Here is a 57,671-nt window from a genome sequence, read left to right as displayed (position 1 = left end):
GCGTGCGGCCTCATGCACGATGGACGCGGTGGAGGGGCCTAACGCGCGGCGCTGCGCGTAGCGGATGTACTCGTCGCGCGCCGTCTCCCAGTTCCACGCTGCGTCGAAGTCCCGCGGGCGCAACTCCGTCGGGAGCAACGAGTGCAGCAGTGCCAGCGCCAGGTCGGCGGCCTCGTTCCCCACCTCAGCCTGCTCGTATTCGAAGACGACGTCATAGACGCCGGGGCGGTCGTCGATGGAGCGCGTCTTCCCGAAGGTGACGTCCTCGCCGGCGATGTTCTGCAGCTCGATGGCGACGTGCTCGAGCACGTGACCGAGCCACGTCCCCTCATCCTCGGACATGCGCCGGATGAACCCCCCCGCTTCGCCGTAGCTGCACCCATGCTCGTGCAGCCCCGGGAGGCGCTCGACGAGGGCGTCGATGAAGCCCTGGCCGAGTCGCATGGTCGGCCAGTGCTCGACGTCGCCCAGGTCGACTTCGAGGCGAATGACCGGGAAGTGGGCGTAGATGCTGGGGCCGACGAAGGTGCGGCGGTCTGAGATGCGCATGGGACGGGAGACGGGAGACAGGAGACGGGAGGCGGGGAGGGCGAGCGTCGCAACCTCTGCTCTCGTTCCCCCGCTTCCCTTCTCGTTAGGGCGACGCGCGCCGGATCAGGTCGACGACGACGGCTACTCCGACGGCTGCAGGCTTTCGACGCTCGCCTTGCGCGTGTGGAGGTTGTACGTGGCGCCGTGCGTGAGGATGTGGAGCTGCACACCCACGAGCGATATCGGCTGCCCGCGGTCGGTGTGGTCGGCGCTCGAGTATTCCACGCGCGAGGGGTCGATGCAGGTGATCCCGCCGGAGCCGCGGATCTCGATCACCTCGTCGGGACCGATGAACGCCGCGGTGTCTTCGTCGAGGCCGAGGCCGACGGCGAACGGGTTGAGCGCGAGCGCCATCAGGAGGCGCCCGAGGCGGTCGCGCTGCCGGAAGTGCTGGTCGATCACGACGCGATTGGTGAGGCCGAGCCCGGGGGCCAGCGTCGCCATCCCGACCTTCGGGGTCGGTCCTTCCTCGCCGAAGGCGATCATGTGCTCGGAGAGAAAGGCGGCGCCAGCCGACGTCCCCGCGACGTGCTGTCCGGAGGCGTTGCGCCGCCGGAGCAGCTTGGCGACCGGAGTACCGCCCAGGGTGGTCGAGAGCTTGAGCTGGTTGCCGCCGGTGAGAAAGACGCCGTCGGCGCGCTCGAGCACCTCGAGGAAATCCTCGTCGTCGGCATCGCTCCGCCGTTCGATGGCGACGGCCTTGGCGTCGCGGGCGCCGAGCTTGAGGAAGAGCTTCTCGTAGTCGCGTCCGGTGGACGACTCGGACGACGCCGTGGGGAGGATCGCGATTCGCGCCTGACGCCCACCGCAGAGGTGAACGAAATGCGTGAGGATGTCGGAATCGCCGATCCGCCCACCGATGGGGATGATGTAGCCGCGAGTGAGGTCGGCCGGGACGCGCGCAGGAGACAAGATCAGGACGGGAGACGGGAGACAGCCAGTTCCTGCGAACGCAGGAAGGAGACCGGCGTGGAGGGGGCGCGAGCGCGCCCTCCATCACCCTGCAGCGCAAGCTACCGGGGGCGGGGTTGGTTGGCGAGGCAGGCACCACCACGCACAAAATGGTGGTGGCGGCCGGCGCCTAATGGAGCATGGCAGGCGTCGCGTAACCCTCGATTCGTCCCTCCGACATCGACAACGCCGTGGGTGAACGGCAGTTTCGTCGCCCCGCGGAACGACGCAGGTCGCGCACGTCTGCTCGTTCCTCCGCCTGTCCCACCCGTCCGCCGTCTCCTCCCTGCGGTCGCAGGGCCACGACTTTCTCCTGTCTCACGAGAGGTGTTTCATGTCGACCAACCCGTCGTATCGCGGCCGCTTTGTCTGGTACGATCTCATGACCTCCGACGCCGCGGGCGCCCAGGCCTTCTATCAGGCGGTCGCTGGCTGGGGGACCGAGGGATGGGGGCCACCGGAGTCGGTCTACACGATGTGGACGGCGAACGGGAAGCCGATCGGCGGGATCGGGCCCAAGACACCGGAGGGGATCCCGCCGCACTGGATGGGGCACATCGGGACCCCGGACATCGAGGCCACCGTCGCCCTGGCGCCGACGATCGGCGGAAAGGTGCTGATGCCGCCGAGTCCCATTCCGACGGTCGGCCGGTTTGCGATTCTGCAGGATCCGTCTGGGGCGACCTTCTCGGTCTTTCAGGCAGAGGCCGAGGCGCCGGGCCATGAGGGACCGGCCGAGCTGGGCGAATTTTCATGGGTCGAACTGGCGACGACTGACATCGATGCTGCGCTCGACTTCTATGGAAAGCTCTTCGGGTGGACGCTGAGCAACGACATGGACATGGGCCCCCTCGGCACGTACCGGGTCTTCGCGCGGAACGACGAGATGATGGGGGGGATGTACAACATCCACGAGTCGATGCCGATGCCACCGTCCTGGATGTACTACGTGCGTGTCCCGGACCTCGACGCCGCGGCGGCCAAGGTGGCGGAGCTGGGCGGGACGATCATCCAGCCCCCGATGGACATTCCGGGCGGGCGGATCTTCATGGCGACCGATCCGCAGGGGGCGGCGTTCGCGGCGCACTGGTCGCCGATGTAGCGAGCGGTTTCCTCCCCGCCATACGACAGGCCTGACAAGCGGCCGGCACTTCGGGCGTGGCCCCGCGGTGCCGGCCGCGGTAACTTCGCGCACCCGGTGCCGGGGCGTGTGCAGCGCGTCGATCGGGGCTCGACGGATGGTCGATGGGGCGCCGCTGCCGTTTGTTGCCTCCCACCTCGCTTAACTGTCTGTTCAAGGCAGAGCCTGCCCTTGGTCGCAACTTCAATAGCGGCAACGGGTAAGGGGGCGACTGGTGTCGCGGTGGACGGCGTGTGGCGCCCTCCGCCTGCGGCCGACTTCAGCACCTCAGGGATGAGCGAATTCATGGCGACGGGCGAATCGCATCGTCGTACCCCGCCGATGAGTCGGCGCGTGGGCGATCGGCATACCCCACGCGAGCTGTCGGCCATCGGCCATGGCGGCAAGTATCGCGTCTGCGTGATCGTCGGGACGCGCCCCGAGGCCATCAAGATGGCCCCGGTCATCCTCGAACTCGCGCAGCACCGCCAGGTCGTCGAGACCGTCGTCGTCACCACGGCGCAGCACCGCGAGATGCTCTCGCAGGCGCTCGATGCCTTCGGCATCAAGCCGCACGTGGACCTCGGGCTGATGTCGACCAAGCAAGCGCTGGCGGACTTCACCGCGCGCGCCATGCTCGCGCTGTCGTCGTGCTTCTCCGAACTGCGCCCCGACGTGGTCCTGGTGCAGGGCGATACGACGACGGTGTTGTGCGCTGCGCTCGCCGCGCACTACCTCGGCATTCCTGTCGGGCACGTCGAGGCCGGGCTGCGGTCGGGGAACCTGCGCAACCCATTCCCCGAGGAACTCAACCGCCGGTTGGCGTCGGTGGTCGCCGACCTGCACTTCGCCCCCACCGAGACGGCGCGCGAGAACCTGCGGCGCGAGGGGGTCCCCGACGAGCGCATCTTCGTCACCGGCAACACGATCGTCGACGCGTTGCGGCGCATGCCCCGCAAGGCGTCGTTTGACGATTCACGCCTCAATGATCTCCCGTGGGAGAAGCGGCGCTTCGTCCTGTGCACCGTGCACCGCCGGGAGAACCTGGGAGAGCCGCTGGCCAACATCTGCCGAGCGCTGGGCGAGCTGGCCACCATGCACACCGACACGCATTTCGTCTTTCCCGTGCACCTGAACCCGCACGTGCGCGACGTGGTGTTCGACGAGCTGTCGGGGATGCCTCGCGTCGAGCTGCTGGACCCGTTAGGCTACGCGGACCTGCTGGAGCTGCTGCGCCGCTCGGAGTTCGCGATGACGGATTCGGGGGGGATCCAGGAAGAATGCCCGTCGCTGGGAAAGCCGGTCCTCATTCTCCGCAAGAACACGGAGCGTCCCGAGGTCGTGGACGCGGGCTTCGGTCGTGTGGTGGGGACCGACACGCTGGCGATCGTGGACGCGGCGACGCTCCTGCTCGACGACTACCGCGAGATCGAGGCGATGACGTCCGGGGAGAACCCGTTCGGCGACGGGATGGCGGCGCAGCGCATCGTGCAAACGCTGATGCGTCGAGCCCCCAAGCACGCCGGGGGGCTCCCGGTACAGGAGGGGCCAGCGCTCCTCCCCACGCGGCGAGTCGTCGAGCCATGACCCTGGAGCGCGGCCGCCATCGCCAGCGGCCGCGCACGGTCGCTGCTCCAACCGTTGTCTCGCGGCGAGCCCTGCTGCAACGGGCGCTTGTGCGGCTGGCGGTTGTCTCAGGCGTGGTGGCCACGCTGGCGGGGGCGCCGTTGCCGGCGCAGGGCTCCGCGACCCCCTCCCTCGATCGTCGCGCCGACCTCTTCGCCGACCGGCACCAGGTGTCTGGCGGATATGGCGACTGGCGGAGCGTCGGATTGCGGCTGTCGGTCCCCGCTGGCACGCGCGACACGTGGTTCGTCGAGGTCCTCCAGCGCTCGGCGTTCGGCGACGCCGGGACGTACGTCAGCGCGGCCAACCAGCACGTCTGGGGTGAGCGCGTCTACAGCTACCTCGGCGTGGGGGGTGGCTCGGGCGACTTCGTCCTCCCCGACCTTCGCCTCGATGCCTCGCTCTCCACCAAGTGGGGGAGGCGTCGAGCACTCGTCACCACGCTCGGTACCACCGTCGTCGACGCCAAGCTGGGCTATCGTGATGTGGGCGGCTTTGGCGCCCTCACCGCCTACCTCTCGCCGCTGGTGGTGGCCGAGGGTGGGGTGCGCGTCACGCGCAGCACCCCCGGCGACGTGGATGCGGCGCGCGGCAACGCCGCCATCACGTTAGGCAGGCAAGGCAAGGCGGTCGTGGTGCTGCGGGGATCGTCCGGGCGCGAGGGGTTCCAGCTGCTCGGCGCCGACGCCGCGGTGCGACGCTTCACCAGCCACGAAGGGGCGGCCTCGTGGCGGCAGTGGCTGGGGCCGTACGGAGGCGTGCTGCTGCAGGGCGAGCACTACCAGAATCCGTTCTACCGGCGCACGGGGGTGACGCTTGGCGTCTTCGCGCACTGGTAGCCGCACGCCACGCGAGCTGGCCGCCTTGGCCCCGTCCAACGACGGGCGCGGGCGGTTGCTGGGGGAGCTGCGCGCCCGCGGGTCGCGCGGAGGGGTCATCGGCGAGCATCGCGCGATGGTCAGTGGGCGCCTCACCCCCTCGCGCGTGCTCAGCATGGTGGTGGTGCCAGTGCTCCTGTCGGCGCTGGTGGCGCTCTCCCTTCAACCGTTAGGCGAGGTGTGGCGTCTCGCGCTCGAGCGCCTCATCCCCTGGCTCGGCCTCCCCGGCCCGATCGGCTTTGCCAGCGCGACGCCGAGCGCGCTGTTCGGCTTCTACGTCCCGCACGTCACCACGCCGGCGCCGCTGCCGGGTGTCTGGCACTACTGGGCCGTCGGGGGGATCTGCGCGTTGGTGCTGGCGGTCTCGCTCGTGCTGCCGGTGCGCCTGATGCCGCTGCGCTACTACCTGCGATTCGCCACGCTCATCCAGCTGTCGAGCATCCTCTACTTCGCGATTCGCCCCGACAGCTTTCCGTACGCCTTGCCGCAGTACACGCTGGGCTTCCTGCAGGCGGGGTGCGCCGTGCTCGTCCTGGTGCCGCTGGTGCTGGGGCTCACGTTCTACCCGTTCGACATCGCCGTGTGGCGCAAGGTGCTGCTGACGGCGATGGTCGTGGGGCACATGGCGGTCCTGCTCCCGCTGCAGGTGGCGCTGCACAGCTATGTGGTGTACCACCTGTCGCTCCTGGCGCTCCCTACAATGTTCTTCCTGTGGGGGCTCTTGATTGAAGTCTTCGTCTTCGTGGCCTTCTACGGCTGGGGGATGAGTTGGCCTGACGCGGCGCGCGCGACGCCGGCGCTGCGCGGTGGCCAGGGCCGGCGAGGGGCGAACGCCGAGGGAGGGGCGCGATGATCGTCACCATCCTCATCGCGCTGCTCTGGGTCGTGGTGGCCATCCTGGTGGTGTACACGGTGCGCCACTACGTCTTCACCTTCAGCCGCCTCTTCGGGCGGCACCGGCAGCCGTATGTGGACATCACCGTGGCCGAGTGGCCCCCGGTGACGGTCTTCATTCCCTGTCACAACGAGCAGCAGGTCATCACCGGGTCGATCGAGGCGTTGCTGGCCGCCGACTATCCGCGCGACCGCCTGACGATCATCCCGATCGACGACCGGTCGACCGACGCCACGGGCGCGATCCTGCGCGACTACGCGGCACGCTATCCCGCGTTGATCAAGCCGGTGTGGCGCACCGGCGGCATGCCGGGAAAGGCGGCGGCGCTCGCGGAGGCGAGTGCCCGCGTGGGGAGCGAGGTGCATCTCGTCTTCGATGCCGACTACATCCCGGGCCCCAAGCTCCTCAAGCAGCTCGTTGCGCCGTTCTTCGACCCCGAGGTGGGGGCGGTGATGGGGCGCGTCGTGCCGCAGAACGTCTCGCGCTCGCTCCTCACGCGGTTGCTCGACCTCGAGCGGGCTGGCGGGTACCAGGTGGACCAGCAGGCCCGCATGAACATGGGGTTGGTGCCGCAGTACGGCGGCACCGTGGGCGGGGTGCGGCGCGAGGCGCTGTCGAGCGTTGGCGGATGGCGCACCGACACGCTGGCCGAAGACACTGACATGACCTTCCGCCTCCTGCTGCGCGGGTGGGAGGTCGTGTACCAGAATCGCTCGGAGTGCTACGAAGAGGTCCCCGAGAACTGGCCCACGCGCATCCGGCAGATCCGGCGCTGGACGCACGGCCACAACCAGGCGCTCACGCGCTACGTCAACAAGCTGCTCGCGCACCCCGGGCACCTGTCGTGGCTCCAGGTGTTGGACGGCACGTTGTTGTTAGGGGTGTTCGCGGTGGGGCCGATCCTCCTGCTGGGCTGGATGCTGGCGCTCGTCCTGTATTACCTGGGCTACCAGCCGTCGTCGAGCATCTTCATGGTGCTCATCGTCTCCGCCTTCAGCACGCTGGGGAACTTCGCGGCCTTCTTCGAGGTGGCCACCGCGACGCGACTCGACGGGTCGCGCAACCGGGTGCGCCTGCTCCCGTTCCTCTTCTTCGGCTTCCTCGTCTCGCTCATGGCGGTGTCGCAGGAGACGATCAAGCAGTTCGTCGGGGGCGGCTTGGGGTGGCGCTCGGCCAAGCGCTGGGACAAGACCGAGCGGTATCGCCAGCCGCAATCCGGCGGCGCGGGGACTGGCGCGGCGACGCACGCCGACGGGGGCGAGGCATGAGCGTCACCCCCTTCCTCCTGCTGCTGGCGGCGACCGCCGCCTGGGTACTCCTGCCGCTCATTCCCGCACTCCGCGAGCTGCTCCGCCCCACCGACGCCGAGCCGCTGAACGCGGTGGGGCACGATGCGGGAGACCTCACCGTCTTTGCGGATGGTTTCCGCGACTATCTCGCGCGGCATCTGCCGGCCGACGCCATCGCGGCCGGGGCGGCGACGCGCGAGGGGGGGAGCACCGCCGTCGCCGCGTCGACCAGGGTCGGGACGCTCGGCGACGGGTCCCCCTATGTGCAGCTGACGGGAGACGGCGCGAGCCTGCGGGACGTGGCGCATGCCGATGGCTCGGTGCCCCGCATCGTCATCGCCGACGGTCCCCTCACCCTGCGGGGCGGCGAGACCTTCCTGCTCGAGTTCCTCGCACGCGGCCCCATGCATGGCGGGCGCGATGCCGTCTATCGCGCCTTGCTCGGGGAGGGCGACGTCTCGCTGGGCGAGGGGTCGGAGGTGCTGCGTTGGGTCCACGCGGCGGGCGACCTCTCACTCGGCGCCGGCAGCATCGTGCACGGTCGCGCGTCGGCGCTGGGGCGCATGCTGCTCGCCCCGAACGTCACCTTCTCGCGCATTCGCGCCGCGCGCATCGCGACCGTCGCGCCCGCGACCGATGCGCCCGCCGCCGACGGAACGACCGATGGCACGGTCGGTGGATCTCTCGAAGATCCGCCGATCCTCCCGCCGGTCATCAGCGGAACGGCGAAGCTCCCGGCGGGGGCCACACGCGAGCGAGGCTACACGCGCATTGCCGGTGACTATACTCTCCCGGCCGGCGGGACGGTCAGCGGCGCCCTGGTGGTCTCCGGTGCATTGGTCGTCGGGGATGGCGCGCGCATTGGCGGGAGCGTGAAGGTCCACGGCGACTGCGTGATCGGCGACGACGTGGTCATCGATGGGACGGTGGTCTGCCGACGCGGGGCGACGCTGGGGCAGCGCTGCCATGTGCGCGGCTCGCTCGCGGTCGAGCGCGACGTGGCGATCGGCGCCGGGAGCTGGATCGGCGGGCCGACGACGCCGGCGTCGGTCGCCGCCGATACGGTGCTCCTTCGCCAGGGGGTCCAGGTCTTCGGTGCCATCTCGGCCAGACACGGCGGGCGCGTCGGGTAGTCGTTCCCGGCGCCGTCGAGTGCCGCAGACTCGCGGCGGAAATCCCACGCGCGTCTGATTTGTGGACCGCGAGCAGCGGTCGACGTCGCGCGGGCCGAAGACGACCTGAGCCGATCGGCGGTCGCATGCGGGGAGCGGACGCGGCGCCTCGATTACCCAAGTCGTTCACAGGCAACGTCTTGTGGATCCTGCCGGTCCGGCCATCCACCCGCGTCGCTGTCGGGGCCCCCTTTCAATAGAGGGGGGAGCCTTCTGGACAGCCGAGGCATACGGCTTGCCTATGTTGGATTGTGACGTAGCTCACCAATCGCCCGTCATGAAATGCCGGGTCGAGCGACTGAGCCGAGTTGCAGGGTGCCGGACGGCGCCCTGTCGAGCAGGACTTCGAAGGAGCTTCCATGCGTACGATGACGCGCACCCTGCGGGGTGCAGTGGCCGCGGTGGCGCTGCTGGTGTCGATCCCGGTCGGGGTCGAGGCGCAGCGAACGGTGTATCCGGGCGGTCCGTGGGTCAGCGATGTTCGCGGTTCGGGTGGCGCTTCTCAGATCACGGGGACGAACCCGCGCAACGGCAACGGGTCGCTGGAGCTTTCCGTGAGCGGCAACCTCGCCGATTGGGGGTGGTTCAACCTCTTTTCGGGCAACCCGGCGACCACGCAGGGGTGGGGGCAGCTCTCGCAGCTGACGCAGGTCGGCTTTGACTGGTACCGCGTGGCGATGGGGCAAACGGGGGACGCGCCGTGGGAGGCGCAGTCGCCCGCGTTGCGCCTGTACGTGCGCAGCGGGTCGATCGGCGCGCCGGTGTACAGCGAGCTGGTGTGGGAGCGCTGGTACACGCTGGCGCAGCCGGCCCCGACCAACCAGTGGATTTCGGAGAACGCCACGAACCAGATGTTCTGGCGCTTCGTGACGGGCGAAGGGTACACGATCGACGACTGCAGCAACCCGCCGGGGATCACGCCGGGGATTCCGCTCAAGACGGCCTCGCCGTCGGCGTGGGGGAATGGCACCAATTGCTACTCGTTAGGCGATGCGGTGGTCTACGGCATCGGGATCGGGGTGGGGAGCAACTGGCCGCACGCGTACAAGGCCTTTGCCGACAACGTCACCCTCGGCTTCAACAACGACCCGGTCCTCGCGGTGCACGACAACTTCGAGCTGCGCTCGAGCGTGACGCCGGAGCCCGCGACGATGATCCTGCTCGGGAGCGGCCTCGCCGGCATCGGCGGGGCGATGGCGCGGCGTCGTCGCCGCACCAGGGGCGACGAGACGGCCTAACCCAGGTCAGCTTGGCGAACCACGGCGGGGTCCAGGCGGGGGAGCCTGGCCCCGCTGTTCCTTTTCCCGGCGCGATTCGGTTGTGCTGAGAGGCGGTGCGGCGCCGAGGGTGCACCATGGCGCTCGACATCGCGCGACGCCTACGGCGTCGCGAGGTGAGGGCGCGCGCACCCGTGCACCGCTCTCGAGTGGGCACGGTGGTGAACAACGCGACGCGCGGTCGAGACGTACGCGACGTTCGCCCACCCGTGCGCGCTGAGGTCGATGCGCCAGCGGCGTGTCATCGCGCGGCATGCGTTCGCTGGATGCGTACGCTGCCGTCCGCATGCGCGCCGATAGCAACCTGCGGGTGTGCGGTGGTCCCGCCTTTCCATTGTCCGTCCCCCACCCGATCGGCACTGCGAGCGCGCCGCAGCGCGTCTCTCCGAGTGGCACAACCTCGAGCGATTCGGGGAGCGGCGCCGCCCGCCGTCCGAAAAAAAGTTCGGTCGACACCTCCGTCCGGCGCTGCCGAGGGGGCGCGACCGGGGGCGACGACCACACGCCGGAAGGACCACGGTGGGTGGATAGCGACCGCACGGGGGGGCTCGCCGGACGCCGTGCATCGCACATCGCCGGGCGGCGTTAGGCGCCATTTTCCCTAGGGAAATCGACGTTAGGCACCTGTTTGCTGCTGACGGGGGTCCCGGAAACGACGCGGCACCAGGATCCCCGGAGACCCTGGTGCCGCATACGTTCGTTCGGGCGGTTGACTTCTCCGCCTGCGTAATTGTAAGACGCGCCGCGCAATTGCGCGAGTCCATCCTGCGATCTCGCGCCCACCCTCCCCCATCGGCGAGTTCCCCTCGACCCCCATCGTGATCGGCGCGTCGCACTGCGCTCGCGCATCGATCGTGTGCCGATCGCATGCTGATCGCATACCGAGCACGGACGAATCGGGGAGGTGGCTACCAACTCCGTGCGAGAATGACCGCCGGTGTCTGCGTGCCGTTCCGCTCAGTGCTGTTCCGCTACGTGCGACCCCGTCGCCTCATCGGGCCGACGCCACATCCTTCCCCCGGCGGGAGCGTTGCAGGTGACGGTTTTCTAGGGGGAGAGGTAGAGGTCGGCGAGCGCATCGGCGATCTCCCACGGGGCCGAGCCGGTGCGATTCGTGAGGACGATGATCGTCAGTCCATCGTCGGGGAACCGCGAGATCGCGTTGGTGAAACCACGCGTCTCCCCGTGATGTCGCAGGCGGGCATGTCCCTTGTAGCGTTCCACGAACCACCCGAAGCCGTACTCCGTCGGCGTCCCGTTGCCCAGGACGAACGCCGTCGTCGCCTGCTGCCAGAGTGAGTCGCCCACCAGCGGTGCACGCCGGAGCGACGCGTCCCAGCGCGCGAGATCGTCGATCGACGAGTAGATGCCGCCATCGCCCAGGACCGCCGAGGTGTTGCTCTGGTCGGTGCGCGTGACGGAATCACCGTGCACCGTGTATCCCCACGCCCGGCGCGGAATGTCGGTGCGCCCTTCCTCGTGGGCGTAGGTGTCGCGCATCTCCAGCGGGACGAAGATCCGTTCGCGCACCAGGTCGGCGAAGCGCTGGCCACTGACGCGCTCGGCGATGAGGGCGAGAAGCGCGTACCCGGTATTCGAGTAACGCCACGATGTCCCCGGCGCGAAGTACAGGCTCTCGGCACGCGTGCTCACGAGGGTGAGCGCATCGGCATCGTGCACCTGGCGCACCTGCGAATCGGGGACGAACGCCTCGTAGTCCCACAGTCCCGAGGTGTGCGTCAGCAGGTGGCGGATGGTGACATCACGCGCGTACGCGGGGAGCTCGGGGAGGCGATCACGCACTGCGTCGTCGAGCGACAGCGCGCCGTCCCGCGCGAGCAGGAGGATCGCCGTCGCGGTGAACTGCTTGGTGAGCGACGCGAGGCGATAGTTGGTCGCCGGCGTCGCCGCGACGTTGCCCTCGACGTCGGACAAGCCGAACGATTCCCGTACCAGCACGGAATCGTGTCGCACGACGAGGACGCTCGCCCCTGGCATGCCGGCAGCGGCAAAGCGCGCGAAGAGTGCCTCGAGCGTGGGGCGCGTGGGAGTTGTGGCCTGGGGAGGACGCTCGCAGGCGGCGAGCGCGAGGGCACACGTGACGCCGGCGAGGAACTGACGCCGCATGCGTGACGCGGTACGCGTGCCACGCGCGCGCACGATGCGTGACGTCAGTGCGGGGCGCGCGCGTGGCGTGTCGAACGTCGGACGATGGCCGCCATCCCCACGATCTCCCACGTCCCCACCAGCGCGAAGTACACGGTCCCCATGAAGAGCGCGCGATACGGTTGTTCGGGCCACATGCCCCCGGAGGTGAAGTGTTGCGCCGCGATGACGTCGGCGGTGATGCCGAGTGCCGGAATGGGGAGTAGCGCCGCGGCGAAGATGGTCCCGAGATACGCAACGACGCCGAGTCCCCAGCAGGTCGCCATGAAGGTCTTCTGTGCGCTGCTGGGGACCGCCCCCAGCAGCACGGGGAGCAGGCGATTGAGCATGAGGGCGAAGAAGGCGATCGCCGGCCAGTTGGAGTCGAAGCCGACGGAGAAGCCCCACGCAAAGAGCATGTAGAATGCGCCAAGGCCGACGAGCGCCGCCGTCTTCAGGATCGTCTTGAGCTCGGAGAGGGCCACCAACCCCGTGAATGGCGCCGAATGCACGATGACGAATTCGAGCAGCGTGAGCACGGTGAGGCGCTTCACCAGCTGCGGGTCGAACGTCATCGGGTGGAGCCAGGTGTACAGGCACACGGCCGACAGCAGGAAGTCGGGGAGGGCGGAGAAGACCGCACCCCCTATCGATGCCTGCGCGATGGCCTGGTTGGTGGGACGCGGAGGAGCGGGCACGAAACGCGAGTGGAAGACAGGAAGGCTCGAAGGCGCTAAGATGGGCGCGCGTGGTGCAAACATGCGCATCCATTGCGCACGGGGGAACAACGGGGGAACATCGGAACCGCATCGCGCGACGCGCGGTACGATGGCATGGGATGTCTCGGACGGTTCACGGCTTTGGAGCTGACGATGCGGAGTTCCGTGATGCGAGCGATGGCCGGGCGGTCGGCACTGGTGATGGCGACCAGCCTTGTGGCGACGAGCGGGCAGGCGCAGGAGCGCAACCCGACGCTCTCCGGGCGCGGGACGCTCGAGGGTGAGCGCGGAAACACGCGCGACGTACGTGAGGTGCGACTGACGCTGCGCCGCAACGCGGACTTTGCGGCGACCGTGGTGCTGCGCAACTCCACGGTCGTGCTGCGCGGGACGTGGCGCCGACAGGGGATGGGGAACGTCGACCGCATCGAGTTGCGCGAGGCCGAGGGGGGCGCCGTGCGTGGCGAAGGGATGTTGGCCTATGCGGATCGTGACGCGATGATTCCGCAGCGACTCTCGCTGTCGTGGAGCGGTCGTGCGGGGGTCTCCCGTCTGGAGGTCGAGGACCGCACCGTGATCGACGAGGGCGATCGTCCCGACCGTCCGGATCGTCCCGGGCGTCCCGGGCGTCTCGACAGCTGGAGTGCCGGGGCAGGATCGCAGGTGTATCGCAATCTCGACTCGCGCGCCGTGGGCGATGGCTTCGCGCGCATGTCGGGGGTGCGCGGGGGGGCCTTCTCGATCGTGCGCGCCCGGATCGGGACGGGGGGCGAAGTGGTGCTCGACGTGGACGAGCCCACCAAGGGGGAGATCCGCGGCCGCGTGCGCCGCGTGCAGGAGCGACGCGTGGAGGTGAGCGTGAGCGCGATCTTCGGCTACACCGCGTCGGGGACGCTCACGCTGGTGTTGCGCGACGCCGACGAGGTGCAGCGCATCGACGGCGACGGCTCGGGGGAGCGCGGCGCATGGACGCTCGAGTTCCGCGGGCGCGGATTGCCTAACGACTATCGCCCGGGCCTCGGCGGCGGTGAGGGGCCGTTCGGGGGCGCGAGTGCCCTCGACGGCGACGAACGTGGGCGTGGGACGCTGGCGCAGGATGTGGGGCCGACCCTGGAGATCACACGGGCGCGCGTCGAACTCGACGACGACCGCAGCGGGCGACTCCTGCTCGAGTCGCGACGCGAGCGCGTGAGCATCGAGGGGCGCTGGACGTCGACCGGCGGGCGCGTCGAGTTCGACATTCGGCGCATCAACGACCGGGTGGCGAGCGGGCGCCTCACGATCCGCCGCGAAGGACGCAGCTTCTCGACCATCGATGGTGAGGGGCGCACCAGTGGCGGGCGCTTCTCGCTCGTCTTCGCCGCGCGCTGACGCGTTGATCGACCGAATGCCACGGGGGCCCCGGTGCGCGATGCACCGGGGCCCCCGTCGTTCGTACGGCGCGCGGCGGCGCGCCTCCCATCGGACCCTTCGCCTACATCTTCGGGCGCGGTCCGTCGAGCTCCTCGATCGTCTTGGTGGACGCGGGGCGCTGCCGACGCAGCTTCGCGGCGATGCGTTCATTCTCCGACATCACGCGGAGCACGTTCTCCCCCGCAACCTTGCGCAGGTCGCTCTCGCTCCAGCCGCGCTTGGAGAGCTCGACGAGCAAGGCGGGGAAGGTGGAGACATCGCCCAGCCCGTCAGGGAGTTCGTTCCCGGTGCCGTCGTAGTCGCTGCCGAGTCCGACGTTGTTCACGCTGGCCACCTTGCGGATGTGCTCGATGTGGTCGGCGACGTCGGCAATGGTGGCGTTCACGAACGGGTGCGTGCGTTCCCACTCCTTCAGGTCACGCCTCGCCGCGGCACTGTCTCCCGCGTGGCGCTTGAGGGCGGCCTCGGCCTGCTCGCCCTGTGCCTGCTTCCACGCCACCACCTTGTTGGAGGTGAAGCCGGGGACGAAGGCGACCATCACCACGCCGCCGTTCTTCGGGAGGCGCTGGAGGATGGAGTCGGGGACGTTGCGCGGCACGTCGACCAGCGCGCGCGCCGCGGAGTGCGAGAAGATCACCGGCGACTCGGTCACGTTGAGCGCATCGCTCATCGTGCCGGGGGAGACGTGCGAGAGGTCGACGAGCATCCCCAGGCGGTTCATCTCGCGGACGACTTCCTCGCCGAACTTTGTGAGCCCGCCGTGCAGGAGCTTGTCCTGCGCCGCGTCGGCCCAGTCGAGCGTGACGTTGTGCGTGAGCGTGAGGTAGCGCGCGCCGAGGTCGTAGTAGGCGCGCAGGGCACCTAACGAGTTTTCGAGGGCGTGCCCGCCTTCCATGCCCAGGAGCGAGCCGACCTTGCCGGCCGCCTTGGCGCGGCGCACGTCGGCGGCGGTGAGCGAGAGGCTGAAGGCGTCGGGGTACTTGGCGATAATGCGCTTGGCGATGTCGATCTGCTCGAGCTGGATGCGCGCGTAGCCCGAGTCCTTGACCTCGCCCGGGATGTAGACCGACCAGAACTGACCGCCGACCATTCCCTGCTTGAGGCGGGCGATGTCGGTGTTCCCCGAGGTGCGCGTGCGCAGGTCGTACGCCTCCACGTCGCGCGGAGCGGTCTTCACCTCTTCGCGAATGTACCACGGGAGGTCGTTGTGCCCGTCGACGAGCGGTGTGGTGCGCAGGACGCGGCGCACCTTGGCCCAGTGGGCGTCGTCGGTGCCTCCCTTGGCCTGCGCGACGGCGCCGGAGCTGACGACGAGCGAGAGGACGGCGACGGTACCGAGGTGACGTGAGAGGTTGGTCATTGGGCGAGGAGGTCGACCTTTACCGCCGGGGCGATGGTCGTGTAGTTGAGGGCGTTGATGGCAGCGGAGATGTAGTACGTCCCGGCCGGAAGCACCGTGGTCGTGGTCCCGCTCGGGACGAAGTCGGAGCGGCCGGTCCACACGAACCTGCGCGTGATGACGCCGTTGGGCGGAAAGGTGTCGACCACCGGGCTGACGAGCGGGATACAGAGCCGTTGTCCGTTCGGTGGAACGACGACCTGCCCGGTCGCCGATCGAATGGTCACCAGGAAGCGACAGTCGGTGCCGTAGGCCACGAGTGCGGCGCTGGTGAGGGCGCTCGTGGCAATCACGCTGATGGTGTCGGGCTTGCCGACGCGAAAGGTCTTGGTGCTGAACCCGAGCGAGAGGACGATGGGCTCTTCGCCGATCGTGGGAATCACGGGGTCCTGCGCACAGCCGAGGGAGAGTCCCGCGAGTGCGATCGCGAGGAGGCGTCTGGTCATGTGCTTGATTGTAGAGGGCATCCGGCGATCCGCCAGCCGTGCGGGGGGGCGGCGACGGTCGTCGCCTGCACTACGATGCCAGTCAGGACGCTCCTTGCGACCCGTTTCGGGGGGCGTTGGTTCCGCGGAGCGCGTCTGGCGCCCCACAATCGCGAGCCGGCCCCGTCTGATGCTGGACGTGCCGGACGACGGCCGGCTCGTTCGGCGCTGACTGTCGGTTACTGTGGGGTGTCGCTGGGTGGCGCTGGGTGGCGCTGTTTGGAGTCAGGTGGTGGGGGACGGGGGACGAGTTCGCGACGCGGCGTGCGTGGCCCTCCGCAGCGCGCCACGGCCGCGAGCCGGCCGCGCCCTCCGGTCGCTCAGTGCGCCGTGCTGAGGTTGTACCGCATGATGCGCCCGTGGCGCCCGGTGCGGTCGCGCTCCAGGTGGTAGACCTCGCCCGTGGGGCCGCTGGCACGCGCCAGGACGGCGTCGAGTGAGCGGCGATCGTCGTCCGTGAGCTGCAACGACAGGGCGGCGCGCGTCGCGCCAAGGTGCCCGGCGTGGCGCGCGCCGATGATGGCGGCTGCGACCCCTGGCTGGTCGAGCACCCAGCGGATCGCGACCGTCCCGATGCGCACCTGGTGCTGCCGCGCGATCGCGTCGAGCGCCCGCAGCAGCTCCTGGAAGAGCGCCCACCCCCCGAACTCCTCGATGATGAGCTTGTACTTGGTGAGCGAGCGGTTCTCCAGCGGTTCGGACGGTTCCTCGACGCCGAGCCACTTCTCCGAGAGAAAGCCGCCCGCGAGTGAGCCGAAGGCGAGCATCCCCACGCCGTGGGCTCGGCAGAGCGCCGTCATCGTCCCGGCGGCGCGCCGGTCGAGGAGCGAGTACTGCAGCTGGTGCGAGACGATCGGGACCCCGCCCTCGAGCAACGCCCGCAGGTGCACGCTGTCGAAGTTGGTCACGGCGAGGTGGCGGATCTTCCCCTCCTGGCGCAGCGCATCGAGGTAGCGCGCCGTGTCGAGGAGTCCCGGGATGTCGTAATCCCACCAGTGGAACTGCACGAGGTCGAGGGCGCGCACGCCCAGACGCTCGCGCGAGCGGTCGATGATGCGGCGGATGTCGTGCGCGGTGAGCGAAGCGAGCGCCCCCAGGTCGGGGACGAACTTGGTGTGCACGCGCAGCTGCTCGCCGGCGCGCTGGTGCCCCGGGCGCCACTGGCGCAGGAATTCGCCGATGAGCTCCTCGACGCCGGTGTAGATGTCGGCGCAGTCGAAGGTGGTGATCCCCGCTTCGGCAAAGGCCTGCATGTCGGCGATGGCCTGGGCGCGATCGATCGTACCGTGCCCCCCCGCCAGCTGCCATCCGCCCTTGATGAGGCGCGAGATGCGATAGCTAGGGGCGAGGTCGATGTGTGTGGCGGAGTGCGGGCTCATCGCGCGTTCGCCTCTGGGGTGCCGGCGTCCGAGGTCGCCATCGGGACCACGGTGACGTCGCCGTGCCGAAAGGTGCGCGTGCCGATGCGGGTGATGCGGAAACGCGCGCCGCAGTGGGGATCGACACAGGCGATGTCGGTGTCGGTCGTCATCCAATCGGCGGGATGCGTCTCGCGCTGCTTGGCCGGGAGGATGGGGAGGATTCCGGCCAGCGAGTAGATCGGGAAGGACTGCCCGTCGGGGAAGCGGAGGTTCTCGCCGGAGAGCTCGAACCAGTCACCCGCGCGATGGTTGCACACCATCGGTCGCTCGGTGGCGATGACCTCCACGCGCAGGTCGTACAGCGTGAAGCGATCGTCGGCGTGGGATGTCGCGGGTTCCATGCAGGCTCCTTCCCGGGGTTGGGGCGCGCTGTATGATAACGCCCGTGCGTCCCCCCCTCGAATTCCACGGCCGCCTGGCTGGCGCGCTCGCCCCGTTCGTCCTCTTCCTCGCCGGCGTCGCCTGGTTGGCGCTGTCGGGGGCGCCGGACGAAAAAGGGTTCTGGCCCATCCTCCTGGCAGCGCTCGCGCTGGGGCTCGCCCTGGCGCGCGACCGCACGCAGTACAGCGAGACGGTGATTGCCGCGATGGCGCAGCCGGTGGTCATGCTGATGATCATGGCCTGGCTCCTGAGCGGGGTGCTGGGCGTCGTGCTCAACGAGTCGGGGTTCGTCCAGGCGCTGGTGTGGGGGGCGCGCTCGCTGCATCTGACGGGGGCGGCGTACGTCGGGGCGGCGTTCCTGATCTGCTGCGTAGTGTCCACCTCCACCGGGACGAGCTTCGGGACGATCATGCTGGCCGGGCCGCTCCTCTATCCCGCGGGGGGCGCGCTGGCGGCACCGCCTGCGGTGTTGATGGGGGCGATCCTGGCGGGGGCGACGTTCGGCGACTCAATCTCACCGGTCTCGGACACCTCGATCGCCAGCGCCGGCTCGCAGCTCACCGACGTTCCCGGTACGGTGCGAGCGCGCCTCAAGTACGTCATCCCGGCCGGGGCGCTGGCCCTCGTGGCCAGCGTGGTGCTGGCCCTGCGCGGCGCCCCCTCGTTAGGTGCGCTCACGCCGGGGGCCGCGGGCGATCCGCTCGGTGCGGCGACTGGTGCGGCGGGTGGTGCGGCGGGTGGTGCCGCCCTCCCCATGCTCCTCGTGCCGCTCGTGGTCATCACGATGCTGGTGCGGCGGCGCCACCTGCTCGAGGGGCTGTTCGCCGGGATCGTCCTCGCCCTGGGGCTGGGCATGGCCCTCGGCCTCATCGCGCCGGCCCGGGTGCTGTACATCGATGCCGCTGCCTTCGGGGCCAAGGGGCTCATCATCGATGGCATCTCGCGCGGGCTCGGCGTCTCGATCTTCACGATCCTGCTCATTGGCCTCGTGGGGGCGCTGCAGGCGTCGAGTTCGGTGGAAGGGGTCCTCACCTGGGCGCGCACGACCACCGTTTCGCCACGGCGCGCCGAGGTGTGGATCGTGACCGCGGTCTCGGCTGCGGTGCTCCTGACGACACACTCGGTGGTGGCCATCCTCACCGTCGGCGCCTTCGCCCGCGAGCTCGGGGAGCGGGCGGCGTTGAGCCCCTATCGCCGGGCCAACCTGCTCGACATGACGGTGTGCACGTACCCGTTTCTCTTGCCGTACTTCCTGCCCACGATCCTCGCCTCGAGCGCCAGCGCGTCGGGGGCCGACTTTGGCATGCCGCGCGTGGCGCCGCTCGCGATCGGGATGATGAACACGTACGCGTGGGCGTTGGTGCTTGCGATCGCGGTGGCGATCGTCACGGGGTTCGGGCGAGGGGAAGGGCGCGGCGCGCGTTAGGTGCGGAGCGCTCCCCCCATCTGCCGTTCCTCCACTTGTTCGCACGTCTCCTCGGGCCCCAGGGGTCGACGCAATACCTGACGCCGGTGACCTTGGCCTTCAGGGTGAATCGCCCGGTGGACGGCAGCGACACCTTGATGAGTGGCGCGTGCTGGCCAGCGTGCTGGCCATTGTGCTGGCTGTGGTGCGCATCGCGAGATCGCGAGCATGGACAGCGGCGTGCGGCGAGCCCCATTCTTTACGCACCGTGCGCCCGCCCGATCCCACTTCGCCCCTCGCTGCCATGCGCCCGCTCCTCGCCGTCGCCCTTTCGTCGCTGCTCGCGGCGCCCTGCATCGCGGCCCAGGCACCGCGTGACGCGTACCTCGCGCGCGCCCGGCGCCTCATGCGCGAGGCGCCGTTCATCGACACGCACAACGACCTCCCCGAGATGTCGCGCCTCAGGTCGGGGTTCGATCTCGAGCGCTACGATCCCGACAAGGGGCTCCCCGACCTCGACACCGACCTGCCGCGAGCGGTGAAGGGGATGGTGGGGGGGCAGTTCTGGGCCGCGTACGTCCCGTCCGGGTACGAGGGGAAAGGAGCGGGGACGATGGTGCTCGAGGAGATCGACATGGTCCACCGGATGATCGCTCGCTCGCCGCGCCTGCGTTACGCCACCACGGCCGACGACATCGTGCGCATCCACCGCACGGGAAAGATCGCCTCGCTCATCGGCATCGAAGGCGGGCACGCGATCGACAACTCGTTAGGGATGCTGCGTGATGTGTACCGGCTGGGCGTGCGTTACATGACCCTCACGCACGGGTCGACGACCGCCTGGGCCGACGCCTCCACCGATGCGCCGCGCCACGGCGGGTTGAGCCCCTTTGGCGAGGAGGTGGTGAAGGAGATGAACCGGCTGGGGATGATGGTCGACATCTCGCACGTGTCCGACGGCGTGATGAGCGACGTGGCGCGCTTGAGTGAGGCGCCGCTCTTCTTCTCGCACTCGTCGGTGCGCGCGCTGGCCGACCACCCGCGCAACGTCCCCGACTCGATCCTGACGCTCGTGAAGAAGAAGGATGGCGTGGTGATGGTGAACGCCTACCCGGCCTTCGTCGACTCGACCGGCGCGCGCCTCATGCGCAACGTCTTCGAGGTGGAGCGCAAGCTGCGCGTCCAGTTCGCTGCCGAACCCGCCAAGGCCGACTCGGCCTTCGGCGCCTATATCAACAGCGTCCCCCCCACCACGCTCGAACGCTACGTCGACCACATCGACTACATCGTGAAGTTCATCGGCGTCGACCACGTGGGGATCGGCGCGGACCTGGGCGCCATCGAGCAGCACCCCACGGGGCTGGAGGACATCTCGAAGTTCCCCAACCTGGTGGCCGAGCTGCTGCGGCGCGGCTACTCGGACGCCGATGCGAAGAAGATCATGGGGGGGAACCTCCTGCGGGTGATGCGCAAGACCGAGGCGGTGGCCCGGCGGCTGCAAAAGACGCAGAAGCCAGGGGTCGCGCGCCTCACCGAGAAGGTGGCGAGCGACGCGCCGTAGCGCCTAACGCTGCTCGCCTTCCCACGCCGTCAACGCCGCCTTGAAGCCGGCGTCGATGGCGGCGGCCCCGCCGCGCGCGCGCGCCGCGGCAAAGACGCCGTGGATCTCCTCGTCCCACTCCTTCTCGCGGCTCCACGCCTCGAGGAGGAGCTCGACGATGCGCCGGTCGACGGCGGCGGCCTCCTTGTCATGCTGCATCTCGCGCAGGATCGCGCTCTCCTCCTCGAGCAGGCGCGCCCACAGCCGCAGCCGTCGCGGATCGCTCACGAGGTTGGCGGCGGTGCGCGAGTCGACCATCATCGCCATCGCCGAGGCGGGGCCCAGCAGCTCCACGGTGGCCTGATGGACCTCCTGACGCGCCCCCATCAGGTCGCCGTCGGACTTGCGCTTGAGGATGCGCGCGATCGCGGCGGCGATGCGCTCGATCATGCGCAGGATGTAGTCCCGTTGTACCAACGCCATGCTCGTGCCCGGATGAGGGAGTCACGACCAGTCTAGAAGCCCTCCCGCGAATAGTCGATGGCTCCCGGTCGGCGGCGAGCGGGCGACGGTAGCTCTTACATTTCCCGAGTGTCGACGTCTCATCTCGCAGAGGACGCCACAGACTCCCCGCACGCGCCCATGACCGACGAAACGATCGCCACCTTACGACGCATCCTCTTCGCCACGCTCGCCGTCGGGGCGGTGGGGACCGAGGGCGAGCTGCTCCTGCTGGGGCACTTCGAGGATTGGCGGCAGTATGGGCCACTCGTCCTGCTCGCGCTCGTGCTCGGGACGCAGGGGTGGTTCGTGGCCACGCGCTCGGCGTCGAGCATTCGCGGCCTTCGCGCCGCGATGTGGCTGTGCATCGTGAGCGGCGTCCTTGGCGTCTATTTCCATGTGACGGGTAACATGGAGTTCGAGCTGGAGATGAGCCCCGGCGCCGCCGGGTGGGCGCTCTGGCGCGAAGTGATGACCGGCGCGACCCCGGCGCTCGCTCCGGGGGCGATGGTACAGCTCGGGCTCATCGGCCTCGCCTGGGCGTACCGACATCCGGCGCTCGGGCGGGTGCCTAACGCCCCCTGATCCGCAACCCGCCTCGCCAAACCCCTGATGATCACCGTTCGCCTTGAGTCCCTGACCCAATCTGGAGGAGTCGCATGTCTCGCTTGACCCGCACGATCGCCGGCGCGCTCGTCACCGCCCTCGCCGCTGCAACGCTCGCGACCAGCGCCCGCGCGCAGGTGGGGCGCACCGCCGGGATGCTCGATCCCAACCTCGCCACCGAGGCTGAGCTCACCGCGGTCCCCAACATCACGCCGGAACTGGCGAAGACGATCATCGGCAAGCGCCCCTTCCTGCGCCCGTCCGACTTCACGACGGTGCTCGCGGGGCTCAGCAAGGAGCAGCAGGCGCAGACGTACGCCAAGCTCTGGCTGCACCTCGACCTCAACACGGCCAGCGACGAGGAGATCCTCTCCGTGCCCGGCATCGGTAACCGCATGCTGCGCGAGTTCAAGGAGTACCGCCCCTACAAGGCGCTGGCGCAGTTCAAGCGCGAGATGGGGAAGTACGTGAAGCCCGAGGAGGTCGATCGCATGGCCGGCTACGTCTTCGTGCCGATGGACCTCAACACCGCGAGCGATGAAGACCTGCTCACCATCCCGGGACTCGGCAACCGCATGCTGCGGGAATTCAAGGAGTACCGCCCGTACAAGGCGGTCGAGCAGTTCCGGCGCGAGATGGGGAAGTACGTGAAGCCGGGCGAAGTCTCCCGGCTCGAGCGGTACATCGTGATCCAGTAGTGGAGTGGCGCGGATGGACTCGTTGCATGCAAACGGCGCCGTCAGGCGCCGTTTGCACGTCCGTGCCCGACGCGTTGGGCTAGCTCCTGGGCTTCGCCCGCCGCGTCGGCTCTGCCGCCATCGGGTCGTCCGGCCACGGGTGCCGCGGGTACCGCCCCTTCATCTCCTTCTGCACGTCCTTGTACGACGAGCGCCAGAAGCCAGCCAGGTCGCGCGTGACCTGCAGTGGACGGTGCGCGGGGGAGAGCAGGTGCAACGTGACGGGAATTCGCCCCCCCAACACGCGCGGCGTCTCCCGGCAGCCGAACATCTCCTGCAACCGCACGGCGAGCACGGGCGACGCCGGATCGCCGTAGTCCACCGCGATCCGGCTCCCGGTCGGGACCTCGAGATGACTCGGGGCCAGCGTGTCGAGCGCGCTCCGCTGCTGCCAGCTCAGGCGCCCCAGCAGGAGCGACGACAGGTCGAGGGCGGCGAGGTCGCTCGCGCGACGCATCCCCTCCAGGTGCGGCGCCAGCCAGTCGTCGAGCGACGCCAGCAGCGCCGCGTCGCCCACGTCGGGCCACGTGGCGTCGTGCGCGTGCACGAAGGCCAGACGCTCGCGCAGTCGCCGGGCACCGTCGCCCCACGGGAGGAGCTGCAACGATGAGCGCCGCACGGCGTCGAGGAGCGCGCGCGCCAGCAGGGGAGGAGACGGGTCGCGCAGCGCCACCTCGCGCAGCGTGATCGCGCCCAACCGCTCCACGCGCACGGCGCGCACCACCTTCGCGTCGTCGTCCCAGGCGACCTGATCGTCGATGCTGATGTCGTCGCCGAAGTCGCGGCGCACGTCGTCCAGCGTGAGTGGCGCGGCGAGGTAGATCGCGCTCTCCGGGCGCCGCCCGTCCGACTCGGCCACCACCACGTACTCGGCCTGGGCCAGCGCCGGCGAGTCACGCAGCATCGCCCCCGTGCCGTTGCGCAGGAGATAGCGTCCGGCGCCGGCATCGCGTCGTTGGGCTACACGGTCGGGGTACGCGAGCGCCAGCACGCGCCCTGCATCGTCCAGGGAATCCTCGGCACCGGCCGCGCCCGACCCACCATCGCGCCGCACGTCGACCCCCAACTCGCGCCGCCAGGCGTTCGCCTCGTCGAGCGCGCGCCTCGCGGCATCACGAATCACGCGCATCCCGTGGACGTCGCTCGGCAGGCGCTCGCGCCGACGCAGCGCGCGCAACAGCTCGAGGCGCGTGCGCAGGTCGGCATCGTGCTGCGGACCATCCGCGCGCAGGATGTCGCGCTCCCCGACCAACGCGGCGAGGTCGCACGCGAGCCGCAGGCTCGCACTCCCGTCTCCCGTCTCCCGTCTCCCGTCCCCGCTCCCCCCCTCGCGCGACGAGAGCAGCATGTGCGCCACGCGCGGGTGCGCCGCCAGCTGGGCCATGCGCGCCCCGTGCGCCGTGATCTCCCCGGTGGCATCGAGCGCGCCGAGCCACTGCAGCAGCTCCCGGGCGCGGGCGAGCGACGCTGGGGGCGGGGCATCGAGCCACGCCAGCTCGCCCACGTCGCGCACGCCGGCAGCTGCAAGCTCGAGCGCCAGCGGCGCCAGGTCGGCGTCGGCAATCTCGGGGGCGGTGTACGGCACCAGCCCCGCGTGCTCCTCCATCGCCCACAGCCGATAGACCACCCCCGGCGCCAGCCGCCCGGCGCGCCCGGCGCGCTGCTCCGCCGAGGCGCGCGACACGCGCACCGTCTCGAGCCGCGTCATCCCCACCGCCGGCGAAAAGCGTGCGACGCGCGACAGCCCGCTATCCACCACGCAGCGCACCCCTTCGATCGTGAGCGACGACTCGGCGATCGACGTCGCCAGCACCACCTTGCGGTGCCCCGGCGGCGAGGGGGCGATGGCCCGGTCCTGTTGCTCGAAGGGGAGGTTGCCGTACAGCGCATGTACCGTCACGCCGCTGCCTAACGGCGACTCGGCGAGCGCGTCGGCGACACGATGAATCTCCCCCTGCCCGGGGAGGAAGGCGAGGATGTCCCCCTCGGTCTCGCGCACCGCCAGCCGCACCGCCGCCACCATCGCCCCTTCGACGCGCTGGTCGCTGCGCCGCGGGAGCCAGCGCGCTTCCACCGGGAACATGCGCCCCGCGCTGGTGACGATCGGCGCCCCGCCGAGCAGTCGCGCGATCGGCTCGCCGTCGAGCGTCGCCGACATGACGAGGATGCGCAGGTCGTCGCGCACCAGCTGCTGCGAGTGCCTGACGAGTGCGAGCCCAAGGTCGGCGTGCAGCGAGCGCTCGTGGAACTCGTCGAAGATCACCAGCCCGACCCCCTCGAGCGTCGGGTCGCTGTTGAGCATGCGGGTCAGCACCCCTTCGGTGACCACCTCGATCTGGGTCTTCGCTCCCACGCGCGTGTCGCGCCGCACGCGATAGCCGACCGAGTGGGCGAGCGGCTCGCCGAGCAGCTGCGCCATGCGATGCGCCGCGGCGCGGGCGGCGAGCCGTCGCGGCTCCAGCATGAGGATCTTCGCCCCCTGCAACCACGCCGCGCCGCGCAGCGCCAGCGGCACCACGGTCGTCTTCCCGGCCCCCGGCGGCGCCTGCAGCACCGCACACGAGTGCCGCTCCAGCGCGCCCTGCAGCGCTGGAATCGCCTCGAGAATGGGGAGTGGTGGGAGCGACATGCCGCAGCGATGTTGAGGAAGACGGCGAGAGAGTAAGGTATCGGGATGGCCGCAGCGCACCCATCCAGCCCGCCTGCCGCTCTTGCGCGTCTTCCGCAGTGCACGGGCCCCCGACGGTCGCAGGGGTGCTCGCGTCGCTCGCTCCTTCCCGTCTGCCGGCGTTGACGTGCCCGAACTACCGGACATCGTGGTGTACTGCGAAGCGCTGCGCCGCCACGTGGTCGGGCGGACGCTGGAGCGTGTGCGCCTGTCGAATCCGTTCCTCCTCCGCTCGGTCACCCCGCCCATCGACGCGATCGTCGGTCGTCCCGTCGTGGACGTGCGTCGCATGGGCAAGCGCATCATCCTCGACTTCGGCGATGGGCTCTTCCTCGTCGTGCACCTGATGATCGCGGGGCGCCTGCGCTGGCGCGCGGTCGGTGGCAAGGTCCCGGCCAAACTGGGGATTGCCTACTTCGACTTCCCGAATGGGGTCCTGATCCTCACCGAGGCCGGGACCAAGCGCCGCGCCTCGCTCACCCTGGTGCAGGGGGAGGCCGCGCTCGCCGCCATCGACCGAGGCGGCCTCGAGCCGCTCGAGGCCACGCACGCCGCCTTCGCCGAGCGGCTGCGGCGCGAGAATCACACGCTCAAGCGCTCGCTTACCGATCCCCGACTGTTCAGCGGGATCGGCAACGCCTTTTCCGACGAAGTCCTCCACCGCGCCCGCCTCTCCCCGCTCCTCCTCACCTCGCGGCTGGACGACGAGAGCATCGAGCGCTTGCGCCTGGCGACGGTCGCCGTTCTCACGGAGTGGACCCAGCGCACGCGCGATGAGGTGGGGGCGGGCTTTCCCGAGACGGTCACCGCCTTTCGCGAGGGGATGGCGGTGCACGGGCGCTTTGGCCAGCCGTGCCCCGACTGTGGCGCCCCGGTACAGCGCATTCGCTACGCCGACAACGAGACCAACTACTGCGCCCGCTGCCAGAACGAGGGGCGCATCCTCGCCGATCGGGCCCTCTCGCGGTTGCTCAAGGACGACTTCCCGAGAAGCTTGAACGACGAGGGCTGAACCACGAGCCTTGCAGCAGCACTCAGCCCAGCGCGCCATCGAACCTCCCGTCTCCCGTCTCCCGTCTCCCGTCTCCCGTCTCAAGTCATGGATCCCCGCCTTACCCCCCTCGCCGCCATTCTCGACCTCAACACGCACCTCTTCGGCAACTGCCTGGACGGGCTCTCCGACGAGCAGGCGGCCACGCGTGTGGTGGACGGGACCAACCATGTGGCCTTCGTCGCGGCCCACATGGCCGATTCGCGGTTCTTTGCCCTCAAGGTGCTTGGACAGACCGTCGACAACCCGCTCGCCCCGGCGCTCGCGGGGGCCAAGACGCTGGAGGACGTGAAGGGTCCGCTCCCGCTCGATGCGACGCGCGCCGCCTGGGCCACCGTCTCGGCGGCTCTGCGGGCCGCGCTCGAGTCGCTCACCCCCGAGCAGCTCGACGCGCCGTCCACCATGCGCTTCCCGATCAGCGACAAGACCGTGCTGGGGGTCATCGCCTTCCTGGTTCAGCACGACGCCTATCACCTCGGGCAGCTCTCCCTCCTGCGCCGTCAACTGGGCCTCGCCGGGATGTCGTACAAGTAGGGCGAGACACCGGAGCGATGGGGAGGCGGCCGCAGGAGCGGTCCGGGGCGAGCTCCGCTCCGTTACCCAAAAGCTGGTTGGTACGTTTCTGGCTCAGAAGGCGCGCAGTCCTGCACCCCACCGACGGCTCAACTCCCGTCTCCCGTCTCCCGTCTCCCGTCCGCTTCCATGTCCCTCCTGTTCTGGCTCCTCGGCGCCGTCGTCGTCGGCTACATCGGCTATACGATGTACCTGGCCACGGTCCTCAAGTGGGAGGACGAACAGACGGTCGGGCTGGCCTACTACGGGCTCCCGCTCGCCGGGCGCAACGCCTTCAAGGACACGCTCCGCGCGCACGCGCGTCGCCTGCGCCCGCTGATCCAGTTCAACGCGAAGTTCACCAAGCTCGACTTCGCCAAGTCGCACATCACCCACCAGGGGGTCGCAGGCCCCGGCGGGAGCTGCAGCGCGGACTCGTTCGCCAAGGCGGCGGCCTACCAGCCGAGAGCCGAGGACGTCTTCGTGGTCACGCAGATGAAGTGCGGGACCACGTGGATGCAGAACGTCGTCTACGAGGTGCTCAAGCGCGGCAAGGGCGACCTCGTCGAGACTGGCGGCGCGATGTATGCCATCTCGCCGTGGATCGAGGGACGGAAGAGCGTCCCCATCGATCAGGCACCGCTCATCGGCACCGAACGCCCGACGCGCATCATCAAGACGCATCTTCCTGCGTCGCTCTGCCCCTTTGATGCCAAGGCGAAGTACATCTACGTGGCGCGACACCCGGTGTCGTGCTTCGCCAGCTGCATCGACTTCGTCGACACCAACGTGGGCGGCATGTCCCCCGACCTCCCGGCCTTCGAGGCCTGGTTCACCTCGCCCGCGCACATGTGGTGGGGCACCTGGACCGACCACGTGAAGGGATGGTGGACGCGCGCGAAGCAGTCACCCGACCACGTCCTGTTCGTGTATTTCGAGGACATGAAGAAGGACCTCGGCGCGGTCGTGCAGCAGGTCGCCGCCTTCCTCGGCGTCCCCCCGCTCAATGCAGATGAACTCAAGGCCGTGGTGCACAAGTGCGGCTTCGCCTACATGCAGGAGCACCAGGACAACTTCGAGATGCATCCGCCGCACATCCTGCAGACGAACGCCGAGCTGTTCGTCTCCGGGTCGGCCGATCGCTACAAGAACGTCCCGGCCGAGATCCGGACGCGGGTGGCGCAGTGGGTCGTGCGCGACATGCAGGGGAGTGACTTTCCGCTGGCGGAGAAGTACCCGGACGTTGCGAAGACCGTCGGCTAAACCGCCTTCGCCACCGCCCGCCCCGCCACCCGTCCCGAAAACAGGCACCCCCCCAGGAACGTCCCTTCCAGCGAGCGGTACCCGTGCATCCCGCCGCCGCCGAACCCCGCGGCTTCGCCGGCCGCGTACAGGCCGCCTAACGGCTCGCCGCTCTCCACCAGCACCCGCCCCGACAGGTCGGTCTCCAGCCCGCCTAACGTCTTGCGCGTCAGCACGCTCAGGCGCACCGCGATCAACGGCCCGGCCGCGGGATCGAGGAAGCGGTGCGGCTTGGCGGTGCGGATCAACCGGTCGCCGATGTATTCACGCGCCGAGCGGATGGCGGCTACCTGCGCGTCCTTCGAGAACCGATGCGCCACCTCACGGTCGCGCGCCTCCAGCACCCGTTGCAGCTCGCCGGCATCGATCAACGACTCGCAGGCGACCTCGTTCATCCGCCGCGCCAGCGCCCCCACGGTCCGTTCGACGATGAAGTCCTCCCCCTTGTCCATGAACGCCTGCACCGGCGCCGGCACCCCGCCGCGCGCGCGCCCCAGCACCTGGCGCCAGTCGCGATTCGTGAGGTCGGGGTTCTGCTCTGACCCCGACAGCGCGAACTCGCGCTCGATCACCTTCTTGGTCAGCACGAACCACGACCAGTCGTAGCCGATGCGCCGGAGGTAGGTGAGCGTCGCCATCGTGTCGAAGCCCGGAAAGAGCGGGACCGGGAGCCGTCGCCCGCAGGCGTCGAGCCAGACCGACGACGGACCGGGGAGGATGCGGATCCCGTGCATGGGCCAGATGGGGTTCCAGTTGGTCACCCCTTCCACGTAGTGCCACATGCGGTCGCGGTTGATGAGGCGCGCTCCCGCCGCCTCGGCCACGCCGAGCATCAACCCATCCACGTGCGCGGGCACTCCCGACACCATCCGTTCCGGCGGGTCGCCGAGCCGGGTGGGCCACGACTGCCTGACGAGTGCGTGGTTCCCCCCGATCCCCCCCGACGTCACGATCACCGCCGGCGCATAGAAGGAGAAGTCGCCAACCGGAAGGCGCGACGAGGCTTCGCCGCGCGCGACACCGCTGGGTTCGAGTCGCTCGCCGTGCACGCCGTTGATCACGCCGCCGCTGCGGTTGAGCGCCGTGACCCGGTGGCGGAAGCAGAGCGTCACCTTGCCTGCGGCCACCGCCGCGCGCACCCGGCGCTCGAAGGGCTCGAGCAACCCCGGGCCCGTCCCCCACGTGATATGGAAGCGCGGAACCGAGTTGCCATGCTCGGTCGCCAGGTTCCCGCCACGTTCCGCCCACCCGACCACGGGGAAGATCCGGTGCCCCATCGCTCGCAGCCACGCCCGCTTTTCCCCCGCGGCGAAGTCGACGTACGCCTCGGCCCACCGGCGGGGCCAGGCGTCCTCCGGGCGGTCGAACCCCGCGGAGCCAAGCCAGTCCTGGAGGGCGAGGTCGCGCGAGTCGCGGATCCCGAGCCGCCGCTGTTCCGGTGAGTTGACGAAGAAGAGCCCCCCGAACGACCAGAAGGCCTGCCCACCGAGCGACGCCTCGGGTTCCTGATCGAGCAGAATGACCCGCTTTCCGGCCTCGGCCAGCTCCGCGGTGGCCGTGAGCCCGGCCAGCCCTCCCCCAACGACGATCGCGTCGGCATCGTATGTCGTCATGGGCGAGAATTCTACGCCCTCGCCGGGCGTTCTGCCGCGCCCTGCACGACGACGTCCCTCCATCCGGTTGCCGGAGCCCCGCATGCGCCCCATCGCACGTCGCACCTTTCCCCTCGCTGCCTTCCTCCTGGCTGCCGTGTCTCCGCTGGCCGCGCAGCAGCCCGAGCGCCTCGACTACCAGATGCTCGGGCGCATCCGCGACGAGGGGATGCAGCGCTCGCAGGTAATGGACATTGTCTCGTGGCTGGCCGACGTGAAGGGGCCGCGCCTAACGGGGAGCCCGGGCTTCAAGGCGGCCGGCGACTGGACCATCGAGACGCTCAAGAAGTGGGGGATGTCCAACGTCCACTACGAGCCGTGGAGCTTCGGGCGCGGTTGGTCGCTGGAGCGCTTCAGCGCCCACATGATCGAGCCGACCATCCAGCCGCTCATCGGCTACCCCAAGGCGTGGTCGCCAGGCACTGGCGGCGTGGTCAGCGGCGAGGTGATGCAGGTCATGATCAATGCGCCGGCCGACTTCGAGAAGTACCGCGGAAAGCTCAAGGGGAAGATCGTCCTCCCGCAGACGGAGCGTGTGGTGCGCATGCTGGAGGGCGACATCGTCCTCAAGATGGGAGACAAGGAGGTCAAGGAGGCGGAGACGACGCCGATCCCTGCAGCTGGCGGGACGCCGCGCTTCACGCAACCGGCGGTCTCGGCGGCGCAGCTCAACAAGTTCTACGTCGACGAAGGGGTCATCGCGGTCCTCGATCGTGGCGCCGACTCGGACATGTCGGCCGGCGGGAGCGACATGTCGTGGCAGACGCAGCGTGTCGACGGCGGGACGATCTTCGTGGGGAGCGCCGGGAGCCGCGACGCCAGCGCCGTCATGCCACCGCAGGTCACGCTGGCCGTCGAGCACTACAACCGGATGATCCGCATCCTCCAGCGGGGAGTCCCGGTCAAGGTCGAACTCGACCTGCGCGTGAAGTTCCACGACGAGGGGGCGACGCCCAACGGCTTCAACATCATCGCCGAGATCCCCGGCACCGACCCCAAGCTCAAGGACGAGATCGTCCTGATCGGCGGGCACTTCGACTCGTGGCACGCCGGGACCGGCGCCACCGACAACGCCACCGGCTCGGCGGCCATGATGGAGGCGCTGCGCATCCTCAAGACGTTAGGCGTGCAGCCGCGCCGCACGATTCGCATCGGGCTCTGGGGCGCCGAAGAGCAGGGGCTGCTGGGATCGCGCGAATACGTCAAGCAGCACATCGCCGATGGCGCGACGCTCAAGCCCGAGCATGCGAAGCACTCGGCCTACTTCAACATCGACAACGGCACCGGGAAGATTCGCGGGATCTGGTTCCAGCAGAACTTCGGCGTGCAGCCCGTCTTTCAGCAGTGGATCACCCCGCTGGCCGACCTCGGCGTGACCACGCTCGGGCCGCGCAACGTGTCGAGCACCGACCACCTCCCCTTCGATGCCGCGGGGATCCCGGGGTTCCAGTTCATCCAGGAGCGCCTCGAGTACAACTCGCGCACGCATCACTCCAACATGGACGTGGTGGATCGCGTGCAGCGCGGCGACATGATGCAGATGGCCACCGTGGTCGCCTGGTTTGCCTACAACGCGTCGATGCGCGACGAGAAGCTGCCGCGCAAGGCGATGCCGGCGCCACGGGTGGCGCAGTAGGACGAACGTCCCCTGCCTGCAACTCGCCCTTGCCACCAAACGACGTGCAACCGAGATTGTGACGCGCGGGAGAGAGCGGAAGTCTCTCCCCTCGTCACCTCGTGTTCCAGGAGTCCGCACATGCCAACGCTCCAGAGTCTCTGCGCACCGCACGTGAAATCGCTCGGACAATCCCGGGCAAGTTGCGGCGTGCAACGGAGTGCATGCACGGCGAGGCGTGGTGTGGAGCGCGGAGTCCGACGAGCCAGATGACGGCACCGTCGAGACGATGAATCGCACCCCATCCGCGCGGCCGCCGGATGGGGTTTTTTCATCTTCACGACGAGCGCGGCGCGACCCTCCACCAGGGCCGCGGCGTGGACCGCACATGGCCAACAACAACCGCAGCATCACCACCAGCCGCAACGCCCCGCGCTCCGGCGCGATGGAGTTCGTGGTGGTCCGCACCGACAATTGCCGCTTCATGCTCACCCGGGCCGAAGGGGCGCGCCTCACGGCGCGTCTCGACCAGTGGTGGGCACCACGCTGGGTGGAGTTTGTCGATCTGCACGGGTCGCTCGTGCGCCTGCGCACGCGGGCGATCCTCGAGATCTTCGACTCCGGCCCGGTCAGCCGCCTGTCCGAGTCGGCGCTCGCCCTCGCGCTCTTCCGCGAGGACCGGGCGAACGACGAACAACTCAACAATTCCGGCGACGAGTAGGACCCCGTGGCGGGTCCTGCTCCTCGCCGCCAATCAGGAACGCACCATGACCATGATCTTTGGCGAACACGACGAACTGACGATCCGTCAGCTGCAGGACGTGGCGTCGCGCGCCGAGCGTGCGGCGCTGATGGCCGATGGCCATCCGGGCTATGTGATGCCCATCGGCGGTGTCGCCGCCTATCGCAACCAGGTGTCGGTCGTTGGCGTCGGCTTCGACATCGCCTGCGGCAACGCCGCCATCCGCACCGACCTCGACGAGTCCATCCTCGGCGAGGGAGAGGAGCGCACGCGCATCGTGGGCAACATCGCCGACGAGATCGCCGACGTGCTCTCGTTCGGGGTGGGGCGGAAGAACCGCGCCGACGACGCCCCCGTCGACCATCCGCTCTTCGAGGATCCCGCGTGGCGCGCCATCCCGGTAGCGCATCGCGACACGCTGCGCACCAAGGCGCGCTCGCAGCTCGGAACCGTGGGGTCGGGGAACCACTACGTCGACCTCCTGGCCGACGAGTCGGGGACGCTGTGGGTCGGCGTGCACTTCGGCTCGCGCGGCTTCGGCCACACCGTGGCGTCCAACTTCCTGGCCTTGGGGCAGAACCTGCCGTGGGGAGAAAAGGCGCCCGAGGTGGAGGTGCTGCTCGACCTGTCGACCCCGTTAGGCGATGCCTACTGGTCGCTCATGTCGCTCGCCGGCACGTATGCCTATGCCGGGCGCGAATGGGTGGCGCGCAAGGTCGTTTCGCTGCTCGGCGCACAGGAGGTGGAGCGGGTGCACAACCATCACAACTTCGCATGGAAGGAGGTGCACAGCGGCGAGGAGCTGGTGGTCGTGCGAAAGGGGGCGACCCCTGCCTTCCCCGGGCAGCAGGGCTTCGTGGGTGGCTCGATGGGCGACAACGCCGTCATCGTGCGGGGGGCGCTCCAGGCGCCGTCGCACGCGGACGTCGACCTGCGCGCGGCGTCGCTCTTCTCCACCGTGCACGGCGCGGGGCGCGTGATGTCGCGGTCGGCTGCGGCGGGCAAGGTGCACCGCAAGACGGGGTACGTGATCCGCGAAGGGGCGATCAGCCGCGAGATGATGCACAGCTGGCTCGACGAGCGTGGCGTCGTCCTGCGCGGAGGCGGGCTGGACGAGGCGCCGCAGGCCTATCGACGCCTGCCGCAGGTGCTCGCCGCGCAGCGCGGGACGGTGGAGGTGTTGCACTCGCTGCGTCCGCTCATCGTGGTGATGGCGGGGGCCAACGAGTGGGATCCGTACCGGGACTAGCGTTCGTCACACGAGTGGTCGGCGGCACCGGCACAACGCCGCCGACCCTCGGTGCGATCGCGGTCATCATCCGCACACCAACTCGTCCTTCGCGGGAAGCGGGGCACATCGCCACGCTTCCCGCGTGCGTTGCTACCGGCCGTTAGGCACCGCGCAGCACGCCCGCGCTCACTCGAGCGCGAGCGGCGGCGTGACGGCGAGCGCGAGACGCTCGAGCACGGCATCGCACGTCGCCGGCACGTGCTGGCGCACGGCGTTGACCAGCCGAGCACGCAAGGCGCGTCCTCTCGTGTTGGCGGGGTTGAGCAGCTTCGCCGATGAGAGTGAGAGCGTCAACGACAGCACGTCGACCTGCCCCACCGCGCGCAGGATTCCCGAGGCGGCCAACACCGCGGCATAGCGGTTCTGCTCGGCCCAGCGCTCGGTGTCCCGCCGATGGAGCTCCATGGGACGTGGATCCCACGCGGAATGCTGGGCGACGCGAAGGACCATGGCGGCGAGGGTCGGCGAATCGAGTTCAGCGGGAAAGCGCACACGGACCGCCCAGGAGCGAGGAGACGACGTTACACCGGCTCCTCGCATGTTAGCGTCGCGCTCAGGTCGGCGCTGTGATCGTCGACCGCCGATCGGTCCCGCGAGTAGCTTGCAGTTCAGGCGAGGGATGCACTCAGGGCATCTCCCCTCGCCTTCGCGTTCGCGCACACAGGTGGTGTCCCATGGGCGACAAGTCACCCAAGGCCAAGCAGCGGCAGAAGCAGCAGGAATCGACGCACAAGCAGAACGAGAAGGCGGCGGCCCTCGCCAAGGCGACCCCGCCCGCCGCCACGGCGTTCAAGAAGGGGAAGTAGCCGGGTCAGTCTCGCGCGCGCCTAACGCCGCGTTCGTCCCCTACCGCTCCCACACCAGGAACTCCGTTGCGTCGGTGGTGATCATGCTCTGGATCATCGGCTCGTAACGAAAGCCCGGGAGCTGCTGCAGCCGCGCGATCATCGCGTCGGCCCCGGTCGCCGTCTGCGCCACGCGCACCGGCGCGCCGCCCGTGGCCGGCGTGAGTACCCAGGTCACCGCATCGGCGTTGAGCCCACCCTCGACGCTTTCGATATGCACGCGCCCCACGTTGTCCCACGCCAGGCGCAGCGGCGGACCACCGGCGTCGATCGCGATCCCTGCGTCGTCGACCAGCACACGCGTGCCGCCGCCCCCTGACGTGGCGGGGAGCGCCTCGGCGCTCGCGTGACGCCACTTGGTGCGCCAACGCCAGTACGAAAAGAGCCCGAGCACGACGATCGCGACGACGAAACTACGCATGGAGACGCCTGCGCCCTGCGGCGCGATGAGGGGGAGTGACGCGAGGGAGACGCTACTCCGCGGGACGCGTGGGCCGCAAGCCGTGGTATGCCCAAGGGCCCACGAATGGCACGGGTGCCTGCGCATCATGCATAGGACGCGCGTCCAAGCGCTGCTCGGTTTACACGAGACCCGCGCGGCGTAGGCGAGCTGCGCTACCTTGCGGCATGCCCTCGCACCTCATCCCGTGCCCAGCGCCCTCGGCCGACGAACTCGCGACGCTCACGGCTGAACGTCCCGTGAGAATCGACGGGAACTTCGTGCACCGCTTTCGCGACGCGCGCGGCCACGTCCGCTACGAACGCGTGACGTCGGGATGGGGCGAGCCGCGCTGGTTTCGCGTCGAAGGCTGAGCACCAACCGCCCACGCGTACGCAAGGCGCCACCGCACGACGTGACGCCCATGCCGTCGCTCGCTAGAACGACTCCAACGGCATCGCCAGCACCGACTCTGCCCCCGCAGTGATCGCCGCATGGAGCGACAACGTCTGCGGCATCACCCGGTCGAAGTAGAAGCGTGCCGTGGCCAGCTTGGCTTCGTAGTGCGCCGGCGCAAAGCTCCCGCCGTTCGCCAGCTTCTCGCTCGCCACCCGCGCCGTGCGCAGCCACTGGTGCCCTAACGCCACGTAGCCGAACAGCCGCAGGTAGTCGTTGGCCGCCGCTCCCGCCTCATCGGGGTTGCCGGCCGCGCGCTGGGCGATGAACTCGGTCGCCTTCTGCAGCGCCCCGGCTGCCTTGGCCAGCGCGCCCACATGCGCGGCGAGCGCCGGCACCTTCCCCGACGCCTCGAGCTCGGCGGCGACGACGGTCGCAAAGCGCTGCAGCAACCGCCCGTTCCCCTCGGGGAGCTTGCGCCCCACCAGGTCGAGCGCCTGCACGTGGTTGGTCCCCTCGTAGATCTGCCCGATGCGCGCGTCGCGCACGAACTGCTCCATCCCCCACTCGCGGATGTAGCCATGCCCGCCGTACAGCTGCAACCCGGTGTTGGTGGCGTCGAAGCCCAGGTCGGTGAAGAGCGCCTTGATGATCGGCGTCAGCAGGGCGACCAGGTCGCCCGCCTCCTTCCGCTTGGCCTCGTCCGGGTCGCGGAACTCCTGGTCGATGAGCATTCCCGTCCACGTCGACAGCGCCCGCGCCCCTTCAATGAACGCCCGCATCGACAGCAGCGCGCGCCGCGTCTCGGCATGCACCAGGATCGGATCGGCCGCCCCCTCGGGGTTCTTGGCCCCGGACAGAGAACGCCCCTGCAGCCGCTCGCGTGCATACGTGACGGCGTTGTGGTACGAGTTGGTCGCCAGCCCCAACCCCTGGATGCCGACCCCAAGGCGCGCCGAGTTCATCATGGTGAACATGCCGCGCATCCCCTTGCCCTCTTCGCCCACGAGGTAGCCCACCGCCCCGTCGAAGTTGAGCACGCACGTCGCCGACCCCTTGATCCCCATCTTGTGCTCGATGGAGCCGCAGGTGACCGCGTTGCGCGCGCCTAACGAACCGTCGGCGTTGGGGATGAACTTGGGGACGAGGAACATCGAGATCCCGCGCGTCCCGGCGGCCGCGCCGGGAAGCTTGGCCAGCACCAGGTGCACGATGTTCTCGGTGAGGTCGTGCTCGCCGGCGGTGATGAAGATCTTCTGCCCCGTCACGCGATACGTGCCGTCGTCCAGTTGCTGCGCCTTGGTGCTGATGATCCCCAGGTCGGTCCCGGCGTGCGCCTCGGTGAGGCACATCGTCCCCGCCCACTCGCCGCTCGTCAGGCGCGGGAGGTACAGCTGCTTGAGCGCCTCGCTCCCGTGGACGTGAATCGCCTCGTAGGCCCCCTGCGTCAGCCCCGGGTACATCGCAATCGACAGGTTCGACCCGGTCACCATCTCGTCCACCACGAAGCGCAACGTCAGGGGGAGCCCCTGCCCGCCGTGTTCAGGATCGGCAGCGAGCCCGATCCACCCGCCGTCGGCGTATTGCTTGTACGCCTCCTTGAACCCCTTGGGGGCGCGCACCACCCCGTTCTCCCAGGTGCACCCTTCGGCGTCGCCGGACGCGTTGATCGGCGAGAGCACCTCTTCGCAGAACTTCCCGGCTTCCTCGATCACCGAGAGCAGCAGGTCGGGGGTGACGTCGGCGTATTCCTTGTAGGCAAGGACCTGGGCGACATCGTAGAGTTCCGTCAGGATGAACCGGAAGTCATCGACTGGAGCGCGATACGAAGGCATGAGCGCGACCTGGATGCGAAAGGGGCTGTCGGAAGATAGTGGTGCATGGAGACGGGTGCGTCGAGCAGGGTTTGCCTTGCGCCACGCGCTGGTCACGACCTTGACGCTCGCAGCAGCGGCCAGCGTGCCCGGGTGCGTGCAATCCCCCGTCCCCCCCATCGGCGGGACCCCCGCCGAGCAGCTCGGACGACTCGAGTCGCTCTATGCCGATACCCGCGACCTCTACTTCCAGATCTACGTCACCGACGCCCGCGGAACCGAGCGCAACGCCCGCGGCGTCTCCCTCCCCGAGATGCGGCGCGCGCACCGGGCGCTACGGGAACGATTGACCGAGTCGCTGGAGGCGCTCGACGACGAGCGCTTCGGCGGTGAAGACCGCGAGTCGGTGCGCGTGATGCTCCGGCAGCTCGCCGCCTCCGCATCCATCGAAACGGCGTCAGGCGAAGCCGCCGCGCCGGGTGCAGCGAGTTGCGACTACACGCCGCCGGCGCTCGCCGCAGGGGACTCGGGCTTTGCCCGCCTCTCGGCGCGCATCTATCACTGCTACGGTGCAGCCGCGGGGCGGGTCGTCACCCCGACCGACACCAGCGACCGCCTCACCGTCCTCGGACGACTGGCCACCGAACCCGATCGCGAGCGGCGCCGGGCGCTCTTTCTCTCGCTCGAGCCGGTGTGGCGCGCCGTCACCGGTGATGGCTCCGCGTCGTCGCCCTATCGCACCCTGCTGCCGCTCAGTGCCGCCCAATGGCAGCGCGACGGCTCGCCCATCGACGCCGCGGCCCGCTCGTTAGGGATGGAGCCGGCCCGCGTGGAGTCGACCCTCGTGCGCGTCCTGCGCGCCTGGCGCGACCACACCCCGGCCCAGCGCGTGGAGCCGTGGGACTGGTACTACGACAACGGCGCCGCCAGCCGCACGCTCTCGCCGGGCGTCACGCGCGAAGGGCTGCGGGAGATCAACGACGCCTTCTATCGCGACCAGGGGGCCGACCCCACGACGCTCAACATCCACTACGACCTGGAACCGCGCGACGGGAAGACCCCCGTGGCCTTCACGCAGTTCGGCAAGCCGGCTCGCCTGCGGCGCGGCGACTACGGCGAGAGTGAGGCGTGGGTCTTTGCCACCTATCGCACCGGAGGCTTCGACAACCTGGTGGAGCTACTGCACGAGACGGGGCACGCCATCCACGTGAGCGGCGTCGCCACGCGCCCCGCCTTTGCCGACTGGCCCGACAGCGATCCGTTCACCGAGGCGTTAGGCGACCTGCTGGCCCTCGAGGCCTACGAACCGGAGTGGCAGAAGCGCTACCTGCGATTCGCCGCCCCCGAAGCGGCGTCGTTGCGCGCCAAGTACTCGTCCATCGCCCTCGACGTCGCCTGGGCGCTGCTCGAGCTGCGCCTGCACGCCGACCCGTCGCGCGACCCCAACGCCGAGTGGGCGGCGATCACCAGCGAGTACCTGCACATCATCCCGCACCCCGAGTGGGGGTGGTGGGCGATGCGGGGGCAGCTCATCGAGAGCCCGGGCTACATGATGAACTACGCGCTGGGGGCGATGATCGCCGCACAGCTGCGCGACAAGGTGCGCGCCGAGCGCGGGGCGTTCTTCGACCCCGACAAGAAGCGCTACGACTGGCTCAGCGACCACCTGTATCGCTTCGGGCTGTCACGTCCCACGCGCGAGGTGCTGCGCGACGTGCTGGGGGCGTCGTTAGGCGCCGACGCGCTGGTGGGGGACATGCGACGCCTGCTGTCGCGCTGAACCTCGCCCCCCCCGCGCGCCGGCGATCAGGGCTGCCCGAGTCTCGCCTGGACGTTCTTGAGGATGCGCGCCTCGAGCAGCCCGCTCGAGCCGCACATCGCCGGCTCGGTCGACACGCCGCTCATGTCCTGCGCCTCGGCGATGACGCCGGTGCCGAGTCGCGACTTCCCCTCGCCCGCCGGCTGCAGGAAGGTGACCATGGCGATGGTGAGCCGCCATGTATCGGCGTTGGCCCCGGTCAGCCCCTGCCCGCAATTGAAATACTGTGAGAGTCGCTCGCCCCCCAGCTGGTACGTGACGCGGGCGCGCAGCGTCCCCAGCTGACCGTTGGCCGAATCGGCCCACTCACGGGGGAGCTTGAGCGCCGCATACGTCGCACGCACCGCGGCAAAGGTCTCGGCCATCGGCGCGCGCACCGTGTCACGCGCGTACACGAGCGTATCGAGTACGATCTCGACCGGGTAGGCGCGCATCTTCACGCGTGGGCGCGGGGCCTGCGCGTGGGCCGCGGTCAGCGGCACGGACAGCACCGCGGCCGTCGGCGCCGAGCAGATGGCGACGGCAGCCATCGCACGAGCGAGGCGGCGTGACACGATGGCGACCTGAGACATCCTAGAAGCTCCCCCAGCAGGACTGCGTTGGCAAAGATCGGCAGCAGGCCGCGATAGAGATCGCGATAGACCGGGTCATGCGCAAAGGCGATCACCCGCCCGCGCCCGGCGCGCTCCGTCCACAGATAGGGCGACCCGGCGACCTTCGCACTCATCTCCGGCCAGAAATACCCCGAGAGTCGCACCCGGTTCTCCGGTGCGAAGCGAATCACCGCCTCGCCGGCGCTCAGGTCCTTCGGGACGGTGAGGATCCGGTCCGAGTTGGCGAACACGGGGATCTCCCCAGCCTCGACTCCGGCCATGATGGGCGAGAGTGTGTCGAAGGTCGCGCGCGCCAGCACCCCAGGGAGCCCTCCCGGGAGCGGCGCCCCGCCTGACGAGTCGGCGCGCACCGAGTCGCGCTTGATGCGCGTGCGCACGAGCCCCACGCGCTCCTGCGTCACCCACGCCGTGGCGGCGTCGAGCGTGACGAGCAAACCGCCGCGGCGCACCCACTCCACCAGGCGCGTGCGCCCGCCATCGCCTAACGCGCGGTCGAGCGCCGCCGCCTGCACCGAGGGGATGACCACCACGCTGAATCGGTCGAGGTCCCCCCCGCTCACGAACGCCGCGTCGATGAGCGTCGTGGGATACGCCAGGCGCTGGTCGAGCGCGTACCAGGCAAAGCCGAAGGCGTTCCCCTGCACCGGGGCCCCGCCCAGGAGCGCCACCGTGGGCGGGAGCAGCGGAACGACCGAGTTGCTCCCCAGGTCGGTCCCTTCGTCCACCCCGGCCGAGGCAATCGGGAAGACGCGCGCTCCGGCCTCGGTCGCGCGTGCCGACACCACGTCGTGCACGTCGTCACGATTGACCGCCACGCGCACGATGAAGGCGCCGTGCGGGAAGCGCGCCCCCCCGCTCGCGAACGACTTGGGGGCGTGCCACACCCGCACCGAGTCGCGCAGCAGCGACGCCAGCAGCCGCACGCTCGCCTCGCTCCCCGGCTCGAAGGCATAGGCGTACCGCGCCCGCATGGTCGGCGGCATGGCGTCCCGCACCATGTCGACCAGCGGCGTTGCGCCTGGCGGAACCGTCTTCGTCCACCACGCGCGTACGCGGAAGGCCATCGGGAGCGACCAGGCCGTGATGTCGTAGAAGCGATTGCGCTGCCCCGTGCGCCGGAGCTCCAGCTCGAACTTCACGAAGGCCGAGTCGAGCTCGGCGTCGGGCTCGAGGATCGCCTTGGCCAGGTACCCCTGCGGCTGCGAGAAGTCGACCACGTAACTCCCCGCCTTCACCCGCGCCGGTCCGCTGGCGGCGACCACGTACGGCGTTCCGTCGGCCAGCGTCACGTCGCTCGTCAGGCGTTGCACCTCGATCCCGTTGTCGCGCAGCTTGGCCACCAGCGAATCGGCGCGCCCCTGCGCGTCGCGCTCGAACACCACCGCGCGCATGGGACCGCGCGCGTGCTTTGCGATCGCCTCGGCCCGCGACCTGGCGTAGTCGTTCACCAGCTCGGTGCGCCGGCGCGCCGAGGTGCGCACCGTGGCCCACTCGGCGGTGTAGTGCTCCCACGCCGCCTGCTTGAGCGTGCGCAGCATCCCGTCGTTGCGCCTGACGGAACCACCCGACGACGAGGCCGACTCGAAGAGCATCCCCACGCTCCCGGTGAGCATCGGCCACCCCTCGCCATAGCCGGGATAGAACGAGTCGTAGCCCTCGCGGCGGAAGTAGGACCACCCGTGCACGTCGAAGGCGGCGCCGTGCGCCGCCGCGAAGATGTCGAACCACTTGGGGAGGTGCGCCGGGTTGTTCTTGTTGTCCGGCTCGCGCGGCGGGGCGAAGTAGAACGAGGCACTCGACCCCTGCTCGTGCAGGTCGACCGCCACGTGCGGCCACCACTTCATGTACGACCGCACGCGCCCGCGCGACTCGGGGTGCGACTGGATGAACCAGTCGCGATTGAGGTCGAAGTAGTAGTGCGACGTGCGCGGCCCCGGCCACGAGCCCGCATTGTTGAGCGCCCCCGGCTCGGTGGCCAACCCCTGCGCACTCCAGGTGCGCTCCACGTCGTGCGTGTGCCGCTCGCGTCCGTCGGGGTTCTGGTTGGGATCGATGAGTACGACGGTGCTGTCGAGCGCCATGCGCGTCTCGTCGTCGGTGCCGGCGGCCAGTTGGTACAGCAGCCCCAGCCCTGCCTCCACCCCCGACGCCTCACCCCCGTGCACCGAGTGCGCGAGCCAGACGACCGCCGGCAACCGCCTAACGGCCGCATCGACCTCGCCCGGCGCCGCACCGCGGGGGTCGGCCACCCGCCGGGCATCGCGCTGGAGGTCGGTGAGTCGGGCGTGGTTGGCCTCGCTCGTGATGGTCAGGAGCAGCATCTCGCGCCCCTCGAAGGAGCGCGCCACCGTGTCGACCTTCACCCGCTTCGAGGTCGCGGCCACCCGTTCGATGTAGCGGTTGATCAACCGCTGCGGGGTGAAGCGCGCCCCCAGCTCGTAGCCCAGCACGGCCCGCGGTGTCGGGACCCCCGGATCGTAGCGCCCCCCGGCGTCGGCAAAGGCGTGCTGCGCGCCGACCGGGCGCAGCGCGAAGGTGGTCGACAGGGCGAGCGCGGCAAGGCGGGGCCACGACATGCGAAAGGTCCTCCGGAGTGGGCGTGAAGAGGCGCGAATCTACTGGTCGCGTCGCGAGGCGCGCCATGCAGCTTCCGCGCGGCGTTGTCGGGTGAACGCCCGAGGCTCGGTTGTGCGGGACACTGTCGCGCCGGCGCTGATTGACCTCAGCGGTCGCCCATTGGCACACAGGGTGTCGTGCGGGGGAACGGGGCCACGCGGCGCGCGTTGAGTGCTCGTACGCTGGAGGCGGTGGCGACAACCCGGTAGGTTGTGGCGTCCGTCCCGCGGTGTCGCCACCTGGCGCATCGCCCCCCCACCGGTCACCCGTGCTGCCCCGCCATGTACACGCTCACCCTTGCAACGCACAACATCGTTAGGTGGCTCGTCCTCGCGGCCGGCATCTGGGCCGTGGTGCGCTGCTGGATGGGATGGCGCTCGCGCGCCGTGTGGGGGGACAAGGACGCCGGGGCGGTGAAGCTCTTCGTGAACGCCCTCTCGCTGCAGTTCATCGTCGGCGTTGCCCTGTACGCCGTGAGCCCGCTCATCCGCGCCGGCCTCTCAGACATGGGGGCGGCGATGCGCACCGCGTCGGTGCGCTACTTCGTGGTCGAACACGTCTTCGTCATGCTCGCGGCGATCGCGCTGGGCCACATCGGCGCCGCCCGCATCCGGAAGGCGGGGACCGACTCTGCCCGATTCCAGACCGCGACCATCTGGATGGGGCTCGCCCTCGCGGCGGCGGCGGGCTTCGTGCCGTGGGATCGGCCCATCCTGCCGTCGTTCTGATGAGCGACGGGAAGGACGAAGGGGAGGGGAGGGACGGGTAGACTGATCGGGCGAACGCCGGCCGGACACTCGGCGCCGGCGCCAGCGAATACCAGAGCCGAAACGAGGGAGGGGGCGCCACTATGGCGCCCCCTCCCTCGTTCTCGTTCGTCCTTGCCTGAAACCAAACCCGGATTTATTCGTTACCCTGAACATTTGAGGTCAGCGACTCGCGTCGATTCCTGGCCGTTGCTGGCATCTCGTCCCCAGCCGTCGCTGGGGGCACGCTAACTCGCTTCCCGTCGTCTCGACCATGGCGCTCGACCTACTTCAAGGCACCCTCGACGTCCTGATCCTCAAGGCCCTCACCTGGGGGCCGCGTCACGGCTACGCGGTCGCGCACTGGCTGCGCCATACCTCGGCCGACGAACTCAACGTCGAGGACGGGGCGCTGTACACGGCGCTCCACCGGATGGAGCATCGCGGGTTGTTGACCGCGGAGTGGGGGGTCAACGACGAGAACCGGCGAGTGAAGCTCTATCAGCTCACCCCCTCCGGGCGCGCCGAACTGGGGGCGCGAAGTTCGATCTGGTCCAGATATGTCACCGCAGTAGACCGTGTACTGAGCGCCAGTTAGTACGTTTGCATGGCGCCAGTAAGGCGCCTTCTAAAGGCCTGTCGAGAATCAGCGACCCGAATATCGCCAACCATGAGCCAGTCAGAATCTTCTTCAGATCGGTTGCGTCGGCTCATCCGTCTGCCGGCCAAGGCCAGCCGTATCCGCGCCGACGTCGACGCGGAGATTTCCTATCACCTCGAGGCGACGGAGCGGGAGTTGGTCGCGAGCGGCATGTCACCCGAGGACGCCCGACGCGAGGCAAAGCGCCGGTTCGGCGATGTCGAGGAGGTGCGCGAGACGCTGGGGACGCTGGACCGAAGCGGCGAAGAGCGGCGTCAGCGCGGCGACTTCTGGCGCGGGTGGTGGCAGGACCTCGGTCGCAGCCTTCGCTCCCTCCGGCGCGATCCGGCTTTTGTCGGCGTGGTCGCCGTCACTCTCGCCCTGGGGCTCGGCGGGAACGCGACCATGTTCCGCATCATCGATCGCGTGCTGCTGCGCCCGGCGCCGCACGTGCAGGACGACGGCGCCCTCTCGCTCCTCTACTTCCAGCGTGAGACGACGGAGTTCGGGCGCGTGACTGGGACGAGCCAGAGCTACCCCGTCTTCGACATCATGCGGCGCCGGCTGGCGTCGACCTCCGATCTCGCGGCCTGGTGGACCACGTCGGCGACGTCCGGTCGCGGCGCCGAGGCGCAGAGTCTCGAGGTCTCGTACGTCACGCCCAACTTCTTCGACATCCTTGGGGTGCGTCCGTGGCGGGGGCGCCTCTTCGGCGCCGCCGACTGGAAAGGAGAGGGGGAGACGGGGGTCGTGTTGACGCACACCCTGGCGCTCTCGCGATTCGGATCGCCTGAGGAGGCGGTCGGAAAGACGATCTCGATCAACAACGCCGACCGCACCATCATCGGGGTGGCCCCGCCGGGCTTCATCGGGCCGATCCTGCGTCAGGTCGACCTCTTCGTGACCATGCGCGAGGGGGTTGGGGAGCAGGTCGGGAAGGAGTGGGAGACCAACAAGAACATGCGCTGGCTGCAGATGGTCGCGCGCCGAGCCCCGGGGGTGAGCGCCGAGCAGGCCGGCGTGGCGGCCACGACGGTCGTCCGCGAGGCCGGACGCGTGCTGGAGAAGTCTGATTCCACCACGACGGTGATCGTCGGCTCCATCATCCCTGCACGCCGCCCCGACGGCAATTCCAGCGCTCAGGTAGCCGTATGGCTCGGTGGTGTCACGCTACTGGTGCTATTGGTTGCGTGCGCGAACGTGACCAACCTGATGCTCGCGCGCACGGTTCGGCGCCGACGCGAGCTCGCCGTACACCTCGCGCTCGGCATCTCGCGCGCGCGAATCACACGGATGCTCCTCACCGAGGCGCTGATGCTGGGCGCCGTGTCGGGAGTGCTCGCGCTGGTCTTCTCGGTCTGGGGAGAAGGACTTCTGCGGTCCACGCTCCTCCAGGACATGCCGTGGGATGGTGGTGCGGTCGACGCCCGATCGGCGGGATTCGTCGCTCTCCTGGCGATGGTCGCGGCAACGCTGGCGGGAGCGGTCCCGGCCGCCGTCGCGGCGCATACCCCGTTGGTGGAGTCGCTCAAGTCGGGGGTGCGCGAGGGAGGGGGCCGTCGCGGGATGCTCCGTCGAGCGCTGGTCGTGGTGCAGGGGACCTTCTCCGTGGTGCTCCTGATTGGCGCTGGTCTCTTCGTGCGTTCCTTCCAGCGGGCCTCGTCGCTCGACCTTGGGTACCAGCCCGCCGGAGTCTTCGTCGCCACCCCGGACATCTCGGGACAGGTCAAGACGCCGGAGGAGTTCGAACAGCGCTGGGAGGCGATGTCGCGCAGCCTGGGCGCCCTCCCCGGGGTGCGCGCCGTGGCGCAGACCGTCACCATCCCCTTCGAGTCGCAGTGGACCAAGGGGGTCATCATCAACGGCGACACGCTCCCGCCGCTCAAGGGGGGCGGGCCGTACGTGAACGCCGTCAGCAGCGACTACTTCACGACAATCGGAACGCCGGTGCTGCGCGGGCGCGACTTCACCGCGCAGGACCGGAAGGGGTCGGCGATGGTCGCCATCGTCAACGAGCGCATGGCGAGCCAGGTCTGGCCGGGGAACGATCCGATCGGCCAATGCCTGACGTCGGATGTGAAGGAGGGGTGTCTGAGTGTCGTGGGCGTCGTCGCCGACCATCGCATCGAGTCCCTGGCCGGCGACCCTCCCGCGCACTTCTTCCAGCCGCTGGGGCAGTGGACCCCCGACATGCGCAGCCTGTTGGTCAGCGTTGCGACCAACGGCGGCATCGACGCCAACGCCATTCGGCGCGCGCTGGTGCAGGCTGAGCCGGGGCTCCCGTTCATCCGCGTGCGGCCGATGACGTCGATCATCGACGAACAGCTCCAGCCCTGGCGGCTCGGCGCGACGCTGTTCGCCCTCTTCGGCGTCCTTGGCCTCGTCGTCGCGGCGCTCGGACTCTACAGCGTGATCGCCCACGACGTGGCGCAGCGCTCGCACGAGATCGGGGTGCGCATGGCGCTGGGCGCTCGCCGCACCGACGTCGCCCGGCTGGTCGTGGGGCGCGGGTTGAGCCAGGCCGTCATTGGCGTCGTACTCGGCTTGTCGCTGGCCGCGCTGGTGAGCCGCCGGTTTGCCGACCTGCTGTTCAAGACCTCGCCGAGCGACCCGTTCATATATGGGGGGGTGGCCGGGCTGCTGTTGCTGGTGGCGGTAGTGGCGACGCTGGTGCCGGCGAGGCGCGCCTCGAGGGTGGAGCCGGTGGAGGTGTTGCGCGGGAACGAGTGACTTCGGGAAGACGAGAAGACGGGAAGACGGGAAGACGAGTTGGGCGTACCCGGCGCCGAGTCCCGCGCCCGAGGGTCGTGATCTCGTCCTCTCGTCTTCCCGTCTTCCCGTCTTCTCCCCCACGGAACTCCCCCCCGCGCGCCGCTACTTTGTAAGACATGCGCGCCCTCGTCATTATCGCCCGGCTGTTCCCCCTCTTCGTCTCCGTCCTGCGGGACGTGCGGCGGTGGATCTGGTGGGGAGCGCCGGCGGTGCGCGATGCGGCGTTTCACCAGCGGCGCGCGCAGTACCTGCTCGACACGGTCACGGCCCTCGGCCCCACCTTCGTGAAGATGGCGCAGATCTTTGCGTCGCGGGCCGACCTGATCCCCGAGCCGTACGTCTCGCGACTCAGCACGCTGCAGGACCGGGTGAAGCCGGTGCCGACGCCGGCGGTGCGCGCGGAGATCGAGAAGGCCCTTGGCGCCAAGATCGGCACGTTGTTCGAGCGCTTCGACGACACCCCCATCGCCGCCGCCTCGTTAGGCCAGGTGCACCGGGCGCGCTACCAGGGCGAGGAGATCGTGGTCAAGGTCCTTCGCCCCGGCGTGGAGGAGCTCGTCGCCAAGGACCTGAGCGTCGCCGTCCCGCTCACGCGTTGGCTGGCGCGGCGCTACCCGAACCCGCACATGCGCAACGCGCGCACGGTGATCGAGGAGTACTCGTCCAAGGTGGGCGAGGAGATGGACTTCGTCCTCGAGGCGTCGTACGCGCGGCGCATACGCGACAACTTCAAGGGACACCGCAAGGTCGCGGTCCCGCGCGTGATCGACACCCTGGTCACGCGGCGCGTGCTGGGGCTCGAGTACATGGAAGGGGTGCGCATCGATCGCGTGGAGGCAGGTCCCGGCGAAGAGGCGCACGACCCGCGCGGCGTGGTGGGGACCGTCATGGAGCTCTATCTCCAGATGATGCTCATCGACGGGCTCTTTCACGCCGATCCGCATCCGGGGAACCTGCTCTTCTCCCCCGATGGCAAGGTGGTGCTGCTCGACTTCGGCATGGTGGTCGACGTGCCGCGCGAGATGCGCTGGCACCTGGTGACGACGGTCTTTGCGGCGATTCGCCGCGACACCGATGGGATCATCGCCGGCTTCGAGCGCATGGGCTTCGTGGAGCCCGGCGCCGACATGGGGAAGATCCGCGAGCTGGCCGACGCGCTGATGAAGCTTGCCTACGAGAAGACGACGACCAAGGAGCGCATCGAGCTCCTGGCCGACCAGGTGATGGCGGTGATCTACGACTTCCCGATTCTCCTGCCGAGCGAGATGGTGTACTTCGCGCGCACGGCGGCGTTGATCGAGGGGTTGGGGACGCGCTACGATCCGCGCTTCAACGCCATCATGTTCGCCTCGCCCATCGCGGTGCGCATGCGCGCACGCATCATGGCCTCGTTGAGCGACGAGGCGGGGCGGAGCCCGGTCGATATGGCAACGGTGGTGGGGGCCGCGTTAGGCCATGTGGCGGGGTTGGCGGTGAAGGCGGGGCGGGAGCTGCTGGGGCGGTGGTTTGCGGCGCCGGCGAGCGAAGCGTCGACGGTGGCGGTGGCTCCAACTTCGCCCGCGAGCACGGTTGTTTCGCTGGAGCAGCGACGCATCGCCGCGGGTCCGCCCGCGCCGTCGACGACACCGGACAAGACGCTGGCGGCGGGCGACTAGAAACTCGTTAGGTGGAGGGGAGGTCAGGGTGCATCGCAGGCGCCTGGCGATGGGAATCGCCTTCCCGGTGTTGATGAGCGCGGCGTGCGCGGGACCCGCTGAGCGGACCCCCTCGTTCACCGCGCGCGACAGCGCCGGCGTGCGCGTGGTGACCAACGCGCGTCCCCTGTGGCGAGACGGCGAAGGGTGGGCGATCGACTCGGTCCCGACCGTCGCGTTTGGTGCCGACGAACGCGATACGGTGGCGATGCTGCAACGCGTGGCCGGGGCCATGCTCCGCTCCGACGGCACCTACGCCGTTGCCGATGGCGGGAGCTCGCAGGTGAAGTACTTCGACGGCGGTGGCCGGTTTCTCAGCGCCGTTGGTCGCAGCGGACAGGGCCCTGGCGAATACGAGTACATCGCCTGGCTCCTCGCCTGCGGCGGCGACTCGGCCTACGTCTCCGACATCGGCAACAACCAGGTGTCGGTGCTGGATGCCGGCGGGCGACTGGTTCGCCGCTTCCGGTTGATGACGTCGGAGGTCGCGGCCACTCCGTTCTCGACGGCCTGCTCGCGTTCCGGACACATCGTGACGTCGGGGTGGGGGACAACGCCTCGCGACGTCACACCGTCCCGCCCGTATCGTCCGCAGGTTGCCGTGGACCTGTCGCGTGCGGACGGGGGCGTGCGACATGCGTTGGGCAGCTTTCCGGGAACGGAAATGACGCCGGTGATGGGAGGGGCCGGACCAACGCTCGGCGGGCGATGGTTGCGTATCGGCATCGGCAACCGACAGGCGTGGCTGGCGCCGAACGACGGGCGTGGCCTCATCGCGGTCGATACCACGGGCGTCGTGCGGCAGGTCGTCCGCCTTGCATCTGACGACAAGGCGATGACGGCGGCTGACGTCGCCTTCCTCATCAGGCAGACACTGGATTCCAGCGGCAACGTGCCACGCCGCGCGCAGCGCGAGCGAGAGCTCGCGGCGCAGGAGTTTCCGTCGCGCCTCCCCGCGCACTTCAACCTCCTGGTGGACGCGCTCGACCATGTGTGGGTGCAGGAGCATCCGCGCGCCGACGCGCCCAATCCGCCGTGGCACATCGTCCGTCCTGATGGCGTGTGGCTGGGGATGCGCACCATCCCGTCGCCCGCGCGACCGTTCGAGATCGGGGTGGACTATGTGCTGGCGCTGCGGTCGTCGAGCAACGGGGGGGAGGAGGTGGTGCGGTTTGGGTTGCGGCGGTGAGCACGCGCGGCGTGCGCGTGCCCGCGGCGAGTGAAGAGTCCCGCGGACGACGAACGCCCGAGTTGCGCAAACAGACGGGGGATCCCAACGTGGTGGTGCGCGAGCGATCATCGCGGCGACGTACCAACCGCTTCGCAGCACCTAACGACATGAGAAGAGGCCATCGCCCATGAGCGTTGCGGAAGTCCTCGCGCTCCTCGACGCCGAACGCGACGAGCGCGGCATGCACAACTGGGAACGGCTGGGTGCGAGCACCGGCGGGATGCGGAGCTACGGTATCGGGCTCACGCGGCTGCGCGCGATGGCCAAGAAGCTCGGGCGCAACCGGGAGCTGGCGCAGGCGCTGTGGAAGACCGATGTCCATGAAGCCCGGGTGATCGCGCTGCTCATCGACGACCCCGCACGCATCACCCGTGACCAGGCGGAGCAACAGGTCGAGGAGTTGGCCGGCGGCATGCTGGCGCACGTCTTTGCGTCATGCGACGCCACACTCGCCAAGACCTCATTCGTGGCGGAGCTGGCCGACGCGTGGGTGAAGAGCGACGACCCGGTCCGCCGCGAATGCGGGTACGGGCTGCTCTACGAGGCGTCGAAGTTCTCCGGCAAGAAGGCGCCGGGCGATGACTTCTTCCTTGGCCATGTGGCGCGTATCTCGGAGACGATCGAGTCGGAGTCCGAGAAGGTGCGCCTGGCGATGGGGGCGGCGCTGATGGGGATCGGCAAGCGGAGCGCGGTGTTGAACTCGGCCGCGCTCAAGGTCGCGCGGCGCGTGGGGCCGATCGAGTTCACCTCCGTCAGCGGGACGTGCGAGCCGTTCGATGTCGTCAAGCACCTGACGACAGACCGACTCAAGGAGAAGTTGGGGGTGTAGGACGGCGGCGCGCGCCACGGGTCTGTGCGTTGCGGATGTAACGGGGCAACTGAGCACGACGCGCGCGGTGAGGCCAACGGCGGGGATCCTCTCCCGCCGTGGCCCACCAACAGTCGCAAAGCACCTACCGACATCAATCGCTACTCAGGCCGCCACCTTGGTCGACGTGTCTCCAGCGATCGACGTCGGCGTGACGACCGGCTCCTCGAGCGTCGGTACTGCGACGCCCCCGGAGACTACCGATCGGATGCGCGTGGCCTTGCGCCACTCGGCGAGCCGGGCGGCGTCGCTTCGTAGCATGGGTTCGACCAGCGCGTCCAGCAGTCGCACGATCGCGACCCCGCGCTGCGATTCCACCGCCAGCCCCTGCGTCGAGGCCATACGACGCTGGTCCTCCTTGCTGCGGGTGTCGATGAGCGCCACGAATTCGTCCGCGGCCTTCCGGATGCGCGCGGAGAAGTCCTTGGGAAGCCCGGCGACGGCGAAGGCTGCCGCGTGCTCCTCCACCGAGTTGGCAAAGGCGTGCGCCGCCACCGCCAGCGCTTCGTTGTCGCCCGAGCGCGACGGCATGCGCATGACCGACCGCAGCGCGGTCGCACCGTTGTCGACGGTCGGGAAGACGGTGCGCGACGCGAGTCGAGCGGGACGCAGCAGGTCGCGCCGCAACGATCGTGCGGCGTCGCCGATCGTCACCGTGAACGCGCGGGTCCGTCGATGCAGGGTGTCCTGCGTGATGCCGTGATCGCTCATGCGCGTGATGATGCCGTCGAGCTCCTTGAGCGGCGCGGCGATGAGTGCGTTCTCCGTCTCCGCCGAGAGCAGTTCGCGAACGCGGCGGAACATGCTGAGATACTTCTTCTGGGTGCCGTGCATGGGAAGGTCCTCCGTGAGATGGAATGGTTGATCGCTGCGCTGCCGGCATTCGGCAGCGGTCAGGCGTGTGGTGATGGATGGGGCGCGAGGCATCGGTCGCGTACATCCGTTGCGAGCTTCGGCGGGGCGCGTGGCATCTGGCTCCTGTGGTTGCTGGTTGGGGTGTCACCGCGTGGAAGGAGTCCACGACGGGGTATCTGCATCGCGCGCGAACGCGCTCAGCGTGGGATGACGCGAGTTGCTGCTGCGTGAACGCCTCCTCGCACAGCGTGGGCGTCAGTGTGTCCTGCGTGAAAGCGTATGGCCATTGCGTGCGCGTGTGTCGCGCTGGCCCGAGTGTGTGCTGCTTCTGCCTGAACACGTATGGCGACTGCGTGAAGCCTTGTAGGCGTGCGTGAGCGTCTGCTGCGTCTGCGTCAACGTGTGTGTGCGCCGCGTGGGGGCCTCCGACGTCTGCTGAAACGCCTGTGACATCCGCTCAGACGCGTACTGCATCCGCGCGTTCATGTCGTGAGACCGCGCGTTCATCGGACAAGCGCGCAAGTGCAGCAGTGCACGGCGCGCGCACGTCAGTGCGGCAGACGAAGACCGCACGTGGTTGCATCTACGCGTCAGTGCGACGCGAGGAAGGTCCGGGACAACGAGAGCGGCCGGTGGAGCGAACGTCAGGTGCAACGGGACGACGGACCTGAGCGGGCGTCGTTGTCGTCGGTGCGCGGTGACGGAACGTCGGTGCATCTCGCGCCGCGCTCGTCACCACGCGGCGACGGAGCGATGTCGGGCGACCGCGTGCCGGTGCGGGCGAACGATCGACCGGTGTGGCGTGATCGAGCGTCGAGTCCTGGCGCAGCGCCTTCGGATCAGCGCGACCTGGGATCGGGTCGTCGCGGGGTCGTCTCGCAACGGCGCGACGGTCGATCGGTGCGCCGGAAGGGTGCTTCGGTACGCCATGTGAGCTCCTCGGCTGTACCGTGCGGCGGTGCGATTCGCTCCGCGCGCCCCTCTATCCTATTCGCCGGTTTGACACTGTTTCGTCAACTGCCCCGTATGTGTTTCGTGCGCCCAGGCGCACCGAAATCGACCGCCGCGAGACGCGGGCGCGGAGCCTTTTCACCGACGGGTCACCCACCACGACACGAGCGTAACGCCATGCGCTACAGCCGCTTGCGTGATGAGATCGAGGCAGGAGAACGGGCTAGGGAGGCGAGAAGGCGCCCCGTATCGCGCTACTGGTCGGAAGACGACATCGCCACGCTCGTTCGCCTCGCCGAGTCGCGGGCGAGCACGCGGCAGATCGCCGCCGAGCTGCGGCGATCCTCGCTCGCGGTCCGTCTCAAGGCCTCGCGCATGGGGCTCCCGCTCACGGCGCACGAGGTGCGCCGGAGCGCCAAGCGGCACGCCCGGCAACGAGGCGAGACGGTCCCGCCGCAGGGGAGGGCGTTACGCACGCCCCCACGCATCAAGGTGACGGTCGACTTCGACCTCTCGTCGCTCTCCCGCGCCGAGCGGTTGCAGCTCGCGGCGCGCCTGTACGCCATGGATATGGTAGAGGGGGGCGCAACGCCCCAGGCTGCGGAAGCGGCCGCGGCCGAGTTCATCAAGCGCCCGCGTCCGCTCCGGCTCCACGAGCCGTACGATGCGAGCGCCGCTACCTCCCGGCAGAATACGGCGGCCAACGCCAAGCGTGCGGCGAATCGCGCCGCGCTCGGCTGGAAGCGTACGGAGCTCCCGCCAGACCACGAGCTGCGCATGGTCGCCGAGGCGCGCCACCTCGTACGCCAGCTCGATCGGCGCCTACGCGAGCAAGAGGGGACACGACGCCGCGCCTCGCTCGATGCGCTCGACAAGCTCGCCGGCTTTCACGCCGACGCGGGAGATCTCGTCGATCGTTTCGATCGAGTCGATCGAAACGATCGGGAAGACTGACCCGAATCGCGCATTCGTTCATCTCATCGTCCCGTGCCCTGATGCGCAAGAACATCCGCAAGATCGTCGCCGAGTTGGTCGCGATGCACGCCTTGGCCAGGGGTCGGATGGCGCGGGGACATTGATGGGTGGCGCGACCCGACGTCGTGCGCCGGAGTCTGCCCGGGATGATCAGCCAGTCGTTCGTCCTCGATCGATCTGAGCGTGAATTGACCGTTCGCAGCGAGCGGAGTAGTATTACTTGTGCAAGTAATACCAGGGAGGCCACGATGAAGATCACGACGAAGGGTCAGGTCACGATTCCCGTCGAGGTGCGGGAACGGCTCGGATTGCTCCCCAACACCGAGGTTGAGTTCGTGCTGAAGGACGGGCACGCGGTGCTGCGCAAGCTGCGTCGCACCGGGCGGCGGGGAGCGAAGGTGGTGGCCCACCTCCGCGGCAAAGGGACCGTTGCCCTGACGACGGAGCAGATCATGGCCCTGACGCGCGAGGCGTAGCGCCGTGGCGGGGGTGCTGGTGGACAGCAATGTCCTGCTCGACGTCATGACGGAAGACCCAGAGTGGTTCTCGTGGTCATCAGACGCGCTCGCCCAAGCCGCCGAGACGGATATCCTGATCATCAATCCGCTGGTGTACGCGGAGGTGTCCGTTCGCTTCGAGCGCATCGAGGAGCTCGATGCGGCGCTCCCGCCGACGCACTTTCGTCGCGACGATTTGCCGTGGGAGGCGGGGTTCCTTGCGGGGAAGTGCTTTCGCCTCTACAGACGTCGCGGGGGCGCGCGTCGATCACCGCTGCCTGACTTCTACGTTGGCGCGCATGCCGCCATTCGGGGGCACGCCCTGCTGACGCGTGACGGTACACGCTACAGGACCTACTTCCCGAGGCTCGAGCTGATCGCCCCGTAGGTCATCTCGGATGCCCGTGTCGTCGGCCTCCTCGGCACCTCTGTCGCACGCCTTCCCGGGCGCCCCCGTCATGTCCCGCCCCCTCATGCTCGGGATCATCCTCGTGATCGTCGCCGAGTCGGTCGCGGTGCACGCCCTGGTCTACTCGCGCTGGCCGATGGCGTCGGTGGCGTTACTCGTCCTCAACATCGCCACCATCTGGTGGATCTATCGCGAGGGGACGGCGGGATCATGCACGACCGTGCGCGAGTCGGTGATCGAGGTGCGGCATGGTCGCTCGATGCGCCTCGACGTGCCGCTCGCCAGCGTGCGCGATGCGCGCGTTCCCGCGTGGCAGGACATCCCCGGCGCGGGGACGTCGGGCTACCTCGCCTTGAGCGGCGGTGATGATCCCAACGCGCTGCTCACGCTCGACCCGCCGGCGTCGGCGCGCCTGGCGATGGGGATCCGGCGTCGTGTGTCGACGCTCGGGATGCGGCTGGAGTCGCCCGCGGCGTTCGTGGCGGCGGTCAACGAGGTCGTCGAACGAGCGCACGCGAGACGTTAGGCGCCGCTCTAGAGTGCGCCCATCCACGTGAGGCGCGTGGCGATCCCTGCGAGACGCACGTCTCTTGTCACCTCGCCCCCCCCCCCCCCCCCCCCGCCCCCCCCGCCCCGCCCCGCCCCCCCCCCCCCCCCCCCCCCCCCCCCCCCGCCCCCGGCGCCCCCCCCCCCCCCCCGGCCGGGGGCCGCCGCCCCCCCCCCCCCCCCCGGCCCCCCCCCCCCCCCCCCCCGGCCCGGCCCCGGTGGCCCGCCCCCCCCCGGCCCCCCCCCCCCCCCGGCCGCGGACCCCGCCCGGGCCCCCCCCCCCCCCCCCCCCGGCCGGCCCCCCGCCCCGGGGCCCCCCCCCCCCCCCCGCCCCCCCCCCCCCCCCCCCCCCCCCCCCCGGCCCCAGCGATTGCCCAAAGGATCACGTGCAGCTGGCCAGCGTTTGCCACTGGCAGGCGGTTCCGGCGGCAGAGAGATTGAGAAGCATGCGCCTCGGCGTGGACGACTAGTAATGCTGTTCTCACGCTCGCGCCGGTGGCGATCGAGCGCTTGGCGACGAGGATCCGATTCGCGGTGTTCAGGCCTGAGGAGGGCCCGCAAGCGTCGGCTGCGTTCGTCGGGGCGTCGAGCCCAGAGAGGCAGTCCGTATTGCGGCCGAGGTTAGTGACGGAGCGGAGCTGGGGGATCCAAGGTTCTCGGATCCCTAACGGAGGCCTCGGAACGGCTGAAGGCGCGAAGGCGCTGCCACTGCGCGCACCTCGCGCTGACCGACGTCCCCGAGCTAGCGCGTCAGAACCGGGAGGTCGGATCGCGAAGCCAATCGCGAATCTCCGCCTTGCCGACCAAACGGCGAACGACGATGTCGTGACCTACACCGATATCGTTCTCCGCGAGGTGAACCGTGCGGCGCAGAACAACCATTTGCGGCAGACTGGCGGGACCAGGCAGATCACGCCAGACGTACTGAATCAGGGCTTGGTTCATCCATCCGCTACCGAGAACCAGCTCATCAAACGTGCCGAACTCGGTAAGCAACCGAATTCCCGAGTCGAAGGACCCGTCGATGGCCGCGCCAACGAAGCGGACATGGCTTCCCCGTCGGGTTGCTTCCGCGAGCATGCGGCTGCGGTCTTCTCGCATCGCCTGCTTAAGCTGAGCATCCTGCGATGCGCCACAGAAACTGCTGACGAGAAAGACTACCAGCGTTTCTGTAGCATCCTCCGCACCGGTCACGCGATTGAAGCGAGCAGCGTTGACGGGATGGCGGCTCCCCGGCGTGGCGGCTAGCACGCCTGCGCCGAAGGCTATGGAGCCTGCCACTGCGACAACCGGGAGGACGTTCCAGAGGCGTTCAACGCTCATCTGGGTTCCCTCCGAGTACGAAAGGTGGAACGGCTGCCTCGCAGCGCGTTTTCGAGGCATGGATGACGGGTGAAGCTGCGTCGCGAAAGCGTCGTTGCGGTCGTCACGGGCATCTGGAAGACCGAAATGTCCGAAGCGTGGGAGCGGGATTGGAGCGAAAGCAGACCACTGCCCCTCCAGAGAGACCGACCTGCTGCCACGCCGTTCGCCGCGCGGGTCCCTGTGCGCCTCGAGGGCCCAATGGAATCTCACGATAATAGGCGTAGTCGCCCGCGCCGCGGTACTCGAGCGTCGCGTGACCCAACACTACGCGCGGTCCAGTCGGTGTGGAGACTACCGCCACGGTTTCATCGAACTCGCCGCTGGAAGGAATGCTCTGCCTTAGTCCCCCGCCTTGGATGGCAGCGAAGTCCAGCGGAGTGAAGTCGCGCAGGCTGAACGAGAGTTGCTCATTCCGAAGTAGGTCCATGTCATGAACCGCATTCGCGCTGAAGGATGACATGACCGCACGCTGAGTTGTGTTGTCGCAGAACAGAACTCCCTGCCCGGCCTGCTCCCGGAAGAGCGGATAGTCACGCAGCGGATGCTCCACGCGAAGTTCCACCAAGTGTCGCGCGCTCACCATACGCTGGCCCTGCGGCTGCAACTCATGAAGGAGGCGGTTGTGTTCCAATGCCATAACAAAAAGTCTGCTGCCCATGTAGCAGGCATCCTCCGCCGCGACATCCACAGCGTAGGTGCGCTGAAATACCAGCGTGTCCCGGTAGCTGTAGACACTCGCGCGGCGGCTCGCCGCATCGAGGACGACGAGCTCGCGACGGCCGCGGTTGTACGCGAGGGCCGTTGGGGCTTGAAACTCTCCGGGCCCGCCACCGCGCCGCCCCGTGCTCTGCAGCAGACGACCGTCAAGGGAAAGCACCTTCAGAAACGGTTGTCCTCGCTCGAGTACCAAAACGCGAGCATCGATCAGCAGGAGCCGCCGCGGATGCTCCAGGATGTCGGCGTCCGACCCCGCTGGCGTCGTGGACGATTGTGCCCGAGCGCTCTTCGCGCACAAAGCAAGGACGACCACCGCAATAATGCGCAGGGCCACGGGCAGTCGGAGAATCGTCTTAGACCGCACAGAGGGACACACCAACAACTTCTTCTCATCGCTGCTGCCTCCCGTGCTGCACAAAATCATTACTGCGGAAGTGTGCAGGTCTGGCCCGAGCAACCATATGTGACGCAGCTGGTGCCGTTCAACCCGCAGTAGGAGTTCTTCTTATACCGGCACGCCTGTGCACCGTCGCAAGTTGTGCATGCGCAATCATCCGAGGCGGATTTCGCCGGAAGCGGTCGTGCAAGAACCGACTCCCCTGCTATCGTGCCGGCTATTGAGGTGAGGAGGGCGAGCGAAATCAACAACGATCGACGATGGCGCATGAGACTATCTCCGCGTTGTAGCGTCTGATTGCACCCGATGGCAGTTGCGCGAGTCACCCTGAACAAGACCGTCGCGCAGCGTTTGGCGCGAAGCGGCGAAACGCGACGACGGTTCGCGGCGAGCTCGCCGCCGCGCCTACTCCGGGTCCTGGCAGCCGAGTCCACCCCCGCACGCAAACGTTGCACACGACGTGCCATTGAGGAAGCACTTGTTGCCGAGTTTGTACCTACATGCATTGGCGCCATCGCAGGTCGTACACGAGCACGCGGTCGCTTGAGGGAGTGCCGCGGCGAGTCCAGCTGTCGCCCAGACGGCCCCAACGGTCAGGGCACATGCGATGGTGACCAAGCGAATCTTTGACGAGCGTGGCATTCTCAGCATCGGAGGCTCCAGCGATTGATCGTGAGCTCCCTCGAGAAGCGAGAGGCGGCGCGATGCATTCTTCCGTCCTCTGCGCGCCCATGCGCAGCGGCAAGCTGCGCGTGCGACCACCCTAACTTCTAGAGGCGTCATCTGTCAAGCACACTCAAGCGCACTCCGACGTTGCAGCTCACGTGAGCATGGCGCCTGGCAAACGCAATGCCAATCTCTTCGGTAGCACCTGACGGGCGCGCACGTCGCTGCGATTGCCGACGTGAGGTATGCGCACTGCGGCCACTGTCGCGAAGCGAGCATCGGAAACAGGACACCGGACACGGCCGTGTCGGCCGAGGCGTCCCCACGGCGAATTGCATTGTCAGCGAGGTTCGACGGAGCGACCATGCAGGGGAG

General features: G+C 69.1%; 49 protein-coding genes (1 of these 49 cut by a window edge). 30 read left to right on the top strand and 19 right to left on the bottom strand.

Annotated elements, in window-relative coordinates; all coding sequences use genetic code 11:
- Together cphA and IPN47_11955 are read right to left on the bottom strand one after the other, a co-directional pair.
- Positions 1–549, bottom strand: partial view of a cyanophycin synthetase gene (gene cphA / locus IPN47_11960; GenBank protein ID MBK9408740.1) — the start only. It extends 2,280 nt beyond the left edge of the window; only the first 549 of its 2,829 coding nucleotides appear in the window; the start codon lies at positions 547–549; the stop codon falls past the left edge of the window.
- A 123-nt stretch (positions 550–672) separates the two neighbouring features.
- A complete protein-coding gene (locus tag IPN47_11955) occupies positions 673–1,503 on the bottom strand; it encodes a cyanophycinase (protein ID MBK9408739.1) in 831 nt (276 codons plus the stop codon).
- 373 nt (positions 1,504–1,876) lie between these two features.
- Between IPN47_11955 and IPN47_11950 the strand changes: the two genes are divergently transcribed.
- The 7 genes from IPN47_11950 to IPN47_11920 all read left to right on the top strand — a co-directional run bounded on the left by IPN47_11950 (position 1,877) and on the right by IPN47_11920 (position 9,760).
- Positions 1,877–2,644, top strand: a complete 768-nt coding sequence (locus tag IPN47_11950) for a VOC family protein (GenBank protein MBK9408738.1) — start codon at positions 1,877–1,879, stop codon at positions 2,642–2,644.
- Positions 2,645–3,004: 360 nt separating this feature from the next.
- Positions 3,005–4,249, top strand: coding sequence for a UDP-N-acetylglucosamine 2-epimerase (non-hydrolyzing) (gene wecB, locus IPN47_11945; protein ID MBK9408737.1), 1,245 nt, complete (start codon positions 3,005–3,007; stop codon positions 4,247–4,249).
- Positions 4,246–5,127, top strand: a complete 882-nt coding sequence (yaiO, locus tag IPN47_11940; GenBank protein MBK9408736.1) for a YaiO family outer membrane beta-barrel protein — start codon at positions 4,246–4,248, stop codon at positions 5,125–5,127. The genes wecB and yaiO overlap by 4 nt, the downstream gene beginning before the upstream one ends.
- A 25-nt stretch (positions 5,128–5,152) precedes the next feature.
- Positions 5,153–6,019, top strand: coding sequence for a hypothetical protein (locus tag IPN47_11935; GenBank protein ID MBK9408735.1), 867 nt, complete (start codon positions 5,153–5,155; stop codon positions 6,017–6,019).
- Positions 6,016–7,329 carry a glycosyltransferase family 2 protein gene (locus IPN47_11930; protein MBK9408734.1) on the top strand — a complete coding sequence of 438 codons (1,314 nt, stop codon included), beginning with the start codon at positions 6,016–6,018 and terminating at the stop codon, positions 7,327–7,329. Before IPN47_11935 ends, IPN47_11930 begins: the two co-directional genes overlap by 4 nt.
- Positions 7,326–8,483: a hypothetical protein gene (locus tag IPN47_11925; GenBank protein MBK9408733.1), complete on the top strand. Its 1,158-nt coding sequence runs from the start codon at positions 7,326–7,328 to the stop codon at positions 8,481–8,483. The genes IPN47_11930 and IPN47_11925 overlap by 4 nt, the downstream gene beginning before the upstream one ends.
- 398 nt (positions 8,484–8,881) lie before the next feature.
- Complete coding sequence (locus IPN47_11920; GenBank protein MBK9408732.1) at positions 8,882–9,760, top strand: PEP-CTERM sorting domain-containing protein; 879 nt, start codon at positions 8,882–8,884, stop codon at positions 9,758–9,760.
- Positions 9,761–10,846: 1,086 nt separating this feature from the next.
- Here IPN47_11920 and IPN47_11915 read toward each other — a convergent pair.
- Together IPN47_11915 and IPN47_11910 are read right to left on the bottom strand one after the other, a co-directional pair.
- Positions 10,847–11,926, bottom strand: a complete 1,080-nt coding sequence (locus tag IPN47_11915; protein MBK9408731.1) for a beta-lactamase family protein — start codon at positions 11,924–11,926, stop codon at positions 10,847–10,849.
- A gap of 44 nt (positions 11,927–11,970) precedes the next feature.
- Positions 11,971–12,642, bottom strand: a complete 672-nt coding sequence (locus IPN47_11910) for a hypothetical protein (GenBank protein MBK9408730.1) — start codon at positions 12,640–12,642, stop codon at positions 11,971–11,973.
- Positions 12,643–12,816: 174 nt separating this feature from the next.
- On the opposite strand from IPN47_11910, the gene IPN47_11905 reads away from it, so the two are divergent.
- A complete protein-coding gene (locus IPN47_11905) occupies positions 12,817–14,034 on the top strand; it encodes a hypothetical protein (GenBank protein MBK9408729.1) in 1,218 nt (405 codons plus the stop codon).
- Positions 14,035–14,137: 103 nt separating this feature from the next.
- Here the strand turns inward: IPN47_11905 and IPN47_11900 are convergent, their stop codons facing one another.
- From IPN47_11900 to IPN47_11885, 4 genes are all read right to left on the bottom strand, one after another.
- Positions 14,138–15,436 carry a dipeptidase gene (locus tag IPN47_11900; GenBank protein MBK9408728.1) on the bottom strand — a complete coding sequence of 433 codons (1,299 nt, stop codon included), beginning with the start codon at positions 15,434–15,436 and terminating at the stop codon, positions 14,138–14,140.
- Entirely contained in the window at positions 15,433–15,921 is a 489-nt protein-coding gene (locus IPN47_11895; GenBank protein ID MBK9408727.1) for a hypothetical protein, read from the bottom strand. Before IPN47_11895 ends, IPN47_11900 begins: the two co-directional genes overlap by 4 nt.
- Positions 15,922–16,280: 359 nt before the next feature.
- Positions 16,281–17,339, bottom strand: coding sequence for an aldo/keto reductase (locus IPN47_11890; protein ID MBK9408726.1), 1,059 nt, complete (start codon positions 17,337–17,339; stop codon positions 16,281–16,283).
- Entirely contained in the window at positions 17,336–17,722 is a 387-nt protein-coding gene (locus IPN47_11885) for a TIGR04076 family protein (GenBank protein ID MBK9408725.1), read from the bottom strand. The genes IPN47_11890 and IPN47_11885 overlap by 4 nt, the downstream gene beginning before the upstream one ends.
- A 44-nt stretch (positions 17,723–17,766) precedes the next feature.
- Here IPN47_11885 and IPN47_11880 point away from each other — a divergent pair, with 44 nt between their 5' ends.
- Together IPN47_11880 and IPN47_11875 are read left to right on the top strand one after the other, a co-directional pair.
- On the top strand, positions 17,767–19,188 hold the full coding sequence (locus IPN47_11880) for a hypothetical protein (GenBank protein MBK9408724.1): 1,422 nt from the start codon (positions 17,767–17,769) through the stop codon (positions 19,186–19,188).
- 283 nt (positions 19,189–19,471) lie between these two features.
- Positions 19,472–20,728: a dipeptidase gene (locus IPN47_11875; GenBank protein MBK9408723.1), complete on the top strand. Its 1,257-nt coding sequence runs from the start codon at positions 19,472–19,474 to the stop codon at positions 20,726–20,728.
- A gap of 3 nt (positions 20,729–20,731) precedes the next feature.
- Here IPN47_11875 and IPN47_11870 read toward each other — a convergent pair whose 3' ends face one another.
- The gene (locus tag IPN47_11870; GenBank protein ID MBK9408722.1) at positions 20,732–21,190 is read right to left on the bottom strand and encodes a hypothetical protein; all 459 of its coding nucleotides are present in this window, start codon (positions 21,188–21,190) and stop codon (positions 20,732–20,734) included.
- Between the two features lie 159 nt (positions 21,191–21,349).
- Here IPN47_11870 and IPN47_11865 point away from each other — a divergent pair, with 159 nt between their 5' ends.
- Entirely contained in the window at positions 21,350–21,793 is a 444-nt protein-coding gene (locus IPN47_11865; protein MBK9408721.1) for a hypothetical protein, read from the top strand.
- Positions 21,794–21,867: 74 nt separating this feature from the next.
- A complete protein-coding gene (locus IPN47_11860) occupies positions 21,868–22,512 on the top strand; it encodes a hypothetical protein (protein ID MBK9408720.1) in 645 nt (214 codons plus the stop codon).
- Positions 22,513–22,591: 79 nt separating this feature from the next.
- Here IPN47_11860 and hrpB read toward each other — a convergent pair whose 3' ends face one another.
- On the bottom strand, positions 22,592–25,180 hold the full coding sequence (gene hrpB, locus IPN47_11855; GenBank protein MBK9408719.1) for an ATP-dependent helicase HrpB: 2,589 nt from the start codon (positions 25,178–25,180) through the stop codon (positions 22,592–22,594).
- Between the two features lie 166 nt (positions 25,181–25,346).
- Between hrpB and IPN47_11850 the strand changes: the two genes are divergently transcribed.
- The 3 genes from IPN47_11850 to IPN47_11840 all read left to right on the top strand — a co-directional run bounded on the left by IPN47_11850 (position 25,347) and on the right by IPN47_11840 (position 28,085).
- The gene (locus IPN47_11850) at positions 25,347–26,231 is read left to right on the top strand and encodes a formamidopyrimidine-DNA glycosylase (protein MBK9408718.1); all 885 of its coding nucleotides are present in this window, start codon (positions 25,347–25,349) and stop codon (positions 26,229–26,231) included.
- 87 nt (positions 26,232–26,318) lie between these two features.
- On the top strand, positions 26,319–26,804 hold the full coding sequence (locus IPN47_11845; GenBank protein ID MBK9408717.1) for a DinB family protein: 486 nt from the start codon (positions 26,319–26,321) through the stop codon (positions 26,802–26,804).
- A 168-nt stretch (positions 26,805–26,972) separates the two neighbouring features.
- Positions 26,973–28,085 carry a sulfotransferase domain-containing protein gene (locus tag IPN47_11840; protein MBK9408716.1) on the top strand — a complete coding sequence of 371 codons (1,113 nt, stop codon included), beginning with the start codon at positions 26,973–26,975 and terminating at the stop codon, positions 28,083–28,085.
- Here the strand turns inward: IPN47_11840 and IPN47_11835 are convergent.
- Positions 28,082–29,737, bottom strand: coding sequence for an FAD-binding dehydrogenase (locus IPN47_11835; protein ID MBK9408715.1), 1,656 nt, complete (start codon positions 29,735–29,737; stop codon positions 28,082–28,084). The genes IPN47_11840 and IPN47_11835 overlap by 4 nt on opposite strands.
- A gap of 82 nt (positions 29,738–29,819) precedes the next feature.
- On the opposite strand from IPN47_11835, the gene IPN47_11830 reads away from it, so the two are divergent.
- The 3 genes from IPN47_11830 to IPN47_11820 all read left to right on the top strand — a co-directional run bounded on the left by IPN47_11830 (position 29,820) and on the right by IPN47_11820 (position 33,382).
- Positions 29,820–31,412 carry a M20/M25/M40 family metallo-hydrolase gene (locus tag IPN47_11830; GenBank protein MBK9408714.1) on the top strand — a complete coding sequence of 531 codons (1,593 nt, stop codon included), beginning with the start codon at positions 29,820–29,822 and terminating at the stop codon, positions 31,410–31,412.
- Positions 31,413–31,779: 367 nt separating this feature from the next.
- A complete protein-coding gene (locus IPN47_11825; GenBank protein ID MBK9408713.1) occupies positions 31,780–32,112 on the top strand; it encodes a hypothetical protein in 333 nt (110 codons plus the stop codon).
- A 46-nt stretch (positions 32,113–32,158) separates the two neighbouring features.
- The gene (locus tag IPN47_11820; GenBank protein ID MBK9408712.1) at positions 32,159–33,382 is read left to right on the top strand and encodes an RtcB family protein; all 1,224 of its coding nucleotides are present in this window, start codon (positions 32,159–32,161) and stop codon (positions 33,380–33,382) included.
- Positions 33,383–33,550: 168 nt separating this feature from the next.
- On the opposite strand, the gene IPN47_11815 is transcribed toward IPN47_11820, so the two are convergent.
- Positions 33,551–33,829: a hypothetical protein gene (locus IPN47_11815; GenBank protein ID MBK9408711.1), complete on the bottom strand. Its 279-nt coding sequence runs from the start codon at positions 33,827–33,829 to the stop codon at positions 33,551–33,553.
- A 441-nt stretch (positions 33,830–34,270) separates the two neighbouring features.
- Positions 34,271–34,690, bottom strand: coding sequence for a hypothetical protein (locus IPN47_11810; protein MBK9408710.1), 420 nt, complete (start codon positions 34,688–34,690; stop codon positions 34,271–34,273).
- Positions 34,691–34,896: 206 nt separating this feature from the next.
- Between IPN47_11810 and IPN47_11805 the strand changes: the two genes are divergently transcribed.
- Positions 34,897–35,082 carry a hypothetical protein gene (locus tag IPN47_11805; GenBank protein MBK9408709.1) on the top strand — a complete coding sequence of 62 codons (186 nt, stop codon included), beginning with the start codon at positions 34,897–34,899 and terminating at the stop codon, positions 35,080–35,082.
- A gap of 63 nt (positions 35,083–35,145) precedes the next feature.
- Here the strand turns inward: IPN47_11805 and IPN47_11800 are convergent, their stop codons facing one another.
- A complete protein-coding gene (locus IPN47_11800; GenBank protein ID MBK9408708.1) occupies positions 35,146–36,939 on the bottom strand; it encodes an acyl-CoA dehydrogenase C-terminal domain-containing protein in 1,794 nt (597 codons plus the stop codon).
- A 136-nt stretch (positions 36,940–37,075) separates the two neighbouring features.
- On the opposite strand from IPN47_11800, the gene IPN47_11795 reads away from it, so the two are divergent.
- Positions 37,076–38,698, top strand: a complete 1,623-nt coding sequence (locus IPN47_11795) for a hypothetical protein (GenBank protein ID MBK9408707.1) — start codon at positions 37,076–37,078, stop codon at positions 38,696–38,698.
- Positions 38,699–38,724: 26 nt separating this feature from the next.
- On the opposite strand, the gene IPN47_11790 is transcribed toward IPN47_11795, so the two are convergent.
- A complete protein-coding gene (locus IPN47_11790; GenBank protein ID MBK9408706.1) occupies positions 38,725–39,267 on the bottom strand; it encodes a hypothetical protein in 543 nt (180 codons plus the stop codon).
- Complete coding sequence (locus IPN47_11785) at positions 39,210–41,927, bottom strand: hypothetical protein (protein MBK9408705.1); 2,718 nt, start codon at positions 41,925–41,927, stop codon at positions 39,210–39,212. Before IPN47_11785 ends, IPN47_11790 begins: the two co-directional genes overlap by 58 nt.
- Positions 41,928–42,248: 321 nt before the next feature.
- Between IPN47_11785 and IPN47_11780 the strand changes: the two genes are divergently transcribed.
- The 6 genes from IPN47_11780 (at position 42,249) to IPN47_11755 (ending at position 49,879) form a co-directional block, all read left to right on the top strand.
- Positions 42,249–42,695 carry a hypothetical protein gene (locus IPN47_11780; protein ID MBK9408704.1) on the top strand — a complete coding sequence of 149 codons (447 nt, stop codon included), beginning with the start codon at positions 42,249–42,251 and terminating at the stop codon, positions 42,693–42,695.
- A 292-nt stretch (positions 42,696–42,987) separates the two neighbouring features.
- Entirely contained in the window at positions 42,988–43,311 is a 324-nt protein-coding gene (locus IPN47_11775) for a PadR family transcriptional regulator (protein MBK9408703.1), read from the top strand.
- Positions 43,312–43,383: 72 nt separating this feature from the next.
- Positions 43,384–46,083 (top strand): ABC transporter permease, encoded by a 2,700-nt coding sequence (locus tag IPN47_11770; protein MBK9408702.1) that lies wholly within the window; start codon positions 43,384–43,386, stop codon positions 46,081–46,083.
- A gap of 158 nt (positions 46,084–46,241) precedes the next feature.
- Entirely contained in the window at positions 46,242–47,780 is a 1,539-nt protein-coding gene (locus IPN47_11765) for an AarF/ABC1/UbiB kinase family protein (GenBank protein MBK9408701.1), read from the top strand.
- Positions 47,781–47,808: 28 nt separating this feature from the next.
- On the top strand, positions 47,809–49,008 hold the full coding sequence (locus IPN47_11760; protein MBK9408700.1) for a hypothetical protein: 1,200 nt from the start codon (positions 47,809–47,811) through the stop codon (positions 49,006–49,008).
- Between the two features lie 169 nt (positions 49,009–49,177).
- Positions 49,178–49,879 carry a DNA alkylation repair protein gene (locus tag IPN47_11755; GenBank protein ID MBK9408699.1) on the top strand — a complete coding sequence of 234 codons (702 nt, stop codon included), beginning with the start codon at positions 49,178–49,180 and terminating at the stop codon, positions 49,877–49,879.
- Positions 49,880–50,023: 144 nt separating this feature from the next.
- Here the strand turns inward: IPN47_11755 and IPN47_11750 are convergent, their stop codons facing one another.
- A complete protein-coding gene (locus IPN47_11750; protein MBK9408698.1) occupies positions 50,024–50,752 on the bottom strand; it encodes a hypothetical protein in 729 nt (242 codons plus the stop codon).
- Between the two features lie 1,149 nt (positions 50,753–51,901).
- Here IPN47_11750 and IPN47_11745 point away from each other — a divergent pair.
- From IPN47_11745 to IPN47_11730, 4 genes are all read left to right on the top strand, one after another.
- On the top strand, positions 51,902–52,678 hold the full coding sequence (locus IPN47_11745; protein MBK9408697.1) for a hypothetical protein: 777 nt from the start codon (positions 51,902–51,904) through the stop codon (positions 52,676–52,678).
- Positions 52,679–52,947: 269 nt separating this feature from the next.
- Positions 52,948–53,175, top strand: a complete 228-nt coding sequence (locus IPN47_11740) for an AbrB/MazE/SpoVT family DNA-binding domain-containing protein (protein ID MBK9408696.1) — start codon at positions 52,948–52,950, stop codon at positions 53,173–53,175.
- A 4-nt stretch (positions 53,176–53,179) separates the two neighbouring features.
- The gene (locus IPN47_11735) at positions 53,180–53,584 is read left to right on the top strand and encodes a type II toxin-antitoxin system VapC family toxin (protein MBK9408695.1); all 405 of its coding nucleotides are present in this window, start codon (positions 53,180–53,182) and stop codon (positions 53,582–53,584) included.
- Positions 53,585–53,654: 70 nt separating this feature from the next.
- Positions 53,655–54,131, top strand: a complete 477-nt coding sequence (locus IPN47_11730; protein MBK9408694.1) for a hypothetical protein — start codon at positions 53,655–53,657, stop codon at positions 54,129–54,131.
- Between the two features lie 770 nt (positions 54,132–54,901).
- Here the strand turns inward: IPN47_11730 and IPN47_11725 are convergent.
- Both IPN47_11725 and IPN47_11720 read right to left on the bottom strand, forming a co-directional pair.
- The gene (locus IPN47_11725) at positions 54,902–55,474 is read right to left on the bottom strand and encodes a hypothetical protein (GenBank protein MBK9408693.1); all 573 of its coding nucleotides are present in this window, start codon (positions 55,472–55,474) and stop codon (positions 54,902–54,904) included.
- Between the two features lie 103 nt (positions 55,475–55,577).
- Complete coding sequence (locus IPN47_11720; GenBank protein ID MBK9408692.1) at positions 55,578–56,567, bottom strand: hypothetical protein; 990 nt, start codon at positions 56,565–56,567, stop codon at positions 55,578–55,580.
- Between the last annotated feature and the right edge of the window lie 1,104 nt (positions 56,568–57,671).

The sequence above is a fragment of the Gemmatimonadota bacterium genome (genome assembly GCA_016719105.1).
GTDB lineage: Bacteria > Gemmatimonadota > Gemmatimonadetes > Gemmatimonadales > Gemmatimonadaceae > SCN-70-22.
Note: the sequence above shows the minus strand (reverse complement) of the source record. Positions and strands in the feature narration are given on the sequence as shown.

Coding starts and splice junctions, on each gene's coding strand:
- IPN47_11950 (MBK9408738.1), top strand. CDS start 1,877: ATGTCGACCAACCCGTCGTATCGCGGCCGCTTTGTCTGGTACGATCTC.
- wecB (MBK9408737.1), top strand. CDS start 3,005: ATGAGTCGGCGCGTGGGCGATCGGCATACCCCACGCGAGCTGTCGGCC.
- yaiO (MBK9408736.1), top strand. CDS start 4,246: ATGACCCTGGAGCGCGGCCGCCATCGCCAGCGGCCGCGCACGGTCGCT.
- IPN47_11930 (MBK9408734.1), top strand. CDS start 6,016: ATGATCGTCACCATCCTCATCGCGCTGCTCTGGGTCGTGGTGGCCATC.
- IPN47_11925 (MBK9408733.1), top strand. CDS start 7,326: ATGAGCGTCACCCCCTTCCTCCTGCTGCTGGCGGCGACCGCCGCCTGG.
- IPN47_11920 (MBK9408732.1), top strand. CDS start 8,882: ATGCGTACGATGACGCGCACCCTGCGGGGTGCAGTGGCCGCGGTGGCG.
- IPN47_11915 (MBK9408731.1), bottom strand. CDS start 11,926: ATGCGGCGTCAGTTCCTCGCCGGCGTCACGTGTGCCCTCGCGCTCGCC.
- IPN47_11905 (MBK9408729.1), top strand. CDS start 12,817: ATGCGGAGTTCCGTGATGCGAGCGATGGCCGGGCGGTCGGCACTGGTG.
- IPN47_11900 (MBK9408728.1), bottom strand. CDS start 15,436: ATGACCAACCTCTCACGTCACCTCGGTACCGTCGCCGTCCTCTCGCTC.
- IPN47_11895 (MBK9408727.1), bottom strand. CDS start 15,921: ATGACCAGACGCCTCCTCGCGATCGCACTCGCGGGACTCTCCCTCGGC.
- IPN47_11890 (MBK9408726.1), bottom strand. CDS start 17,339: ATGAGCCCGCACTCCGCCACACACATCGACCTCGCCCCTAGCTATCGC.
- IPN47_11885 (MBK9408725.1), bottom strand. CDS start 17,722: ATGGAACCCGCGACATCCCACGCCGACGATCGCTTCACGCTGTACGAC.
- IPN47_11875 (MBK9408723.1), top strand. CDS start 19,472: ATGCGCCCGCTCCTCGCCGTCGCCCTTTCGTCGCTGCTCGCGGCGCCC.
- IPN47_11870 (MBK9408722.1), bottom strand. CDS start 21,190: ATGGCGTTGGTACAACGGGACTACATCCTGCGCATGATCGAGCGCATC.
- IPN47_11865 (MBK9408721.1), top strand. CDS start 21,350: ATGACCGACGAAACGATCGCCACCTTACGACGCATCCTCTTCGCCACG.
- IPN47_11860 (MBK9408720.1), top strand. CDS start 21,868: ATGTCTCGCTTGACCCGCACGATCGCCGGCGCGCTCGTCACCGCCCTC.
- hrpB (MBK9408719.1), bottom strand. CDS start 25,180: ATGTCGCTCCCACCACTCCCCATTCTCGAGGCGATTCCAGCGCTGCAG.
- IPN47_11845 (MBK9408717.1), top strand. CDS start 26,319: ATGGATCCCCGCCTTACCCCCCTCGCCGCCATTCTCGACCTCAACACG.
- IPN47_11840 (MBK9408716.1), top strand. CDS start 26,973: ATGTCCCTCCTGTTCTGGCTCCTCGGCGCCGTCGTCGTCGGCTACATC.
- IPN47_11835 (MBK9408715.1), bottom strand. CDS start 29,737: ATGACGACATACGATGCCGACGCGATCGTCGTTGGGGGAGGGCTGGCC.
- IPN47_11830 (MBK9408714.1), top strand. CDS start 29,820: ATGCGCCCCATCGCACGTCGCACCTTTCCCCTCGCTGCCTTCCTCCTG.
- IPN47_11825 (MBK9408713.1), top strand. CDS start 31,780: ATGGCCAACAACAACCGCAGCATCACCACCAGCCGCAACGCCCCGCGC.
- IPN47_11820 (MBK9408712.1), top strand. CDS start 32,159: ATGACCATGATCTTTGGCGAACACGACGAACTGACGATCCGTCAGCTG.
- IPN47_11815 (MBK9408711.1), bottom strand. CDS start 33,829: ATGGAGCTCCATCGGCGGGACACCGAGCGCTGGGCCGAGCAGAACCGC.
- IPN47_11810 (MBK9408710.1), bottom strand. CDS start 34,690: ATGCGTAGTTTCGTCGTCGCGATCGTCGTGCTCGGGCTCTTTTCGTAC.
- IPN47_11805 (MBK9408709.1), top strand. CDS start 34,897: ATGCCCTCGCACCTCATCCCGTGCCCAGCGCCCTCGGCCGACGAACTC.
- IPN47_11800 (MBK9408708.1), bottom strand. CDS start 36,939: ATGCCTTCGTATCGCGCTCCAGTCGATGACTTCCGGTTCATCCTGACG.
- IPN47_11790 (MBK9408706.1), bottom strand. CDS start 39,267: ATGGCTGCCGTCGCCATCTGCTCGGCGCCGACGGCCGCGGTGCTGTCC.
- IPN47_11785 (MBK9408705.1), bottom strand. CDS start 41,927: ATGTCGTGGCCCCGCCTTGCCGCGCTCGCCCTGTCGACCACCTTCGCG.
- IPN47_11780 (MBK9408704.1), top strand. CDS start 42,249: ATGTACACGCTCACCCTTGCAACGCACAACATCGTTAGGTGGCTCGTC.
- IPN47_11775 (MBK9408703.1), top strand. CDS start 42,988: ATGGCGCTCGACCTACTTCAAGGCACCCTCGACGTCCTGATCCTCAAG.
- IPN47_11770 (MBK9408702.1), top strand. CDS start 43,384: ATGAGCCAGTCAGAATCTTCTTCAGATCGGTTGCGTCGGCTCATCCGT.
- IPN47_11765 (MBK9408701.1), top strand. CDS start 46,242: ATGCGCGCCCTCGTCATTATCGCCCGGCTGTTCCCCCTCTTCGTCTCC.
- IPN47_11755 (MBK9408699.1), top strand. CDS start 49,178: ATGAGCGTTGCGGAAGTCCTCGCGCTCCTCGACGCCGAACGCGACGAG.
- IPN47_11750 (MBK9408698.1), bottom strand. CDS start 50,752: ATGCACGGCACCCAGAAGAAGTATCTCAGCATGTTCCGCCGCGTTCGC.
- IPN47_11745 (MBK9408697.1), top strand. CDS start 51,902: ATGCGCTACAGCCGCTTGCGTGATGAGATCGAGGCAGGAGAACGGGCT.
- IPN47_11740 (MBK9408696.1), top strand. CDS start 52,948: ATGAAGATCACGACGAAGGGTCAGGTCACGATTCCCGTCGAGGTGCGG.
- IPN47_11730 (MBK9408694.1), top strand. CDS start 53,655: ATGTCCCGCCCCCTCATGCTCGGGATCATCCTCGTGATCGTCGCCGAG.
- IPN47_11725 (MBK9408693.1), bottom strand. CDS start 55,474: ATGAGCGTTGAACGCCTCTGGAACGTCCTCCCGGTTGTCGCAGTGGCA.